Origin of the sequence: Neisseria sicca 4320 (assembly GCF_000193735.1) — a bacterium.
Taxonomy (GTDB): domain Bacteria; phylum Pseudomonadota; class Gammaproteobacteria; order Burkholderiales; family Neisseriaceae; genus Neisseria; species Neisseria sicca_E.
In genome coordinates, this window is sequence record NZ_AEPF01000045.1 from 1 (window position 1) to 57,671 (window position 57,671).

Here is a 57,671-nt window from a genome sequence, read left to right on the forward strand (position 1 = left end):
AAGGAAAATGAATGTCCATTCGACTGTTGTCTGATTTGGATTGTTGGATAGCGGATTTCGCGGACGAAGCCTACTCTACTTGAGTTATCCTAAGCCTGCATTGATTGAATAAACAAGGTCGTCTGAAAACGGGGGTAGAACGAGTTTCTCTAAAACTCAAATCTCAAAGTTTTCAGACGACCTTGTTTTGACCTGCAACCTGCCCCCTCTCCCGGCTGGCGGGAGAGGGCTGGGGAGAGGGTGGCTCTGCGAGCTATACGAATTTGATTTTACCTAAACCCATAAAGCCACTCCCATCCTAACCTTCCCCGCCGGACGGGGGAAAGGGACAAGTTGCCGTTGCAGCAACGAGTAGCGTGGGCTTTGCCCACGAGATTAATAAAAATTAGATAGTTATCTGATTCGGATTATTGGATGATGGATTTCGTGGGCGAAGCCCACGCTACGGGTTTGGTTTATCTCAAACGTTAATTGAATAAGACCCGCATCATTGATAAAAAGGTCGTCTGAAAACCTAAATCTTAGGGTTTTCAGACGATCTTTTTTAATGAAATCAATCACTAAATTTCAAACAACACTTATCCCAATAACCATCGCACGGTTTTTCTCAATTTGAAATCTGACTTCATAATCCGCAATATTCATGACGTAAATCCGTTCAGGAATATTCTGATAGGCAGGACGCGGGTCTTGGGCAATGCTTTGGCCGATGAGGTTTTTGGTGCTTTCAGATAAATTTTCTGCACCGATGTTTTCCAGCCATACGACTTCAAGTTCTTCAGGTTTGCCGCTGACGAAGCCGGATGATGCGTCGGGTTTGGATTCGACAAAGGGGATGTAGGGCTTGATGTCGACAATCGGTGTGCCGTCCAGCAGGTCTGCGCCACTGCAATAAAGGCGGACGGGTTTGCCGGTTTCGATACGGTCGAGCTTTAACAGCGACAGTCCGAGATGATTGGGGCGGTGGGGGCTGCGTGTGGCGAATACGCCCATTTTTTGTTTGCCGCCGAGCCTCGGTGGGCGCACCATTTGTGCCCAGCTTTCATCCAATACGCCGTGAAAGATAAAACTTATCCACACATAATCGAAGTGTTCCAATCCGCGTACGCTGTCTGCGGTAAATTCGGGATTCAGCTCGATGCAGACTTCTGCGGCAGGGACCAAACCAGGCTGGCGGGCGACGCCGAATTTCTGTTTGTAGGGCGAGCGGGCGGTGGCGATGGGGACGATGGTGTAGGTCATGAGGATTGTGGACAAGTTTTTCGGAAAAACGTTATCTTATCACAGCCGGTTTTACCGCTTTTGGGCAGTAATTTGTTATAATACAGGGCATTTTAATCGTGTTGAAATGATGAGATGATTGTTTCCATTGATGTCGATGCACAAAAAACTTTCACGCCTTTGTGTCCTGACGAGCTGCCTGTGAACGAGGGGCATTTGATTGTAGAAGAGTTGAATGCCCAAGCTGCTTTGGCGGATTTGCGCGTGATGACGAAAGATGCGCATCATTCGGCAGCGAAATGGCTTGTGGATAACCCTGTTGATATGTTGAAACCGACAGGATTGCCCGATGCGGATTTGACTTGGGTGGCCCATGCGATGGTCGGTACGCGCGGCTATGAATTGTTGGACGGGCTGCCTTCTGCCAAGGAATACGATTATTGCGTTTGGAAAGGCATTGATCCTGAATTGCATCCTTACGGCGCGTGTTTTCACGATATTGAGGAAAAACTGAGCACAGGGTTGATTGAATGGCTGCGTTGTCAAAATACGGATACGGTCATTGTCGGCGGCTTGGCTACGGATTATTGTGTTAAAACAACGGTTTTGCAGTTACTCAAAGGCGGCAATTGGCAGGTTATCGTCAATGAAGCGGCTTGTCGGGGCATTGCGCCGGATACGATTGAAACTGCATGGCAGGAAATGCGTTCTGCCGGTGCAATGATCTTAAAAAACGCCGAAGAAATTAAAAAATATATTAATAATCAATAATTTATAATTGTTTCACGTGAAATCCCTTACTGAATATGAAAATTTTGCTTGTCCGCTTGTCCAGTATGGGCGATTTAATTCACACTTTGCCCGCAATTGAAGATTTAGCGCGACAATGCCCTGATGTGGAACTCCATTGGTTGTGTGAAGCCGGATTTGCGGATATTGCGCGCCTGCATCCGTTTGTGAAAAAAATCCATGTGATAAAATGGCGGCAATGGCGCAAACATCTCTTTCAGGCAGAAACTTGGCAGGAAATAGGTCGTCTGAAACAGGCCTTGCGGCAGGAAGCATTTGATTTTGTATTGGACAGTCAAGGTCTGATTAAAAGCGCGTGTTTCGCCAAAATGGCAAAATCCCCTATTTATGGTTTGGATAAACACAGCGCGCGCGAGGGGTTGGCTGCGTTGGCGTATGCGAAAACATACGCTGTACCCAAAGGTAAAAATGCCGTTTGGCGCAACCGTGAGCTGTTCGCCCAAGTCTTTGGCTATGCGATGCCTGAAACGCAGGTATTTGGTATGACCGTTCCCGAAGCAGGTGGTCTGAAAAACTTAGAGCAGCCGTATTATGCGGCTTTGCACGCGACCAGCCGGGACAGTAAATTATGGTCTGTAGAAAATTGGCGAGCGTTGCTGCAAAAATTAAATGAAGAACAACAATGCAACGTTTACCTGCCATGGGGAAATGAAACTGAAAAGACGCGTGCCGAACAGATTGCAGACGGACTGCCGTTTGCCATTGTGTGCGACAAAATGAATTTATTGCAGGCGGCGTATCTGTTGAAACACGCGGTCGGAATTGTCGGCGTGGATACCGGTTTGCTGCATTTGGCAAATGCTTTGGAAAAACCTGTGGTCGGTATTTATACAGATACCGATCCGATTAAAACAGGCGTTCAAGTTTCGGCTGTTGCAAAAAATTTAGGCAATATCGGGCAGATTCCGACTGCAGATTTGGTTTATCAAACGTTGATGGATTGTGTTGCAGCAGACAAAGGCTAAAAGGTCGTCTGAAACTGATATAGCGCCTGATATTTTCCAGTTTGTTGAGTGTAGGAATGTATATCTACCAGCCTGAGTAAATGCTTTAAAAATGGTATAATCGGCAAGCATTATCCGAAAGATTTCTGAATGAATTCGTTTTTAAAAAAAACGGATTTGATTTTATAGGGAAGAAGGTTTGGCTATCGCTTGATAGCGAGAGCAGCGTTCTTTTTAGGAGAATTCAATGAAAGCACTGGTCGCAGTAAAGCGCGTAGTGGACTACAACGTCAAAGTTCGTGTAAAAGCCGATGGGTCGGATGTGGATATCGGCAATGTCAAAATGTCGATGAATCCGTTTGACGAAATCGCAGTGGAAGAAGCCGTCCGTTTGAAAGAAGCCGGAAAAGTAAGCGAAATCGTAGCGGTTTCTTTGGGCGAGAAAAAATGCGAAGAAACGTTGCGTACCGCTTTGGCGATGGGTGCCGACCGTGCGATTCATGTTGAAACCGATGCAAAATTGGAGCCGCTGGCAGTTGCCAAGCTGCTGAAAGCTGTTGCGGGCAAAGAAAATCCGCAAATTTTCTTTTTGGGCAAACAGGCGATTGATGATGATGCCAACCAAGTGGCGCAAATGCTGGCAGCTTTGCTGAATGCGGCGCAAGGTACGTTTGCCTCCAAAGTACAAATTGAAGGCGACGAAGTACAGATTGTGCGCGAAATCGATGGCGGTGAAGAAACCATAGCATTGAAACTGCCTGCTGTCATCAGCGCTGATTTGCGTTTGAACGAACCGCGCTTTGTCAAACTCCCCAATATTATGGCGGCAAAGAAAAAACCTTTGGAGAAAATGGCTCCTGCCGATTTGGCTGCCGACATTTCACCTCGTCTGAAAACGGTGAAATTCGCCGAACCTAAAGCGCGTCAGGCAGGCGTAAAAGTGGCAAGCGTTGCCGAATTGGTTGAAAAATTGAAAAACGAAGCCAAAGTGATTTGAGGAGACTGAAATGAGCGTATTGATTATTGCCGAACACGACAACAAACAGTTAAATCCTGCCACTTTGCATGCTGTTACCGCTGCCGCCAAACTGGGTAAAGTCGATTTATTGGTTGCCGGAAATAGCGCATCAACCGTAGTGGAATTCGCGAAACAAGTAGCGGGTGTTGATAAAGTTTTGGTTGTAGATGCTGCCCATTATGCCGAAGGTTTGGCTGAAGAACTGGCTCCGTTGGTTGTCAAATTGACAGCGGATTACCGCTATGTTGCAGCAACGGCAACCACATTCGGTAAAAACCTTTTACCTCGCGTAGCAGCCTTATTAGACGTACCGCAAATTTCTGATTTGACTGAGATTGTGGATAACAAAACTTTTGTACGCCCCATTTATGCAGGTAATGCATTTGAAACCGTGCAAGCCGATTCAGAAAAATTGGTGCTGACCTTCCGTGCAACGGCTTTTGACGCAGCATCGGCGCAAGGTGGGAATGCTGAGGCGGTTAATGTTGAAGCTACTCCTGCCCAAAACCTGAGCCGTTTTGTGAACCGCCAGCTTTCTCATTCCGATCGTCCTGAGTTGACTCAGGCAAAAGTGATTGTTTCCGGTGGTCGTGCGCTGGGTAGTGCGGAGAAATTTAATGAAGTGCTGACACCGTTGGCGGATGTTTTAGGTGCGGCAATCGGCGCATCCCGTGCGGCGGTTGATGCCGAATATGCGCCGAATGATGTTCAAGTCGGACAAACCGGTAAAGTCGTTGCACCGCAGCTCTATTTTGCAATCGGTATTTCAGGCGCGATTCAACACGTTGCCGGTATGCAAGACAGCAAAGTGATTGTCGCAATCAACAAAGATGCCGATGCGCCGATTTTCAATGTGGCCGATTACGGATTGGTTGGCGATTTATTTGAAATCGTTCCACAATTAACAGAAGCATTGAAAAATTGATGTTTCACGTGAAACGTTCAGACGACCTTGTTATTCATGAGGTCGTCTGAAAACATTTCAGCATGATTACGACTTATAAAACCATTACTTCCCCGACGCAGACTGAGTTTAAAGATAAAGGCAGCCGTTTTATCGCATTTGCCTATCCGATTCGGACATTGGCTGATGTGAAAAAATACCTCGATCCGTTAAAGGAAGAGCATCATAAAGCGCGACACTGGTGCTATGCCTATCGTTTGGGTGTGGATGGCATGCAATTTCGCGCCAACGATGATGGAGAGCCGTCAGGAAGTGCTGGGCGACCGATTTTGGGACAGATTGATTCGGTGGGTGTAACCGATGTTTTGGTCGTTGTCGTGCGCTATTTCGGCGGTACGTTATTGGGTGTTCCCGGTCTGATTCATGCATACAAAGAGGCAACGGCTCAGGCGTTGGCGGTTGCAGAAGTGGTTGAAAAGAATATTGAAAAAACTGTTTGGCTGAAATGTGAATATCCGTTTTTGAATGAAGCGATACGCATCGCTAAACAATATCAGGCGGATATATTGGAGCAGGATTTACAGTTGGATTGCCGATTGACGGTAAGTTTGTCGTTGGCAAATTATGAGGCCTGTGTTTCGGCTTGGAAGAATACGCGGCAGATTGAGGTAAATACAGAAAAACCTTTTGAATAAAAAGGTCGTCTGAAACAGCTTGCAGCATGGTATTTCAGACGACCCTTTGAATTTAAGCTTCTTGTGTATATCTGTCCAAGGCATCGACGCTGGAGCGTAAATATAGCCAGGCTAATTGATGGAATTCGCCCAGCGCGTTCCATAACGCATCTTCACTCATAATGCTGTATTCGCCTTCCGTGCGCAAATCCAGTTCTGCCCCATCTTCAATAGCCTGATGACACGCCTGATATTCGTGGGTATAGAAATTATCCATATCGCGGATCAAAGCGACGGCATGTTTCCAGCGTTTTAGGTCTTCTTCCAATTGCGGTAGCAAATGACACCATTCGCGGTATTTGCTTTGGATTTCATCAATACGTTTTTGCATGGTTGCTTGTCCTTTTTTAATTTGTGAATAAGTTGAATAGGTTGCATAGTGAAATGAAGTGGTCTTTGTTTGATTCCACCAAAATTTCTTCAAATGGGACAAAAGTCCCCTATGTCGAGTTTTCGTTAAAAGTACATATTTGTCAAGGAGATGGGATGAAACTGCTGGTTATCGGTAATGGCGGTCGCGAACACGCGCTGGCTTGGAAATTGGCGCAGTCGCCTAAAGTGGAAACAGTATTTGTTGCACCCGGTAACGCGGGTACGGCGATTGAACCCAAGTTGCAAAACATCGCCTTGACTGCGCATCAGGATTTGATTGAATTCTGCCGTAAAGAAAATATTGCTTTTACCGTCGTCGGTCCTGAAGCGCCTTTGGCGGCGGGTATTGTGGATGATTTCCGTACTGCAGGGCTGAAAATTTTTGGGCCTACACAATATGCGGCCCAGTTGGAAAGCTCTAAAGATTTCGCCAAAGCATTTATGGCGAAATACAATATTCCGACCGCACAATACCAAACCTTTGAAAACGCCGATGCTGCACACGATTACGTTAATCGAAAAGGTGCGCCCATCGTCGTCAAAGCCGATGGTTTGGCGGCAGGTAAAGGCGTGATTGTGGCGATGACTTTGGATGAAGCGCATGCTGCCATTGACGATATGCTGCTGGGCAACAAAATGGGCAATGCCGGCGCGCGGGTTGTGATTGAAGATTTCCTGCAAGGAGAAGAAGCGAGCTTTATCGTCATGGTTGATGACAATCATGTGTTGCCTATGGCGACCAGCCAAGACCACAAGCGTCTTTTAGACGACGATAAAGGCCCGAATACGGGCGGTATGGGCGCGTACAGTCCCGCGCCTGTGGTAACGCCCGCCGTGTACGAGCGCACGATGAACGAGATTATTTTGCCGACCGTAGCGGGTATGAAAGCAGAAGGGCATGAGTTTACCGGCTTCCTGTACGCAGGTTTGATGATTGATCAAAGCGGCGCACCCTATACGATTGAGTTTAACTGCCGTTTCGGCGATCCCGAAACCCAGCCGATTATGAGTCGTCTGAACAGCGACTTGGCGGATTTGGTCGAAGCAGCAATAGACGGCAAACTCGATAGCGTAACCGCAGAATGGAATCCGCAAACTGCCGTAGGAGTGGTGCTGGCGGCGCAAAATTACCCTGAAACGCCCAAAAAAGGCGATGTTATTTCCGGTCTGGATGCTGCCAACCGAATCGGCAAAGTTTTCCATGCAGGCACAACGGCAAACGAGAAAGGCGACGTATTGACCAACGGCGGACGCGTATTGTGTGTCGTAGGATTGGGCGACGATGTGACTCAAGCCAAAGCCAAGGCGTATAGCGCATTGGAAAAAATCAGCTTCGACGGCATGCAATATCGTAAAGACATTGCCGACAAAGCCATCAACCGTTAATCAAAGAAATAGGTCGTCTGAAAACATGATTGTGTTTCAGACGACCTTCCCTATCATGCTATTCCCCAGAATCCTTTCAGCTTCGACGCTTCGCAAGCTGCAATCCCATCTTAAAAAAGGCGGCTTGGTCGCCTATCCTACCGAGTCCTGCTACGGCATAGGCTGTATCCCGACCTTGCCTAAGGCACTCAACCGATTGATTCATCTGAAAAAAAGACCGCAACATAAAGGCATGATTGTCATTGGCAACCAATTGGAGCAATTACAGCCCCTGCTCAAAAGGTCGTCTGAAAACATTCAAACCATGCTCAAAAACGAATGGCCTGCGCCCAAAACCTTTCTGCTTCCAGCGGCTGCTGACGTTTTACCCGCATTGCGCGGAAAAAGACGCAGCAAACTGGCTGTCAGGGTTCCTGCCCATGCAGGTGCGCGCCGCTTGTGTCAGGCTTTGAAAACGCCTTTGGTCTCGACTTCGTGTAACCGCGCAGGCAAACGCGCGTGTAGAACGGAGCGGGAAGTGAGAAGACAGTTTGGAAGGAATGTATGGGTAGTCGGCGGTTTAATCGGCAAACAAAAGTCGCCGAGTCAGATTATTGATGGGGAAACAGGTGTTCGCTTGCGTTAGAAATCGGATGGATGGGATGAGTAGGAATTGTGGTTTGAACTATAGTGGATTAAAATTGCAATGATACGGCGTTGCCCACGCCCTTATGTACTATCTGTACACGACGGGCGTTGCCGCCTTGTCTCATTTTTATTTTAATCCACTATAATAAACCGCGTATTCAATAAAATGTGGATAATCCTGAATATAACTTTCCCGAAAAAACTAAAAAAGGTCGTCTGAATCCCCATATTCATGGTTTTCAGACGACCTTTTGATTTGACTATCTTGTGGATAAGTATGTAGATAAGTTGGGCATCAGAGCTTGCTGCCGCATACGGCTTCGAATTGTTTTTCGGTAATCGTACCGTTCATCACGCTCATCGGGCGGATATTCGTCGCCGTGTAGCTGTGTTTGGAAATTTCTTTGCCGTGTTCGTCGAGGAGCTGCAAAGCGGTCAGGCGGTAGGTTTTGTTGGTGCAATGGATTTCCCAGTCGCCGATGGCGGTTTTGTAGGCGGGCGTGTTGACGAAGCGTTCTTCTTTCATCTTTGACACGGTTTTTCTATCGCGGAAAGTGACCAAAGTGCCGTTTTTCTTGATGCTGTTTTTATCAATCGCCACTTTGATATTGCCTTCGGAAATTGTGCCGATGTTGTCCCAGTTGCCGCTGACGCCGCCGCTTGTGGTCGTAGTCGTTTGACAGGCACTCAAAAGCAGGGCTGCGGATAAAGTCGAAATAAGGGGAAAGTGTTTGATGTTCATAAGTTTCGGTTGCTTAGGATAAATTATTAGACTGCCGTATTATGCGCGAAGACGGCGGGGCAGTAAATCGGCTTTGCAAAGTCTTAAAACCGCCAAAAAATGAAAAGGTCGTCTGAAAACAGGTTTTCTAGTGGATTTACTTGAAACCAGTATGCTGCCGCCTCGTATGAGATTAAAGAGAACGGTTTTCCGTTGTAAAGCAAAGAGTGAACCAGTTTCCTACTATCTGCATTGTCGGCGGTTCCGCCATCTTGTCTCAATCACAAATCAATCCACGATACCCAACCAAGCATAACCCGTTTTCAGACGACCCCATATGGAGAACTCAAATATCCCCCATGCAGGCAGTGTCTAAAACCGCTAAAATAACGCTTTTCCCTCCCTACGGAACCATCATGCCCCAGCCTTCCGCCCAACAGATTCTGCACGAAGTATTCGGCTATCCCGAATTTCGCGGCAAGCAGGAGGCTGTCGTCAATACATTGGCAGGCGGCGGAAGCCTGATGGTATTGATGCCGACGGGTGGGGGCAAGTCGTTGTGTTACCAAATTCCCGCGCTGATGCGCGAAGGCGTCGCCATTGTCGTTTCGCCACTGATTGCCCTGATGAACGACCAAGTGGCGAGCCTGCACGCCGCAGGCATAGAAGCAGCGGCAGTCAACAGCAGCACAACGGTAGAAGAAGCCCGCGAAGTGGCGGACAAACTCGCCCAAGGTCGTCTGAAACTGCTCTACGTCGCACCGGAGCGGCTGGTTACCGACCGATTCCTACGTTTTCTTGATCAGCAAACCATCAGCCTTTTCGCCATAGATGAAGCACATTGCGTCAGCCAATGGGGGCATGATTTCCGCCCCGAATATCAGCAATTAGGGCTGCTTGCCGAACGCTATCCGCAAGTGCCGCGCATTGCCCTGACTGCGACCGCCGATGCGGCGACCCGCGCCGACATTAAACATTTCCTCCATCTGGAAGACGCGCCCGAATTCATCTCCAGCTTTGACCGCCCGAATATTTATTATCAGGTTATCGAAAAAAACAACGGCAAAAAGCAGCTTCTCGACTTCATCCGCAAAGAAATGGAAGGGCAAAGCGGCATCGTCTATTGCTTAAGCCGCAAAAAAGTCGAAGACATCGCCCAATTCCTCTGCGAAAACGGATTGGACGCGATTCCCTACCATGCCGGCTTGAGCATGGAAGTGCGCGAGGCAAACCAACGCCGTTTTACCCGAGAAGACAACATTATCGTCGTCGCCACCGTTGCCTTCGGCATGGGCATAGACAAACCGGACGTGCGCTTCGTTGCCCATCTCGATATGCCCCAAAGCGTCGAACATTTCTACCAAGAATCCGGCCGCGCCGGGCGGGACGGGCTGCCTGCCGTGAGTTGGCTGTGTTACGGGCTGAACGACTGGGTATTGCTGCGCGAACGTATTGCCGAAGGCAACAGCGACGAAGTGCAGAAACAAATCGAAATGCAGAAGCTCGATGCCATGCTTTCCGTCTGCGAAACCGCCGCCTGCCGCCGCGTCCTGCTGCTCAAGCATTTTGGCGAAGAATCTGCTCCCTGCGGACATTGCGACAACTGCCTGCATCCGCCCGTACGCTTCGACGGTACCGTCCTCGTACAAAAGCTTCTCAGTTGTGTGTATCGCGCCGGACAACGCTTTGCCGCCGGCTATATCACCAACCTTCTGCGCGGTAAAAGTGACGACTGGATACGGCGCAACGGTCACGACAAACTCTCCACCTTCGGCATTGGCAGCACGCAAACCGACAAAGAATGGCGCAGCGTCATCCGCCAGTGCATCAGCCTCGGCTACCTCACCGTCAACACCGCCCAATATCAGGCATTGCAACTGACCGAAGCCGCAAAAAAAGTCCTTAAAGGCGAAACCGAAGTCATGTTGCGCCCGCTGCGCCGCGAAAAAGCTGCCACTCAAAAGCCCAAAGACAACTGGCTGCGTACCGAACGCGAAGAACGCCTATGGCAGGCATTGCGGCATTGGCGGCAGCAGCGTGCTCATGCCGAAGAAGTCCCCGCCTACGTCGTCTGCGGCGACAAAACCCTGCGCGACATCGTCGAAAAAATGCCGAAAACGCTGGAAGATTTGCACCAAATCTACGGTTTGGGCGAAGCAAAAATCAACAAATTCGGCATCGACATTCTCAATGTCTGCGAGAACGCAGCCGAAAACCAAAGCGGACAAACGACGACCAGCGAAGAACCCCCATTCATCCCTCAAACCGAGCGCGAACAGCAATTACAGCAAAAGCTGGAAACCTGGCGTGCCGAGCAGGCAGCCTCCAAACAATGCGCCTTGGGCAAAATCCTTTCCAACATCAGCCTGACCGATCTTGTCGTCCTCACGCCCGCCGAAGAAGCCGATTTACTCGGTATCTACGGCATAGGCAGCGAAAGGATTGCCCAATACGGGCAGGCAATACTCGACATCTGCCGCCCCTACGCAGACGGGCTTTCCGAGCCGAAACAGGCAGAACGCCAGCTCGCCCGCCGCCTGTTCCAATGGTGTCTCGACACCGCTCGATATGAAGGCGGAGAGATGCACGCCGTCGCCAGAAAACAGACTTTACGCGCCATCGCCAAAGCCTGGCCGCAAACCCTGACGGCGCTTTCTAAAATAGACGGCGTGAGCGGGGAATGGCTGGACAAATACGGCGAGGAAATCATAGAAATCTGCACGGCGGATTGACAATCAAAAAGGTCGTCTGAAAACCCCGTAAAAGGTTTTCAGACGACCTATTAATACTGCTTCAGTATCTTAGCCAATCCCAATAAAATAATTTATCTTCCGACCCCTATTGGAAAGGCGAAAAAATGGCAACCGAACCGAAATTATACACGATTTAGAAAATAATCTCAAATAAAACAATATATTAAAACTCAAACAACTCTTTCCCGAAGCCTTTTGCGAAGACCAAATCGACTTTAAAAAGCTCAAACTCGTCTTCGGCGCCGAAAACCTTGCCGGCTCGGGCGAACGTTATCGACTCGATTGGGCGGGCAAAACGGACGCCTATCTCAATCTCCAAAGTCCTAATTCCCGCACCTTCGCTCCCTGCAAAGAAGAATCCGCAGATTTCGACGGCACGCAAAACGTGTTTATCGAAGGCGAAAATCTCAAAGCACTGAAAATCCTGCAAAAATTCTATGCCGTCAGCGTAAAGATGATTTACATCGACCCGCCCTACAACACCGGCAGCGATTCCTTTATCTATCCCGACAAATTCTCCGAGAACTGCGAAGAATACGCCCGCCGCGTAGGCGATACCGACGACGCGGTCTAACTGAAGCGCGACGGCGTATTCCAAGGCGCGACGCCGTTTGAGATTTTGCAGATTTATTTTCTCAACCTGTGGTGTAAACGACGCGACGATTGCCTACATCGGATTTCAGACGATGTTTTATATGCCTCTCCTTACACAACCGCAGGAGCGACGGCTTTCACATAATTCAACGCGATAAACTGCTTTTCAGGATCAAGCTCGGTGATTTTGAGCAGGACTTGCGATTTGGGCAGCGCGTCGAACGGGATGCCGGTGGCGCGGGTTACCAGCGGCAGGCCTTCGATGCGGACGAGGTCTTCTTTGAGGATGGTCGCGGTCAGCTCGCTTGTGCCTTGCTGTTGCAGGTACACGAGGCTCCAGTAAGCTTCCATCTGTCGTTGGAAATCGGCATAGGCGGTGTAGGCGGTGTCGAAATCGCGCAGGGCGGCGAAGAGTTCGGCATCGCTTTGCCGGAAAAGTGGCTCGGCGGTGTCGTCTATCAGGCTGAGAAGTTGTTTTTGGTTGATGTAGTCGGCGGCGCGGCGCAGCGGCGAGGTGAACCAGCCGTAATGCTGTACGCCCATGCCGATGTGCGGCTCGGATTTGGTGCTCATGCGTACTTTTCCGGCGGGTTGGACGCGGAATAGGCCGGGCAGGTCGTTGTCATGGAGCATCTGCGCCCAAGTGCTGTTGGCGAGTATCATCATTTCGCTGACCAGCATATCGATGGGCGAGCCGCGTTCGCGGCGGACGACGGAGACTTTGCCTGCTTCATCCAATTCGATGCTGTAATCGTATTGCGGCGCGCGGTCGGGTTCGTATTTGCCGCGTGCTTTTTGCAGGGCGACGGCGAATTGATAGAACCAAATCAGGTCTTGATGATGGGCGAACATCATTTCGCCGGCTTCGTCCAAGCCGGTTTCGGCGTTGAAATGCGGCTCGATGGTTTGGATGCGCAGATTTTCGGCGATGTTGACGGTTTCGATTTTGCAGGTCGGCTCGCCGACGTTGAACTCGCTGTCCACATCAAAATAAATGCTGACGGCAGGACGGTACGCGCCCGCATCAAGGCTGAACGCGGCAATCCAGTTTTCGGGCAGCATGGTGATTTTGCCGCCGGGGAAATAGACCGTGCTCAAGCGTTCCATGATGTTTTTTTCCATTTTGTCGCCTGGTTTAATGGCAAGCGACGGCGCGGCGATGTGGATACCGACGCGTTTCGTGCCGTTGCCCAAGTCGGTCAGGCTTAAAGCGTCGTCCACTTCGGTGGTCGATTCGTCATCAATGGAAAAGGCGCTAACGTCGGCCTTGGGCAGGTCGGGCATTTCCGGAAGCGGAAGGTCGGGAAAGCCTGTTCCTTTGGGGAAGTATTTGATTTCAAAACCGTCTTGCAGGTATTGCGGAATGGACGTAATGCCGCCTGTTTTTTTCGCCAATTCGTAGGCGGAGGTTTTCAGCGCGTCGGCAGCTTTGGTAAAGGCTTTGTAGGTCAGCGACTGCTTGTCGGGCGCGTGCAGGATGGTTTTTAAATCCGCCGCGATTTCAGACGGCATCTCGCCGCGTTTCAAGGCTTCCGCCCAAGCGTCGATTTGCGCGTCTTGCTGTTTTTTGCGTTCGATGGCGGCAAGTGCTTGTTTTAAAGTTTCTTCGGGCGCGGCTTTGAACACGCCTTTGGCTTTTTTGTAGAAATACATCGGCGCGGTGTAAAGCGCAATCAAGGTCGCCGCCAGCTCGGTTTTGGTCGGTGCATGGCCGTAATATTCTTCGGCGATGGCTTCGGCGGAAAATTCTTCTTCGCCGCATACTTCCCACAATAAATCGGTGTCAATGTCCGCCGCCTGCGCCTGCGCGTTCTCCAAAAATGCCGCCATATCGCCGTCGAATTCGGCAAAGACATTATTCGCCTTCACTTTGGTGCGTTTGCCGTGTTGGGTATCGACTTGGTAGGTGGCGTCGTTTTTTTGGACGATGGCGGCGACTTTGAATTGGCCGGACTCTTCGTAAAAGATATTCATGTATTGCTGCTGTCAGGTTGAAGTGGGAAACGGGCAATTTTAGCAGATTCTCGTTAATAAAGACGGACAAAAGGTCGTCTGAAAAACTTGCCCTCCCCTTCTCATTTCATTGAAACTGCCTTTTCAGACGACCTTTGACGACTTTGACCGCGCTCAAACCTGCTGCGCTCCGCCCATGCTGCCTGATTTGAAATAATTTTTTTTAAAAATAGAAGGATAGGTTTGTATTTTGCCCAAGGTCGTCTGAAAACCTGCGCTTTGCAAACCTGTAGTTTAGGATTAGTATAACTATACCAATTTATCCCAAATCCATTTCAAATCATTCACTTCGGAGAAATTCCATGATCTACACGGTCCCTGTAAACGAATTGCGTTTCGGCATCCGCGTGCACGGCAGGTTGGACGAAATCTTACAACTGCCCCATGCGGAAGGTTTGGATGCGGAAACGGTGGATGCGGTGCTGGACGAGGCGGCGCGGTTTGCGTCGGAGCAATGGGCGGACACCAACCGCACCGGCGATTTGCACGGCGCGGGTTTTTCAGACGACCTGATTACGACCCATCCCGATTTGGCGCGTGCCTACTATGGTTTCTGCGAAGCGGGCTGGGCGGGTTTGCGCGCGCCGGCGGAGTTTGGCGGACAGGGGCTGCCGGTGGTCGTGTCGGCGGCGTGTGAAGAGATGTGGTGCGCCGCCAACCTTGCCCTGTCGCTGATGCCGATGCTGACGCTGGGGGCGGTGGACGCGCTGTTCAAACACGGCAGCGAGGAGCAGAAACAGATCTACCTGCCGAAAATGTGCAGCGGCGAATGGGCGGGAACAATGAATTTGAGCGAACCGCAGGCGGGTTCGGATTTGAACCACATCGCCACCCGCGCCGTGCCGAAGGAAAACGGCGCGTATGCCCTCAGCGGTCAGAAAATCTTCATCACTTGGGGCAATCAGGAAATGACGGAAAACATCGTCCATCTGGTGCTCGCGCGCCTGCCCGATGCCGCGCCGGGCGTGCAGGGGGTATCGATGTTTATCGTGCCGAAATATTTGGTGAACGCGGACGGCAGCTTGGGCGGACGCAACGGCGTGCGCGCCATCGGCATCGAACACAAGCTCGGCATACACGCCAGCCCGACCTGTACGATGGAGTTCGACAACGCCGAAGGCTATCTGGTCGGCAGGGCGGGCAAGGGTTTGGCGTATATGTTTACCATGATGAAAACCGCGCGGCTGAACGTCGGCATCGAAGGCCACGCCGTCGCCGAACGCGCCTACCAAAACGCGCTCGCCTATGCGAAAGAGCGCGTGCAGGGACGCGACGAGGCGGACGGTTCAGACGACGTAGCGATTATCCGCCATCCCGACGTGCGCCGTATGTTGTTGATACAAAAGGCAACGCTCGCCGCCCAACGCTCCCTCTATCTGCGCGCCGCCGCCCTGACCGATTTTGCCGCCGCCTGCCCCGACAACGTATTGCGCAAAGAAGCAGAGCGCGAACTGGATTTCCTGATTCCCATCGTCAAAGCCTGGCCGACCGACAACGGCGTCGTCCTGACCAACCTCGCCGTCCAGATTTACGGCGGCGCGGGTTACGTCGAAGAAAGCGGCGTGGCGCAATACCTGCGCGACGTGCGGATTACGCCGATTTACGAAGGCACCAACGGCATACAGGCCGCCGATTTGGCAGGGCGCAAAACCACCGGCAAAAACGGCGCACTGCCCTTGAAGCTGCTCGCCGAAGGCAAAGAGCTGGCGGACAAACTCGCCGCCGCCGAACCTGCCGCCGCGCAGCAACTGGCGCAAGCCATTGAAACGGCGGAACAAAGCATCGCCCGCATGGTCGGATACGCCGACCGTCCCGCCCTCGCCGCCGCCGCGTCCAACGCCTACCTGCAACAAATGGGGCTGACGCTCGGCGCCATCGGACTCGCCCGCGCCTACCTTGCCGCCGAAGCCGCCCGAACGGACAACGCCGACGGCTTCGGCAGCAATTTCTACGCCACACAGCAACACAACGCCCGCGTCTATTGCGCCCACGTCCTACCGCAGGTGTACGCCTGCGCCGCGCAGATTGAAAACGCGCAGGCATTGTTGGATGTGCCGTTAGAGCTTTATTGACGGATGCGGGTTTGAAAAGAGGTCGTCTGAAACTGGAAATCAGGTTTCAGACGACCTTTTTATGGGTTTCAACCTATCCTTTTAAACGGCGGCAGGCTGGCTAGTAATTGTTGGCCGTATCGCTGCGTTTTGACGCGGTTGTCGAGGATGGTCACGCGGCCGTAGTCTTGTTCGGTGCGGATGAGACGGCCGACGGCTTGGATGAGTTTGATGCCGGCTTCGGGGACGGTGATTTCGATAAAGGGGTTGCCGCCGCGCTGTTCTATCCAGCGGTTTTGGGTTTTTTCAATGGGGTTGTCGGGCATGGCGAAGGGGAGTTTGGCGATGATGACTTGCACGCAGGCGGTGCCGGGCAGGTCGAGTCCTTCGGCGAAACTGTCGAGTCCGAAGATGATGCTGGCTTTGCCTTCTTCTATGGCTTGGTGGTGTTTTTGCAGGAGGACGGCTTTGGGCAATTCGCCTTGTACGAGCAGGAGCGGCAGGTAGTCGTCGGGCAGGCGCAGGGCGACATCCTGCATTTGTTTGCGCGAGGAAAACAGGACGAGTGTGCCGATGGCTTCGGTGGGCGAAATCAGCTTGGGCAGCCATTCGACGATGGCGGCGGTGTGCGCGGCAGGGTCTTTGGGACTGGCGTGCACCGGCGGGATGTAGAGTTCGCCTTGCGCGTCGAAATCAAACGGGCTTTCTAGGGCAAGGGTGGTGGTTTCAGGCAGCCATTGCAGTCCGGTTTGGCGCAGGATCAGGTTGAAGCTGCCCAAGGATTGCAGGGTGGCGGAGGTCAACACTGCGCCTGCCGCGCTCCGCCACAGGCTGTTGGCGAGGTGGGACGCGCTGCTGATGGGGCTGGCGTTGAAAATGTAGTCGTTTTTGTCGTCGGCGCGGCGGGTTATCCATTTTGCCAGCGGTTCTTCGCCCTCGAGGGGGACGGTGGAGAGCAAGTCCCATGTGGCGGTGATTTGTTCGACGCGGGCGCGGAATACGCCGAATTCGGTACTCAGGCGGTCGATTTGCGCGCTGTTTTGGTCTTTGTCGCGGCGGGCGGCGGACAAGGCGTCGTTGAGGCTGTTGATGTGTTTGTAGAGGCTGCGGGCGGCGATGGCGGTGTTGGAAACGGTGGTTTCGAGGCCTTCGGGGATTTTGCCGTCTTCCCACAGCCAAGTCGGTTCGCTGTTTGTCCGTCTGTCGTTTTCAGACGACCCCAAGCCCAAAGACGGTTCTTCGGCGAGGTGGAACTGCCATTCATGCAGGCTTTCGAGCAGCGCGGCGGCGGCTTCGTCGGCAAGGTTCGCCAACTCGCCTTTGTCGGTGAGCGTGGCGATTTTGCCGGTAACCTGCGGCAGTTTTTCCAACGCCCACACGGCTTGGTTCCACGAATGCTCGGCGGCAAATTGGCTGAGTGCTTTTTTGGGCAGGTGGTGCGCTTCGTCGATGCAGTAGAAGCTGTTTTCAGGGTCGGGCAAAATCACGCCGCCGCCCATGCTGATGTCGACCATCAGCAAATCGTGGTTGGTGACAACGACATCGACGGTTTCCAGCGTGTCGCGGGCAAGGTAAAACGGGCATTCCGGGCGGTTGGGACAGGCGGCTTTGAGGCAGCCGTAGTTGTCGTTGTTCACCTTCATCCAGATGGTGTCGTCGATTTTTTCCGGCCAAGTGTCGCGGTCGCCGTTGAACCGTCGGGCGGAAAATTCGTCGGCGATGTCGCGCAGCAGCTTCAATTCTTCGGGCTTGGGTTTGCTGTCCCACAACACGGCGGGGGCTTCGAAGCCGAGCAGGTTTTGCTGGGCGTTGCTTTGTGTGAGTTGGTAGAGTTTGTAGGGGCAGAGATAGCGGCCGCGCCCTTTGGCAAGCGCGAAGGTCAGTTCCAAACCGCTTTTTTCCACCAAAAACGGCAGATCGCGGTCAACCAGCTGCTCCTGCAAAGCAACCGTCGCGCTGCTCACAATCAACCGCTTGCCGCGCGTCTGCGCCATAATGCCGCCCGCCAGCAGGTAGGCAAGCGATTTGCCCACGCCGGTCGGCCCTTCGATCACGGCAATGCTCTCGCCCTCGCGCTTGGGCGGCTCGCCGCCTTCTTCGCGCGTCAAGGTCCGCGAAAAAGCGTTGGCAATCGCCGCAATCATTTCCCGCTGCGAAGTGCGCGGACGGAAACCGGGCAGGTTTTTGCCGATATTTTGGTAATGGTCGCGAATGGCGTTTTTTTCTAAATCGGTGAGCATTGAGGTCGTCTGAAAAGGTGGATTTGCTTATGAATTTGTTATTTTAGCATTTTTCGCGGACGGGTTCGGGAGAGATGGGAGGGGTCGTCTGAAAAGCATATTTTTGCGTTTTCAGATGACCTTTGGTAAGGGAAGCTGTATCGGGATAGGAGTTTTGAACCGTTGTCGTTTCTGTCTTCGTGTGAACAAGCTAAATTACTTTATTTTCGATACGCACTTACCGGCTGTCCTCGCGTAGGTGGGGGGCGGGAATGACGGAATTTGATGACATGCCGTATTTAAAATTAAGTATGTTTGCTATGGAGATGGACAGTAGCGGCGTGGGTGGATTCGATTGCGTTGGTGCATCGTTAAAATAAAGATAAGGGCGCATGATTGCGCCCCTTCGGTTTTCAGACGACCCCTTAAATTTGGCGGAGTGCTTAAGCCGTTTTGTTCCGCAACGGCAGTTTGATATGCGGTTTGGCAGGTTTGGGCGCTTCTTTCAAGCCCAGTTCGATTTGCTGCTCTTCGCTCAACAAATTGCTCCAGTCGCCTTTTTTATACCACTCGCGCCCGTCCAATTCGATGGGGTGCTGGATGCGCTCGCAGCCGTTGCCGCACTGCAAATCGTCTTCTTTACAATATTTGTCGCAACCCCAGCAGATGCGCTCCGGCGCTTTGGGGAAGATGGGAAATTTTTTGGCCATGGTGTGAAATCCTTGTTTTATTTTCATGAAATTATAAATGATTAGACCGCGGCAGCTTGGGTTTTGTACGTCTTTTTACGCTGGACGGTTAAGAAATGTATCAGGTCGTCTGAAAGGCGGAGTCTGTGCATCCGTCTGTTTCATCACACGCTTTTCCCATATCGGCGTAAAATCCGTACCTATTCATTCGATAATAATACATTATGCCCTTCCCCGAATTGACTGACGCCGAGCTTGCCGAATCCCGCAAGCTGCTCCTGCGTTTCGCCCGCATCCAATTGCCCGACCGCCCGGATTTGGCGGAAGACCTTGTGCAGGAAACCATGCTTTCCGCCTACCGCGCTGCCGAAGGGTTTAAAGGAGATGCACAAGTCGGCAGCTGGTTGTTTGCCATTCTGAAAAACAAAATCACCGACTGCCTGCGCCAAATCGGACGGCAGCGCGAAGTATTCGCCACGCCTGCGGAAGAAATGTTGGACGAAATCTTTGAAGAACGGTTTGCATCAGACGGACATTGGACGGCGGACGGCCATCCGCAAACTTGGGCCTCGCCCGAAAAAACGTTGGACAATAAAGAGTTTCGTGAAATCCTGCAAACCTGCCTCTACCAAATGCCTGAAAACACCGCCCGCGTATTTACCATGAAAGAAATCCTCGGCTTCTCGTCCGATGAAATCCGCGAGCAATGCGGAATCAGCACGTCCAACTACCACACCATTATGCACCGCGCCCGCGAAACCCTGCGCCAATGCCTGCAAATCAAATGGTTCGGCAATGCAGAACATGCCGGTTAAGCCAGTTAGGAAACCACGATGAACAAATGCCGCAAAGTCGCCTACCTGCTCTCCAAAAAACAGGACGAAACCCGCCTGACCGTTCCCGAACGCATTTTTCTGGGCAGCCACCTGCTGATATGCCCCCATTGCCGCGAATATAAAAAACAACTCGACCTCATCCATAAAGCTATGAAAAAGATTTTTTGAGGCTGCCGGATAAGGTAAAAAGGTCGTCTGAAACCTGATGTAGGTTTCAGACGACCTTTTATCATTAAGAGGAAACACGGATTGATCGCGGTTGAAGATGAATTTTCTATGAAACGGAACACCCATAAAAAAGCCGGGTTTTTAAACTCGGCTTTTGAAATTCGGCAGTATTTAGGCGGATTTTGAAGCATGGCAAACAAGGTTTAAACCGTCCAATAAGTTGGAAGTTTTATAGGAATGGTTGTATAGGTGTCAACATTTTCATCCATTTTTCAGTACAAAATATGATTTATGACAATATTCATTACTACAGTTCATTACATCGGCGGAAACGTTCATATTATATGTGTTAATATTTTATAGCTGTATTATAAACAGTACCTTAACTAGAAAATTTAAAGAAGGATAGGACATGAACAAATTACTAATTGCTGCAATGATGATGGCTGCACTGACAGCCTGTTCTCAAGAAGCCAAGCAGGAATCTAAAGAAGCGGCTACCGCCGTTGCTTCCGATGTTAAGGAAGCTGCGGCCTCTGCTACTGATGCCATTGCTTCTGCCGCGCAGGAAGCGGCAAGCAAAGTAGAAGCTGCTGCCGACAAAGCTGCATCAGAAGTGAAAGAAGCGGCTCCTGCCGAAGCCAAACCAGAAGAAAAACCCGCAGACGCTTCGTCAGCCAAAGTGGACGGTAAAGCCGTTTTCGAAGCCAACTGTAAAATGTGCCACGGCGGTACCATCCCGGGTGCTCCGGTTGTCGGTAAAAATGACGACTGGGCTCCGCGCATCAAACAAGGTAAAGACACCGTGTACAAACACGCAATCGAAGGTTTCAACACCATGCCGGCAAAAGGCGGCAACGCAGGTTTGAGCGACGACGAAGTGAAAGCTGCAGTTGATTACATGGTTAATGAATCCGGCGGCAAATTCTAAATCGTATCGATCAAAACGCACCTTGCAACAAGGTGCGTTTTTTTATGGGAAAACAGCTTTAAAAAAGCGAAAACCGTTTGAAAGCAACCCTTACGGAGACAAGTAGCTTTACAAACGGTTTTCAGGTCGGCCTAGCGACCCACCAGCAGACAATTATACCAACATCATGACTTTTTGACAAACTCTGATTTCAAATTCATCGCGCTGCCGTCGATTTTGCAACCGATATTGTGGTCGCCTTCTTGCAGGCGTATGCCTTTTACCTTGGTTCCTTGCTTGATAACCATGGAGCTGCCTTTGACTTTTAGGTCTTTAATCAGGACAACGGTGTCGCCGTCTTGTAACACGGCGCCGTTGGCATCTTTGACGCTCAGGGTTTCTTCGGCGGCTTCGCCGTCGTTTTCCGTCCATTCAAACGCGCATTCGGGGCAGATGTATTGGCTGCCGTCTTCGTAGGTGTATTCGGATTGGCATTGCGGGCAAGGTGGGAGGGACATGGTGGGGATTCCTTTGGTTGAGAAGCGGGGGATTATAAGGGAAAGGGAGCAAGGATACGACGGCTTTATACGGAGGATTCAATACAAAACGACCTGTCTTGCAACAGGTCGTCTGAAAACACGGATACGGCTTAGAGGGACAGCGAAGCTGCCTGAATCAGACCGCGTGCTTTGGCTTCGGCTTCTGCGGCACGCTCTTGCGAGGTAAAAGGCCCCATTTTGACGACGTATTCGTAGTCGCGTTTCTCCATGGAAACTTTCGGATTCATTTTGCCGTAAGAAAGGTTTACCGCAGCTTGGTTCATATAGGCTTGCGCTTCGCGCTCGGTACCGAAGGATTTCAAATCGACGAAAATGTCTTGGCCGTTGTAGGCTTGGGCGCTTTGACCCGGAACGATTTGTTCGACTTTGACGTGTCCTGTGCCTTGGTTGATGAAACCCAATCGTTGGGCGGCGGCTTTGGACACGTCGATTACGCGGTTGCCGTGGAAAGGACCGCGGTCATTGACGCGGACGATGACGCTTTTACCGTTTTTGGTGTTGGTCACGCGGGCGTAGCTGGGAATGGGGAGGGTTTTGTGGGCGGCAGTCAGGGCGTTCATGTTGTAACGCTCGCCGCTGGAGGTTTTACGGCCGTGGAACTGGCTGCCGTACCATGAGGCGTTGCCGGTTTGGCTGAAGTTGGATACTTTGGTCATCGGCGTGTAACGTTTGCCGGCGACTTTGTAGCTGCGGTTGGCGGAGGAATGCAGCTTCTCGGCGCGAACGATGGAGTCGGCTGAGGCAGAATGAATGGAAAGGATGCTGATTGCAACAGCAGTCAGGGTGGAGAAAAGGGTGGTTTTAGATAAAGTCAAAACGTAGTCCGTTCTTGAGTTGATAACGCGGCGGGATGGCTCCCAGGCGGTTTCAGACGACGTATTGGCGGTTTGACAAAAACCAAGCTGTTAAACAGTATCGCCTTGGTTTTTGTCAAACGGCTCAGGGAGACTCCCTTGCGGATGTTATACACCGCCTGCGTAACCGTTTTGCCGCCATGCTTCAAACAGAATCACGGCGACGGTGTTGGAAAGATTCATGCTCCGGCTGCCGGGCTTCATGGGCAGGCGCAGCTTTTGCCCTTCGGGCAGGGCGTCGAGGATTTCGGCGGGCAGCCCGCGTGTCTCGGGACCGAACAAAAAGACATCGCCCTCAACAAAAGAAACTTCGTCGGGACGGGTTTTGCCTTTGGTGGTCAGCGCGAAAATGCGGCGCCCTTCCAAGGCTTTGAGACAATCTTCGAAATTCTCGTGTACCGTCAGTTTTGCAAACTCGTGATAATCCAAACCTGCGCGTTTCATTTTTGCCGAATCCAGCGGAAAACCGAGCGGCTTGACCAGATGCAAATCGGCTCCGGTGTTGGCGCATAATCGGATGATATTGCCTGTATTGGGCGGGATTTCGGGTTGGTACAAAACTATGGTAAACATATAAATCAATCACTTATAGAGCGGCATAATGCCGAAATGTTCCGTAGGTGTCAAAAACTTTAAGCTATTTTTTCATTGGCGGACGCGCCAAACTCCAGCAAAAAATCTTGCCCGCGCCTGATTTTTTCAGCGTCCGCGCCAATTCGTCCAGCGTCGAGCCGGTGGTGAACACATCGTCGATTAACAAAATATTACAGTTTTTCGAGATATGACCATTGATTTCAAAGGCATTTTTTATGTTGCGCACCCTGTCTGCGCTTTTCAGCGTGCTTTGCGGCTCGCGATGTCGTCTGAAAACCGTCTGCCTCGGCAGCAGCGTCCAGCCGTAATGTTCGGACAAAATATCCGCCAATTCCTCGCTTTGGTTGAAGCCGCGGTGCAGCCGCCTTTCTTTGCTCAACGGCACGGGCAGCACAAAATCGAAACGTTCCGTTTCCAGCCAGTCGGGCGCATGGCGGCGCATCAGTTCCGCCAGCGGACGGCTCATGCCGAGGTCAGCCAAATGCTTCAACGCGCGTATCATACTGCTGACGGGCGGCTCATAATACAGCGAAGCCCACATCCGCTCAAATGCCGGCGGCTTCTTCTGACAGCCGCCGCACACCGCCCCGCCCTGTATAGTGCGGAAACACAAAGGGCAACTGTTTGCCGCGTCCGTAAAAAATTCTTCCAAGTCCGCCACGCAACCGTCGCAAAAACCGCCATACGGCTGAGTTTCGCACGCTGAAACCAAGGCGTGGCATAATACGCAACGGCTTTTGTTCCGCCATCCCGCATTGCGCCACCAAGAAAACACATCCATAGAGAAAACACCCATGCCGCACTCCGCCAAAAAAGTTTATCTGATACACGGCTGGGCAGCGAACCTCCACGTCTTCGACGACCTCATCCCGCGCCTGCCTACCGATTGGGACATCCGCGCCCTCGACCTGCCCGGACACGGCGACGCGCCCTTTGCCGAAAACTTCAACATCGCCGCCATTGCCGAAGCCTTCGCCGAAGAAATCGACGCGCCCGCCCACATTCTCGGCTGGTCGCTCGGCGGCTTGGTCGCGCTCCATCTCGCCGCACGCCGCCCCGACAAAGTCCGTTCGCTCTGCCTGACCGCAAGTTTCGCCCGCCTGACCGCCGACGCGGACTATCCCGAAGGCCTGTCCAATCCCGCTTTGGGCAAAATGGTCGGCGCGTTCCGACAGGATTATGCCAAACATATCAAACAGTTTCTACAATTACAGTTGCTGCATACACCAAACGCCGCCGAAATCATCGGCAACATCCTGCCCGACCTCTCCCGCCACGGCGCACCGCCCGCCCTGCAAGCCGCGTTGGACGCCGTCAACCAAGCCGATGCCCGCCCCCTGCTTTCGAGCATCCAAGCTCCGTCGCTTCTGGTGTTCGGACAAAAAGACGCCATCACCCCGCCGCGCATGGGCGAATACCTCAACCGCCATCTGGCGGACAGCGAATTGGTCTTGATGGAAAAAGCGGCACACGCCCCGTTTTTAAGCCATGCCGACGAATTTGCCGAACGTTACCGCGGCTTTGTCGAAAAGGTCGTCTGAAAAGCTTTCTGCTGTGATTTCCATGCAGACGTAAATCCAATTACTCGCCTTTTCTTGATTTAAACCTAAGCTGCGATACTTACATTTATTGCCGCTCGGCGTTATAGTGGCAGTAGTGTTTGCCTTTTATATATTTATATATTGTCTATTTAGAAAGGAGTGCCGGTATGGAAAAAATCGGTTTCAAACCCATACCCGCTGCGATTGCGGTGGGCTTGGCATTATTGATTTGGTTTGTGATTCCCGTCCCTGACGGCGTGACGCCGCAGGCTTGGCATTTGTTGGCGATGTTTGTCGGCGTGATTGCGGCGATTATCGGCAAGGCGATGCCGATCGGGGCTTTGTCGATTATCGCCGTGATGATGGTGGCTTTAACGCAGGTAACGGTACCCGAGCTGGGCGCGGACGGCAATCCGATTAAAAAGCCCGCGGATGTGGCGATTAAGGACGCATTAAGTTCGTTTGCCGACCCGCTGATTTGGCTGATCGGTATTTCGATTATGATTTCGCGCGGAATTTTGAAAACCGGCTTGGGCGCGCGCATCGGCTATTATTTTATTTCGGTGTTTGGCAAGAAAACGCTGGGCATCGGTTACAGTCTGGCACTGTCGGAGCTGATTCTCGCGCCGGTTACGCCCAGCAACACCGCGCGCGGCGGCGGCATTATCCACCCTGTGATGAAAGCGATTTCGTCCAGCTATGATTCCGACCCTGAAAAAGGAACGCAGGGTCGTATGGGCCGCTATCTGGCTTTGGTGAATTACCACAGCAATCCGATTTCATCGGCAATGTTCATCACCGCCACCGCACCCAATCCGCTGGTGGTCGATTTGATTGCCAAGGCGACGAACAGCGAGATTCATTTGAGCTGGGGCACTTGGGCTTTGGCGATGCTGCTGCCGGGCTTGGTGGCGATGTTCCTGATGCCGCTGGTGCTGTATGTCATTTATCCGCCCGAAATCAAGGAAACACCCAACGCGGCGCAGTTTGCCAAAGACCACCTGAAAGAACAGGGGCCGATGAACCGCGGCGAAAAAACCATGTTGGCGATTTTTGCCGTATTGCTGATTTTGTGGGCTGGCATTCCGGCGATGATTTTCGGCAAAGCTTTCGCCGTCAGCCCCACCACCACCGCCTTTATCGGCTTGTCGCTGCTGCTTTTGTCGGGCGTACTGACTTGGGACGATGTCTTGAAGGAAAAAGGTGCATGGGATACGGTGGTATGGTTCTCCGCGCTGGTGATGATGGCTTCTTTCCTGAACAAGCTCGGCCTGATCGGCTGGTTTTCGGATATGCTGGGCAGCAACATTAAAAATACCGGCATGGGCTGGGTCGGCGCATCGGCTTTGCTGATGCTGATTTATATGTACGCGCACTATATGTTCGCCAGCACCACCGCCCACATTACGGCGATGTTCGGCGCATTTTACGCAGCGGGGCTGTTTTTAGGTGCGCCGCCGATGGGATTCGGTCTGATGCTTGCCGCCGCCTCCAGCCTGATGATGACGCTGACCCACTACGCCACCGGCACTGCGCCCGTGGTTTTTGGTTCGGGCTATACGACGCTGGGCGAATGGTGGAAGGCGGGCTTTGTCATGAGCGTGGTAAACCTGCTGGTATTTATCGTTGTCGGCGGATTGTGGTGGAAGGCTTTGGGTTATTGGTAAGGTCGTCTGAAATCCGCTCAACCCAAGACCGGCAGGCGCATTTCTGCCGGTCTTTAAACTTGTATAATTGGGTTTGAAACCTTCCCCCAAACCTGCGCCAACCTAAATATAGTGGATTAAATTTAAACCAGTACGGCGTTGCCTCGCCTTGTCATACTATTTGTACTGTCTGCGGCTTCGTCGCCTTGTCCTGATTTTTGTTAATCCACTATAACAAAGCACCCCCCCTTCAAAAAAGAAGAAAAAGGTCGTCTGAAACATGAACCCCCAAGACAAACGCTGGCAAATCCACCGCCATCTCGCCCAAGACACCGACGAGCGGCTGCAAATCGTCCGCCACGCGCCCAAGCGCGTCCTGCTGGTCGGCGCGGACGCGGACATCAGCCGCAGCCTGCTTGCCGCGCGTTATCCGAACGCGGCATTCGAAGAATACGACCCGCGCTCTGACTTCCTCCAAACCGCCGCCGCCGCACGCAAAAGCGGTTTTTGGCAAAAGCTCACCGGCAAAACCGTCCCGCAACACTGCCAAGCTCTGACCGCCCCGCTGCCCGAAGCCGCTGCCGATATGTTGTGGGCGAACCTCAGCCTGCCCCGCGCGGACGAAATCCTGCCCGTCCTGAAAAATTGGGCAAACGCCCTGAAAACAGACGGTTTATTATTCTTCACCCATTTCGGCCGCGACAGCCTGACCGAGCTGACAGGTCGTCTGAAAAACGCGGGGATAGCCTGTGAAACGCCGACCTTAATCGATATGCACGACCTCGGCGACATGCTTGCCGACAACGGTTTCTACGACCCTGTTACCGATACCGCCAAGCTCGAATTGAGCTACTGCAAAGCGGCGACGTTCCGGCAGGACATGGAAACCTTGGGCTTGTGGCACGCCTTGAAATTCAGCGACGCCCAAGCGGCTGAAGCGTTTGTGGATAAGATTTTTGAAACCGAAGGCGGTCTGACCGTCACGCTCGAAACCGTGTACGGTCATGCCGTGAAGAAACTGACACTGCCCGAAGGAGAAAATGTGGTGCGGTTTTATCCGAAAGGCTGAACGGTTTGTCAAAACAAATGAAAGGTCGTCTGAAAACGTCTGACGAATGGCGTTAAAACGTTTTCAGACGACCTTTCTTCCTTAGCTGATTCATTCAACTTTCAATACGCCATTTCCCATCGGCTGTCATTTTTCGCAGGCGGGAATCCAGAGGCCTGAAATGACGGAAACCGCGAAACATTTTTGAAAATCGAAGCCTAGATTCTCTCGCCTGAGCGGGAATGGCAGTATGCACGTTTCTTATTTCGATTCACTAAAATTTGCGGGCCGGGCATTCCTACCCGACCCGCCGTTTTCAGACGACCTTTCGTGTTATCGCATCTTTATTTCACTTTGCTTTTCAATGCGCCGTAGCCTGCCGCGTCCATTTGTTCCAGCGGGATGAATTTCAGGCTCGCGCCGTTGATGCAGTAGCGCAGTCCGCCTTTGTCCTGCGGGCCGTCGGCAAAGACGTGTCCCAAGTGCGAATCGGCGGCATGGCTGCGCACTTCGGTGCGGCGCATGTTGTAGCTGAAATCGTCGTGTTCGGTAACGGCGGCGGCGTTAATCGGGCGGGTGAAGCTCGGCCAGCCGCAGCCGGAATCGAATTTGTCGGCGGAGCTGAACAGGGGTTCGCCGCTGACGACGTCCACATAAATGCCGGGTTTGAACAGATGGTCGTATTCGTGGCTGAAGGCGTATTCGGTCGCGCTTTTTTGGGTAACTTGGTATTGCTCTTCGGTCAGGATGCGTTTGAGTTCGGCATCGCCGGGTTTTTTATACGTTGCCGCGTCGAAGCCTTTGCCTTGCGGGGCGGCTTTGCTTTTGCCCGGCAGCGGTTCGTCGGCTTTGCGGATGTCGATGTGGCAGTAGCCGTTGGGGTTTTTAATCAGGTAGTCCTGATGGTATTCCTCGGCGTCGTAGAAGTTTTTCAGCGGCTCGTTTTCGACGACGAGGGGCTGTTGGTATTTTTGCTGCTCGCGTTTGAGGGCGGCGGCGATGACGGCTTTTTCGGCGGGGTCGGTGTAGTACACGCCGCTGCGGTATTGCGTGCCGGTGTCGTTGCCTTGTTTGTTGAGGCTGGTCGGGTCAACGACGCGGAAATAATATTGCAGGATGTCATCGAGGCTGAGTTTGTCGGCATCGTAGGTGACTTTGACGGTCTCGGCATGACCCGTGTCGCGGTAGGATACGTCTTCGTAGCTCGGGTTTTGCGTTTTGCCGTTGGCGTAGCCGGATACGGCGTCAATCACGCCGTCTATGCGTTGAAAATAGGCTTCCAAGCCCCAGAAGCAGCCACCGGCGAGGTAGATGGTGCGCGTGTTCATGATTTTTGAATCCTTTTTCTGTGTGTCGGGTTTGTAGAACGCGTTTTTCAGACGACCTAAATCGGCATTCGGGTCGCGGATTAACGCCAATGCCTGCGCTTCGTTGATGCTGCCTTTGACGATGCGCTGCACGTCGCCGTCTTTACCGATTAACGCCCACGAAGGGTAAACGCTGATATTCAGGCTTTGGGCGATGGTGCCGCCGTTGTCGGTCACGACGGGCAGCTTGGGATAGTTCAAACCGGCATACCATTTCTGGAAGTCGCCGTCTTTTTTCTCGTGCAGAAAACCGGGGGAGGCGACGGTAATCAGGTTGGCGGAGCTGAAGCGCTTGTCCTGCGCCCATTTTTCGGTCTGCTCCAATTCGGACAAACACAAAGGACACCAGCTCGCCCAGAATTTAATCAGTGTCGGTTTGTCTTTTTTCAAGTAAACGCTGGCGGGGCGGTTGTCCGCGGTTTTCAAAGTGGACAAAGTGTGCGGCACGGTCGCGGCTTCTGCATCGGCGATTTTGGGCGAACAGGCGCCCAGCGCAAACAGACAGCCGAACTTGGCGCAAAGGGAAAATAAGGTACGGGGTTTCATCTCTATGTTTCCTGTGTGGATGGTTTGTATTATTAGACGTTGAAGATGCCAAAACCTTACAGCCTGGATTTTCAGACGACCTTGCCGCGTAAAATACGCTACAATACGCCCTATTTCAAGTTTCTAAAATTAAAAGGAAAATTCAATGTTCAGCTTCTTCCGCCGCAAGAAAAAACAGGAAACGCCCGCTCAAGAAGAAACCCGCATTCAGGAAACCGCCGCCGAAGCCGTAGAACGCGCCGAAACCACCGTTTCGCAAACGCTTGAAACGGTTCAGGAAAACATCGGCGAAAAAGCGGAAGAACTGACGGCGGCAGTCGAAACGGCGGTAGAAAACGCAAAAGAGCGCGCCGAAGAAATCCGCGAGACCGTAGTTGAACATGTTTCCGAAACGGTCGAACACATCCGCGAGGCAGTCAGCGAAACGTCGTCTGAAACGGTCGAACAGGTGGAAGAGTGCGTTGAAGCCGCTCGCGAAACCGTTACCGAGAATGTTTCCGCCGCGGTCGAACACGTCCATGAAGCAGTCAGCGAAGGGTCGTCTGAAACCGTAGAAGCTGTCGAAACCGTAGAAATCCAAGCTGAAGCCGCGCCTGCAATATCCGAAGGACATTCCGTACAAACCCTTGAAAATACAGCCGTCGCTACGTCGTCTGAAACCTCTGAGCCACCCGAAACCGAACCCAAACTCGGCTGGGCGGCGCGTTTGAAACAAGGTTTGACCAAATCGCGCGATAAAATGGCGAAATCGCTGGCGGGCGTGTTCGGCGGCGGGCAAATCGACGAAGATTTATACGAAGAGCTGGAAACCGTGTTGATTACCAGCGACATGGGCATGGAAGCGACGGAATACCTGATGAAAGACGTGCGCAACCGCGTCAGCCTCAAAGGGCTGAAAGATGGCAACGAGTTGCGCGGCGCATTGAAAGAAGCCTTGTACGACCTGATTAAGCCGTTGGAAAAACCATTGGTCTTGCCCGAAACGAAAGAGCCGTTCGTCATCATGCTGGCGGGCATCAATGGTGCGGGCAAAACCACCTCCATCGGCAAACTCGCCAAATATTTCCAAGCGCAGGGCAAATCCGTGCTGCTTGCCGCCGGCGACACCTTCCGCGCCGCCGCCCGCGAGCAACTTCAGGCATGGGGCGAACGCAACAACGTAACCGTCATCTCGCAAACCACGGGCGATTCCGCCGCCGTCTGCTTTGACGCCGTCCAAGCCGCCAAAGCGCGCGGCATCGACATCGTGCTTGCCGACACCGCCGGCCGCCTGCCCACGCAGCTTCATTTGATGGAAGAAATCAAAAAAGTGAAGCGCGTGCTGCAAAAAGCCATGCCCGACGCGCCGCATGAAATCATCGTCGTCCTCGATGCCAACATCGGGCAAAACGCCGTCAACCAAGTCAAAGCCTTCGATGAGGCGCTGGGTCTGACCGGCTTAATCGTTACCAAACTCGACGGTACGGCAAAAGGCGGCATCCTCGCAGCGCTTGCCTCCGAACGCCCCGTCCCCGTCCGCTACATCGGCGTGGGCGAAGGCATAGACGACCTGCGCCCGTTTAACGCGCGCGCGTTTGTGGACGCGTTGCTCGATTGATACTGCCACACGGTAAAACAGTAAACAAGAAGGTCGTCTGAAAAGTTTTCAGACGACCTTTTTCTTTTTGAGGCCGCCCTAGCAAATACGGCAGCCCCACTAATACATTGTTCTCGAAATGCGAATCTTGATTGCCATCAGCTTATGCAACAACCAAAATACCTTGTTCCAGCCAGTCCGACCATTTTTGCCTTAATGCATCCTGCCAGCCGTTTTCAGACGACATGAATTCTGACAGCATGGCTTGCAGTCCGTTCAGGGAGGCGGGCGTGTCTGCCAGCGTTTCCAGCAATAATGCGTCGAAATCGTCGAGGATTTGGTACATCACGTCGTCTTCGCTGTCTCGCCACACCAAAACAGCGGTTTCCGCCGCCTGCAATTCGTCGGTAACATCGTAGTAGTAACGGCGGACGAAGGCGGCGGGAGAAAGGGTGTACGCCAAATCGTCTGAATCGGCGGGCGGGGTTTGGCTGTCGGTTTGGGCGACTTCGGCGAGCAGTTGGGTGTGTTCGAAGTCCATCAGTGCCAAGAGGTCGTCTGAAAGCGGCAGGCTTTGGCAGTATTGGAGGAACTCGCCGGCAATTTCTTGAAAATAAGGGGTTTGCGCGCGCGCGTCTCGGATGAAGCCTTCTTTCAGACGACCCCATTCTTCACTGTCGAGATATTGCGGCGTTTCGGTATAACAGCGGTCGATGAAGCTGTGGATATTGTTGTGTATCAGGCGGATATAGACGTTCAGGCGGTCTTGCGGCAGTCCGTCGGCGGCTTCGCCCTCGCGTATGGCTTGGGCAAAGCGTTGTTGGTATTGGGCGGAGGTCTCAGGCTGCACGGCGGTATTCCTTTCCGGCACGCGTTTGATATTCGGCGATTTTGGCGACTTCGGCTTCGAGTTCGGCAAAAGGTGGGAAATTGAAATCGCGTTCCAACAGGGTGGGCGGGATGGTCGGCAGCTTGGTGTAGGCGAGTTCGAGCAAGTCCCAAACGGTCGGTAAAACTGCCGCGCCGTGGGTATCAATCAATAATTCGGGCGTTTCGACGTCGTGTCCGGCGATGTGGATGTAACACACGCGCTCTGCGTCGACGTTTTCCAAAAAGGCTTCGGGCGACAACAGTCCGTGGTTGACGGCGTTGACGTAGATATTGTTCACATCGAGATGAATGCCGCAGTCGGCTTCGCGGGCAACGGCGTTGAGAAACTCGACTTCGTTCATTTCCGCAAGCGGGGAATGCAGGTAGTAGGAGGTGTTTTCTACGGCGATGCGGCAGCCCAATCGGTCTTGCACTTCGCGGATACGCCGCGCGGTATGCCGCACCATCTCTTCGGTGAAGGGCAGCGGCAACAGGTCGTAGAGATGACCGCCGTCGTGGCAGTAGCTCAAATGGTCGGAGAAAAACGTGCAATCGTAACGGCGCATCATTTCTTTGATGCCGTCTATCAAGGCGGTATCCAGCGGGGCTTGTCCGCCCAGCGACATGGATAATCCGTGCAACGCCAGCGGCAGCCGTTCCGCCACGCGGTCAAACTGTTTGCGCGCCCTGCCGCCCATTTTCAGCCAGTTTTCGGGGGCGGCTTCGATAAAGCGTATCGGGCTGTCGTCTGAAAGCGAGAGGAAGTCTTCCGCCAAGTCGCGGCGGTAGCCTAAGCCTGCGTGTTGAATCATGATGTTGCTCCGTTTTGGATGGTGTTCCGACGGTTTTGGTAGGAAATTGCTGTCAAAATCAAATAAAAAGCCGCATTTATCAATAAAATGCGGCTTTTGGTTCTAAATTATTTAGAACCACATTTGCCTTCGCCGCATTTGCCTTCAACTGCTTTCGCTTTGGCTTTTGCAGCTTTAGCGTTTTTAGCGGGGGCTTTTTTTACGGTTGAAGCGCATTTGCCTTCGCCTGCTTTAGAAGCAGCGGCACCGCATGAACCTTCGGCAGCTTTAGCCGCACCGCAAGAGCCTTGGGCAGATTTTTGAACGCCTGCTTTGCTGCTTACCGGTTTGTCGGCAGCAACAACGCCGGCGGCCAAAGACAAAGACAAAGCACCTGCAAGGGCAGCGGCTACATTTTTTTTCATATTGATTTCCTTTTTAAAGTATCAAGTTAAACAGATTAAGAATTTAAGTTGGCGCGTTTAAAGTCCGCTCCCCGACCTTTTTCATTGATTTCCGACGCGGCATTTCGGGCAGAAGCGTTTTTTCAACAGGGCATCCAGCGATAAACGGCCCGCGCCTTGAAGCAGAATCGGGATTAAAACCACGATGTAAATCAAAGCCATTTTATAGCCGTTGTCGCAGACATTATAACCCGCACCCGCATGGACTGCCGCCCATGCCACCCCCGTTACAATGATTAATCCCAAGGCGGACAGGCGGGTTGCCAAGCCTAAAAGCAGCAAAACCGGGAAAACCAGCTCCACCCACATCGCCAAGTTCCAATTCATGCTGTCGGGCAGTAAATTGAACGGAAAGGGGAATTGGTCGTTGATTTCGGCAAACCAGTTTTCGCCGTTCCATTTCTGCATGCCCGATTCCCAAAATTCGTAAGCGGCAAACAGGCGCAAAACCAATAAACCTAAAGCCGATTGCCACGGGGCTGTGATATTCGTTTTCATGATAACCGTTTCATAAAATCATTTCATGCCCGATTAGACGCGGCAGCTTGAAAATGCTTACAAGCCAATTGAAAAAATTTTGTTTGTTATTGTTTTATAACGATATTAATATTCAGAAGGTCGTCTGAGAACAGGTTTCAAGGTTTCAGACGACCTGTTTTAGTTACCGAGACCAAACCGCTTATCCCTATCTCAACAATTCATCCGTTATCCGTTGCAAAAACTCGATGCGTTCGGGCTTGGCTTCGCCTGCTTCGGCGGCGGCTTTGACGGCGCAGCCGGGTTCGGCGCGGTGGGTGCAGTTGTGGAAACGGCATTGCCCGACGAGATGGTTCAGGTCGGGGAAGTATTGCAGCAGATCGGCGGCTTGGAGGTGGTGCAGCCCAAATTCTTGCAAACCGGGGGAGTCGATCAATTGGGTTTCCTCGTTTAAATCGTAAAGCTGGGCGTGGGTGGTGGTGTGTTTGCCGGAATCGAGCGCGGTGGAGATGTCGCCGGTGCGGGCGGTTTGGTTGCCCAAGAGGGCGTTGGTCAGGGTGGATTTGCCCATGCCGCTTTGTCCGAGCAGGATGTTGGTATGCCCTTGCAGGACGGGGCGCAGGATGTCGGCGTTTTCCAGCGCGCGGGTTTCGATGACGGGATAACCGAGCGTTTCGTAGAATTTGAGTTTTTCACGCCAGAGGGCGGTTTCGGGCAGGTCGGCTTTGTTCAGGATGATGACGGCTTGGATGCTCGCGGCTTCGGCGGCAAGGAGCGCGCGTTGCAGCAGGGCTTCGCTGGGCGAGGGAACGGCGGCGGTAACGATAAGGAGCTGGGTAACATTTGCGGCGATAAGCTTGGTTTTCCAAGCGTCTTGGCGGTAGAGCAGGCTTTCGCGCGGCAGGTAGTCTTCGATGACGGCTTGTTCGGCGTTGATGTTTTGGATATGCACGCGGTCGCCGCAGGCGAAATCCACCCGCTTTTTGCGCGTGCTGGCTTCGTAGGTTTTGCCGTCGGGCGTGCGCACGATGTAGCGGCGGCCGTAGCTGGTAATGATTTGGGCGGTATCGGTCATAAATGGTTGGGTCGGGTGGAGTGGATAAAGGGAATGTTCGCGGCGGCGTGGCTGCCTTGCGGCGAAAGGTATTGTACCGAAATAGGCAGGGGTCGTCTGAGTCGTCTGAAACGATTCTATATCGGGTTAACTGGAAACCGATACGGCGTTGCCGCCTATCTTGATTTCAACTCATCCCGCGAGATTCGAAAGGTTTTCAGACGACCTCCCAGCCCATCACAAGCCGAGCGACCACGCGTTGACGCCTTCGGAAAAATCTTCCAAACGGTTTTCGTAGTGCGCGAAGATTTCTTCGATGATTTCGTCTTCGCCGTCGATCAGTCGGATTAAATCCATATCGGCTTCCGAAATCAGCCCGCGCCCGAGCAGCTCTTTGCGTATCCAGTCCAACAAGCCCGACCAAAAATCCTTGCCCACCAAGATAATCGGGCGGTCGGGTGTTTTGCCCGTCTGCACCAGCGTCAGGCTTTCAAACAGTTCGTCCAGCGTGCCGAAGCCGCCGGGCATGACGACGTACGCGACCGCGTGTTTCACAAACATCACTTTGCGCGGGAAGAAATGTTGGAACTTGATGGACAAATCCTGATACGGATTGGCTTTTTGTTCGTGCGGCAACACGATATTCAACCCCACCGCAGGGCTTGCGCCCGCAAACGCACCTTTGTTCGCCGCTTCCATAATCCCCGGCCCGCCGCCCGAAATGACGGAAAAACCGGCATCTGAGAGCTTGCGTGCCAGTCGCAGCGTAAATTCGTAGTCGGGATGGTTTTCCGGCGTGCGCGCACTGCCGTAAATGCTGACCGCAGGCTGAATCGCCCGCAGCTCCTCGCCCGCCTCGACAAATTCCGAAATAATCTTCAAAACATGATACGACTCCCGCGCCTGAATTTCGCGGCGCGCCTCATCGGGCAGCATAGGTTTGGGCAGTTTTTTGAGCAGGCTCACAGTTTTTCCTTCATCTTGTTGAATCCCCACATTGTAACCGACAGAACCCAAGGTCGTCTGAAAACGCAGGCAGGAATGGCGGCAAGTGTTCCTTATTTGAACCGAATCATGCGTTTCAGCCCGCCATCCCGCGCAAAAGAGACAAGATTGCCGTCGCAGCCGCGACCGCTTGCGTTACAATCCCCCATTTGTGCCCACATCAGACCATGCTTGACATCCTCTACCGCGACAGTCGCACCATCGCCATCAACAAACCCGCCGGAATGCTCGTCCACCGAAGCTGGCTCGACCGCCACGAAACACAGTTCGTCATGCAGACCCTGCGCGACCAAATCGGACAACACGTCTATCCCGCCCACCGCCTCGACCGCCCCACATCCGGCGTCCTCCTGTTTGCCCTCGACCCCGAAGCCGCCCGCCTGCTGACGCAGCAGTTCGAACAAAAAACCACACGTAAAACCTACTGGGCAATCGTACGCGGCTATTTGACCGACGACGGACTCATCGACTACCCGCTCAAATATCAGCCCGACAAAATCGCCGAATCCCAAACCGAATCCACCCTCCAAGAAGCCCAAACCCAATACCGCTGTCTTGCGCGCACCGAATTGCCCTTCCAATCCGCCGCCCGCTACCCGACCTCGCGCTACTCGTGGGCAGAACTCATCCCGTACACAGGCCGCAAACACCAACTGCGCCGCCACATGAAACACATCTTCCACCCCATCGTCGGCGACACCAACTACGGCGACCTGCGCCAAAACCACGCCACCGCCGCCCACCTCGGTCCCACCCGCCTCATGCTCCACGCCCGCAGCCTATCGTTCCAAAGCATCGAAAACGGCAAAACACTGACCGTCTGCGCCGATACGGACGCAAGCTGGCGGATTTGGCTGGATATGTTTGAAGCGTAAGTGAAAAGTTGCGCCAACAGGCAGACTGGTTATGCTGCGAAGCCGGACACGGTTTTCAGACGACCTTTATGAATCAAAACACGCTTGAGATAACCAAATCCCGTAGCGTAGGCTTTGCCCGCGAGATTTGCTGTCCGTCAGTCTAAATCGGGTGTGTGTACTTGTATTTATTTTGTGGGTATAGCTGAATTACTTTATTTTCGGTATGCAACTTACCGGTCGTCGTCATTCCCGCGCAGGCGGGAATCTATTTTTGAAATTCAGAAACTGTTTTTTAAATCAAGGTTTCTCAGGTTTTACGATGGATTCCCGCCTGCGCGGGAATGACGGAATTTGAAAATATGCCGTATTTAAAGTTAAGTATGCTTGCTATATAACCCGCGCCACGGTTTGTTTTGAGGGTGTCTTATCTATTTCCTGCTCTGATTAAGAAGTGGGATTTAAGATTGAAAAGAGGTCGTCTGAAAACTTAGGTTTCCCAGTTTTCAGACGACCTTGATTAATCAAAATACGCTGTGGATAAGCCGAACCCCGTAGCGTGGGCTTTGCCCACGAGATTTGCCGCCTGTCAGTCTGAGTTGGGTATTTGTGATTGCATCTGTTTCGCGGGTAGAACCCGCGCTACGGGTAGGCTCATCCAGAATCGATGCCTACTTGACGAAAAGGTCGTCTGAAAACCATCAGTTTTGGTTTTCAGACGACCTTTTGTGTCGATTCAATCTCAAATCATTCAGACGGCATCAAATCCGTTTTGCCAATTCTTCCGCTTTGCCGATGTACAGCGCGGGGGTCAGGGCGAGCAGTTGGGATTTGGCTTCGGCGGGGATTTCCAGCGATTCGATGAAGACTTTCAGCACTTCGGGCGTGATGCCGCCTTTGCCGCGCGTCAGGTCTTTCAGTTTTTCGTAAGGATTGGCGACACCGTGGCGGCGCATGACGGTTTGAATCGGCTCGGCGAGCAGCTCCCAAGTGGCATCCAAATCGGCGGCCAGCGCGGCGGGGTTGGGTTCGAGCTTGTTCAGGCCGCGTAGGTGGGCGGCGAAACCCAACACGGCATAGCCCACGCCTACGCCCATATTGCGCAGGACGGTGCTGTCGGTCAGGTCGCGCTGCCAGCGGGAGACGGGCAGTTTTTCGGACAAGAAACCCAATACGGCGTTTGCCATGCCGAGGTTGCCTTCGGAGTTTTCAAAGTCGATGGGGTTGACTTTGTGCGGCATGGTCGATGAGCCGACTTCGCCCGCTTTGACTTTTTGTTTGAAGTAACCCAGTGAAATATAACCCCAAACGTCGCGGTTGAAGTCGATCAAGATGGTGTTGATGCGGCTGAGGGTTTGGAAGAATTCAGCCATGTAGTCGTGCGGTTCGATTTGGATGGTGTAGGGGTTGAAGGTCAGACCGAGGCTGATTTCGACGAAGTTGCGGCAGTGGGTTTCCCAATCGACGTCGGGATAGGCGACCATGTGGGCGTTGTAGTTGCCGACCGCGCCGTTGATTTTGCCGAGGAATTCTTGCGCCTGAAGGTTTTTAAACTGGCGTTGCAGGCGGTACACGATGTTGGCGGTTTCTTTGCCCAAGGTGGTCGGCGTGGCGGGCTGACCGTGGGTGCGGCTCATCATGGGGACGGCGGCAAGGTCGTGCGCCATGCCGGTGAGTTTTTCGATGATTTCGGCAAGTTTGGGCAGGATGACGGTTTCGCGCGCTTCTTGCAGCATCAGGGCGTGGGACAGATTGTTGATGTCTTCGCTGGTGCAGGCGAAGTGGATGAACTCGCTGGCGGCGGCGACTTCGGGTACGCCGGCGAAGCGTTCTTTGAGCCAGTATTCGATGGCTTTGACATCATGATTGGTGGTCGCTTCGATGGCTTTGACGGCGGCTGCGTCTTCCAGTGAAAAGTTTTCGATGACTTTGTCGATTTCGGCAAGTGTGAAATCGCTGAAGGCGGGAATTTCGGTGATTTGCGGTTCGGCGGCGAGGGCTTTGAGCCAGCTCAATTCGACTTTGACGCGCGCCCTCATCAGGCCGTATTCGGAGAAAATCGGACGCAATGCTTCAACAGATTTGGCGTAGCGGCCGTCTAGGGGGGAAAGTGCAGCGATAGGGTTGATCATGTCGGAGTCCTGTCGGTAGGTCGGTCAAACGGTTAAATCAAACAGTCAAATTGTTTGCAATTATACATGATTTGACTGATTAACTTAGGGTCGTCTGAAACTACAACCTGCCCTTCAAAGCGTTTTTGACAAACGCCGCCGACTCGCGCAATACCGTGAAACCATAACCGCCGTAAGGCTCGGAACAAAACGGCGCGGCATACACCTGAATATCGTGTCCCTGCCACTGCTTGTCCGCCATCATCCGCGCCCGCGTCAAATGGAAACCGGCGCTGACAATGACGACGCGTGGGCTGTTTTCGATAAATTTTCGGCTGAACACAATGTTCTCAAACGTATTGCCTGCTTCTGGCTCCTGAATAATGTCCCCCTTCGGTACGCCCATTTTCTCCGCAATCATCTGCATATTGCCCGCAGAGGACTGCAAATCACGGCTGACTCCGCCCGTCATCACCAGCTTCTTCACCTTGCCGGCACGATATAGATCGACGGCCGCTTCAACGCGCGCCACCAAACAAGGATTCAGACGACCCCCTTCATAAGCACGGGTCGAAAGCACAACCGCAGCATCCGCAGGACGCACCGTATCCGCATCCAACCGCGACACCTGAAAATCGCGCCACATGATCCACAGCGGCAAAAGCGCGGCGGTAAGGAACAAAACCAATATAAAAACGAGGGTTTTTTTGAACATCCGAATCCTAAAATGATGAAAGTAGTTGGAACACGGCTGTACAGGCAGGTTCCGCTTGTTCTTAAGATTTTACGAAATTCATACAGCAAAAGGTCGTCTGAAAACAGGATTTTCAGACGACCTTTTATTTAGGTTTAGGTTATCTTTCTGGCGTAGCGGAAAATTTGTGTGGCGGAAGAGGGTAGGGATGCATGTCGGAGACCTATATCTGATTCAAAAGTCCGACCTGCCTAAACTGCACAGTATATCGGTTTAAAATAGAAACCACTCATGCCGTCATTCCAGCGCAGGCGGGAATCCAGGAGTTTCGCATTACGGCAATTTTCAAACATTTTTGAAAACCGAATGATTGGATTCCCGCCTGCGCGGGAATGACGGCATGGGTATTTAAATTTAATTGTATAGAAAAAAGGTCGTCTGAAATTTCAGACAACCTTTTTAACGTTTTACAAAACAACCGGCTCTTTAACCTTTACGGCGGCTGCCTAAGTCGGCGGCGGCGGTAAAGAGTACGTCGGTGGAAGAGTTGAGGGCGGTTTCGGCGGAGTCTTGGATAACGCCGATAATCATGCCGACGCCGACGACGCGCATGGCGAAGTCGTTGTCTATGCCCAAGAGGCTGCAGGCGACGGGGATCAGCAGCAGCGAGCCGCCGGCAACGCCGGATGCGCCGCATGCGCCGACGGTGGCGACGAGGCTCAGGAGCAGGGCGGTTGGGTAGTCGACGACGATGCCTTTGGTGTAGGCGGCCGCCATGGCTAAGACGGTGATGGTAATCGCTGCGCCTGCCATGTTGATGGTTGCGCCCAGCGGGATGGAGACGGAGTAGGTGTCTTCATGCAAGCCGAGTTTTTTCGCCAATGCCATGTTGACGGGGATGTTGGCGGCGGAGGAGCGGGTAAAGAACGCGTAGAGTCCGCTTTCGCGCAGGCAGGTGAAGACCAGTCCGTAAGGGTTTTTGCGGGTTTGCGACCAGACGATGAGCGGATTCACGACGAGGGCGATGAATGCCATGCTGCCGAGCAGGACTGCCAGCAGGCGTCCGTAGCTGAGGAAGGCGGCAAAGCCGGTTTCGGCGACGGTTTGGGAAACCAGTCCGAAAATGCCCAAGGGGGCGAAACGGATAACCCATTGTACGACGGTGGTAACGGCTTCGGAGAGGTCGGAGACGACTTGGCGGGTGGTGTCGGAGCCGTGGTGGCGCAATGCGGAGCCTAAAACAAACGCCCATGCGAGAATGCCGATGTAGTTGGCTTGTGCGATGGCGTTAATCGGGTTGGACACGAGCTTCATCAAAAGTTCTTTGAGGACTTGGGTGATGCCGGACGGTGGTGCGAGGGTAGAGGCGGCTACGTCTTTAAACACCAGCGCGGTTGGGAATGCCATACTGGCGGCAACGGCGACTGCGGCGGCGGCAAATGTGCCGAAGAGATACAGAATAATGATGGGTTTGATTTTGGATTCGCCGCCTTTGCGGTATTGCACCAGCGCGGCGGTCACTAAGACAAACACCAATACGGGGGCGACGGCTTTCAATGCGCCGACGAACAATTCGCCGAGCAGCCCGACGTTCATGCCTGCTTTCGGGGAGATGGTACCGACCAGTACGCCCAACATCAAACCGATGATGATTTGCGGTACGAGTCCGATACGGTTGACTGCGTTCAGCAGTGGATTACCACTTGCCATGATACATCCTCTTACTTTATGTGTTAAGAAACGTTGCATTTTAAAAGAAAATATCAATTATTGTGCAGGTTTACAGATTAAATCGAATGTTGTGGCGAAAAATGCTTGATTTTTTGTAGAATTGGGCAGTTTGTGCCATATTTTTTGGATTGGAAGGGGTTAATGTGTTTGGTCTCTGTCGCGTAGAGGCAGGCGCATCCGCCTTTTCAGACGACCCCTCTGTCTTGAGTCGGGTTTTAAACCAGATTGAAAATAATGGTAGAATTTAAAACTCTTCTGTTGTTGAAACACTTTTTGCCATGATCAGACTGACTTCGCCTATTTTGATTGCTTCACTCGCCCTTGCCTACGGACACGCAGCCGCAGCCGATCTGCCGCGTGCCGAAGACTACGAACCGATTCCCCGTTTCAAGCAGGGCGGGCAATCCGAGCAGGCTGACAAAGTAGGCAAACTGACGCCCAAGTTTCCCGTCAAAATCGAAACCAAAAACAGCGAAGTCAAATCCATGCTCGAAGAATACCTGCCGCTGATTACCCAGCAGCAGGACGAAGAGTTGGACAAAGAGCAGGTCGGCTTCCTCGCCGAAGAAGCACCCGACAACGTCAAAACCATGCTCAAAACCAAAGGCTATTTCAACGGCAGCGTCAACGTCCAAGACAACGGTTCGAGCTACACCGTCGCCGTTAATCCCGGCCCGCGCACCAAAATCGACAACGTCAGCGTCGCCATCCTCGGCGACATCCTTTCAGACGACAACCTTGCCGAGTATTACCAAAAAGCCATGCTCAACTGGCAGCAGCCCGTCGGCGAATACTTCGACCAAGACGGCTGGAGCGGCAGCAAAACCTCCGTCCTCAGCGCAGTAACCCGTAAAAAATACCCGCTTGCCAAACTCAGCAACACCCAAGCCACCGTCAATCCCAACAACAACACCGCCGATCTGAACGTGATCGTCGAAAGCAACCGCCCCATTTATTTCGGCGATTTTGAAATCACCGGTACCCGCCGTTATCCCGACAACGTCGTCGCCGGTCTGGCACGTTTCAAACCCGGCGCGCCTTACGACCTCGACCTCTTGCTCGACTTCCAACAAGCACTCGAACAAAACGGGCATTACTCCGGCGCATCCGTCCAAGCCGACTTCGACCGCCTCCAAGGCGACCGCGTGCCCGTCAAAGTCAACGTCACCGAAGTCAAACGCCACAAACTCGAAACCGGTATCCGCTACGATTCCGAATACGGACTCGGCGGACGTATCGGTTACGACTACTACAACCTCTTCAACAAAGGCTACATCGGCTCCGTCGTTTGGGACATGGACAAATACGAAACCACCCTTGCCGCCGGTATCAGCCAGCCGCGCAACAGCGAAGGCAAATACTGGACGACCAACACGTCCTACAACCGCTCGACTACGCAAAACCTTGAAAAACGCGCCCTGACCAGCGGTATTTGGCGCGTACGCGACCGCAACGGCATCGAATCGCGTCTCGGTATCGAATTTATTACCGAAGAACGCAAAGTCCCCGATACCAATTACGACCTCGGCCGCAGCCACGCCACCATGCTGACCGCCTCGTGGAAACGCCAAAACATCGAAACCGAACTGCGTCCCCAAAACGGCTACTACCTCGACGGCAAAGTCGGCGTAACGCTGGGCAAGCTCCTTTCTTCCACCGCCATGGCGCGCGCCACCGCCCGCGCAGGCTATTTCTACACGCCTGAAAACAAAAAACTCGGTACCTTCATCGTGCGCGGACAGGCAGGCTACGTTTACACCCGCGAAGGCGAAGACGTACCTTCCAGCCTCATGTTCCGCACCGGCGGCGCATCTTCTATCCGCGGTTACGAACTCGACAGCATCGGTCTGGAAGGGCCGAACAATTCCGTCCTTCCGGACAAGGCATTGCTGGTCGGCAGCCTCGAATACCAATTCCCGATTACCAAAAGCGTATCCGGCGCCGTCTTCCACGATGTCGGCGACGTTAGCAGCAATTTCAAAAACATGACTATGCAACACGGTACCGGACTCGGCGTGCGCTGGTTCAGCCCCGTCGCCCCGTTCTCCTTCGACGTTGCCTACGGGCACCAAGACAAGAAAATCCGCTGGCATATCAGCTTGGGCACAAGGTTTTAAGGTCGTCTGAAAATGTGGACAGGCTTGGTGGATAACCAATTAATATCCAAATTTCCAACCCTCCTTTAACCATAAATAAAAATCATGAATTTCGATCTTGAAAACCTCTCTTCATTCTCAGGCTGGGAACGTCTCGTTTAAACCGATATGGCATTCGGTACCAACCTCGTTGCGGCGTTGGCGATTTTCTTTGTCGGCAGATGGATAGCCTCCCGCCTTGTTATTTTGATGAAAGCTGCGTTGACCCGTGCCAAAGTGGACAGAACGCCGTTGAGCTTTCTAGGCAATGTAGACAATATCGGTCTGTTAATCCTGATTATCATTGCCGCACTGGGCAAGCCGGGCATTCCGACCACGTCGGTTACCGCCTTAATCGGCGGCGCGGGCTTGGCGGTGGCTTTGCCGCTGAAAAACCAACTGTCGAACTTTGCCGCCGGCGCGCTGATTATTCTGTTCCGTCCGTTTAAAGTCGGCGACTACATCAAGGTCAACGGTTTCGAAGGCTTTGTTAGTGAAGTGCATATTATCCAGAAGCAGGGGTAAGATTCGAATTGGAGAATCCGGCCTGCTGAAACTGTGGGCATACGTTGTTTGAAACCCAAAACCCATCCGAGGTCGTCTGAAAACTTGAAAATCAGGTTTTCAGACGACCTTTATTCTTCCCGCCGACAGGCATACAATCAAAATTGCAGCACCTTTCATTGATTCAATCAATACAAGGAGACAGTTATGCGCGGCATAAAATCAGTTGCATTGTTGTGTACTTTGGCATTGGGTGCGCCGGCGTTTTCGGCGGGTTTGACCAAAACGCTGCCGGGCGATTTGACGACGGCCCAGGCGCAGGCGGTGGTGCAGGCTTCGATGAAAAAGGCGCGTGAAATCAAGGTGCCGATGAATATCGCGGTCATGGACGCGGGCGGTAATTTGAAGGCGTTTGCGCGTATGGACGACGCGTTTATCGGCAGCATCGATATTGCGCAGAAAAAGGCGAAAACGGCACGCTATTTCAATATGTCCACCCGCGATTTGGGCAAGGCTTCGCAGCCGGGCGGCGAGCTTTACGGCATTGAGGTGACCAATGATGGTTTGGTGATTTTTGCCGGCGGTGTGCTGCTGGTGGATAAAAACGGCGTTATCGTCGGCAGCGTCGGCGTGAGCGGCGGCTCGGTCGATGAAGACGAAAGCGTCGCAAAAGCAGGTGCGGCGGTATTGTCGGGAAGGTAAGCCGCAGCTTAAGGCAACTTGACGCGTTTCTTTTCATTGATTTGCGTTGGGTTGCTGAAATAGGCAGAGGTCGTCTGAAAATGTGGGTTTAACTGCCGCAGTCTTTTCAGACGACCTTTTTATAGTGGATTAACAAAAATCAGGACAAGGCGACGAAGCCGCAGACAGTACGATAGTACGGAACCGATTCACTTGGTGCTTCAGCACCTTAGAGAATCGTTCTCTTTGAGCTAAGGCGAGGCAACGCCGTACTGGTTTAAAGTTAATCCACTATACATTTGTTGGCATTTTACCGCTGTGAACATGGCGTTCGGGTATATGGGCCGTCTGAAACCTGAAATGCTGTCTTTCCCAAGCACAATTCGCCGCAATGGGATATGATTATCCTTTTTTCAAACGGCCTGTACTTATATAATATGAGGTCGTCTGAAAAGTCGATTCCGTCGGATGCGGCGGAGTTTTGAGAAGCCGTTAAGTCATACAAGAAAGCCAAGATGTCCGAAACAGCAGTCCAAGAAACCCAAGAAACGCTAAATAGTGTGCCTACGTCGTCTGAAACACAACCCACCCCGCCCAAGCGCAAGAGACGCCGGTTGCGGGGTTTGTTGCTGACGTTGGTTGTGCTGGTGTGTGCGCTGGCGGGCTTTATTGCTTGGCTGGTGGGGACGGAATCGGGCTTGCGTTTCGGTTTGTACAAGATTCCGTCGTGGTTTGGCGTGAAGATTGCTTCGGAAACGCTGGAAGGTACGCTGGTTAAGGGTTTTCACGGCGATAAGTGGATGATTGAAACGGATGGGGCGGATGTGAAAATCAGTGCGTTCCGTTTTGATTGGGAGCCGTCCGAGCTGTTTCAGCGCAGCCTGCACATTACCGAAATTGTGGCGGGCGACATTGCGGTCGTGCCGAAGCCGACGCCGCCGAAAGAAGAAAAGCCGTCTACGGGACTGCCTGAGAGCATTGATTTGCCTGTGTTGGTTTTCATCGACCGTTTTGCGACGGGCAGGCTCAGCGTAGGCAAAAATTTTGACACGCAGACGGTCTATCTCGACCATCTGAATGCGGCATACCATTACGATCAAAAAGAACACCGCTTGGATTTGAAAACCCTCGATACGCCGTGGAGCCATTCGACGGGTTCGGCGGTGGTCGGGCTGCAAAAGCCGTTTGCGCTCGATACGATGATTCGGACGAAGGGCGAGCTGGAAGGCAGGACAATAGACAGTTTGGCGCAGCTTCGGGGAAGCCTGCAGGATGTTCAGGCGGATGTACTTCTGGACGGCGATGATGTGCATTTGTCGGCGAAATCTACACTGCATCCCTTCGCGGCTTCGTTGGACAAGATGATCGGCGAGGTGCTGATCAAGGGTTTCAACATCAACCCGACCGCTTTCCAGCCGTCGCTGCCTAAGGCAAACCTGACGTTTGACGCGACCGTCGTGCCTTCGTTTACCCACGGCATCGCGCTGGACGGCTCGCTCGACTTGGAAAACAAGGCGGCGGGTTTCGCCGATGACAATGCCATTCCGGTGCGCAATATTTTGGCGGACTTCACCATCAACGACAACGGCGTGGTGACTGTCCAAGAGTCTGAAATCGGGCTGTTGGAGGAAGGTTCGTTCAATGTTGCCGGTACGGTCGATACGGTGAAAAACGCGCTTGCGCTCAAGATTAATGTGAACAACCTCGTTTCAGACGACCTCGTCCGCACCAATGTTGCCGGTCAGTGGAACGGGTTTATCGGTGTCAAAGGCGAAACCGCCTCGCCCGCTGTGGACTGGAATCTTGAAAGCAGCAACGCGCAACTTTCCGGCCTGTTGTCTTTCGCCACCGACAGAAAACTCGGACAGCGCACCCTCAAACTCGACCGCGTCCGCGTCGCTCCGCAAAACGGCGGCGAACTGATGGCGCAAGGTTCGCTCGAGCTTTTCAAAGACCGCCTGCTCAAGCTCGATATTGCCAGCAAGGCGTTCAATCCTTCCCGCCTCGGCCCGAAACTGCCCGCCGGCAGCGTCAACGGCACCATCAATCTCTCAGGCGAGCTGGCGAAAGAAAAATTCGCGGGCAAAATGCAGTTTGCGCCGAGTACGTTAAATAATGTACCCCTCAGCGGCAAAGCCGACGTCGTTTACGAATCCGGACACCTCCCGCGCGCGCTAACCGATTTGCGTTTGGGCAACAATATCGTCAAAACCAACGGCAGCTTCGGTAAAAAAGGCGACCACCTCAATATCGACATCACCGCTCCCGACCTTTCCCGTTTCGGCTTCGGACTGGGCGGGCTGCTCAATACGCGCGGCTATATTTCAGGCGACCTCAAGGGCGGGCTGGAAACCTACGAAGCCGACCTCTCCGGCGAAGCGCGTGCGCTGCGTGTCGGCGATGCCGTCAACATCCGTATGCTTGACTTCAAACTCAAAGGCACGCCCGACATCAACCGTCCGCTTGCCGCCGACATCAAAGGCAGCCATATCGCCCTTTCCGGCGGCTCAACCGTCATCGATGCGGTCAACCTGTCGCTCAACGGCACGGGTGCGCAACACCGCCTACACGGCACCGGCAGCATGGCGTTGGACGGCAAACCCTACAAATTTGAAGTCAACGCGGCAGGCGGTCTGAACAAAGACTTCAATCAGTGGAAGGGCAGCGTGGACACGCTCGACATCGGCGGCGCGTTCAACCTCAAACTGCAAAACCGCATGAACCTTGAAGCAGGTGCGGAGCGTGTTTCCATGAGCGCGGCGCGTTGGAGCGCAATGGGCGGCAGCCTCAATCTGCAAAACTTCGTTTGGGACAAAAAAGCCGGCATCACCAGCAAGGGCAGCGTGCAAAGCCTGCACATCACCGAGTTGCAAAACTTTGTCAAAATCCCCGTCGAACACAACTTGGTACTCGGCGGCGATTGGGATTTGGCGTACAGTCAAAACGCCCGCGGCTACCTCAACATCAACCGTCAAAGCGGCGACATCATCCTGCCGAACAAAGACCCGAAAAAACAGATGCCTCTGGGCTTGAGCGCGCTCTCCCTGCGCACCCGTTTCCAAAACGGCCGCATCGACAGTACGCTTGACGGCAGCACCCGTTTCGGCAGCGTCAACGCCAATCTGGGCGTCAGCCAGCAGTTCGGCAATAAAATCGCCAACGCGCCGGTAAGCGGCAAAATCAACCTCAATATCCCGGATCTGGGCGCAATCAAACCCTTCCTGCCCGCCACCGCACAAAACATTACAGGTCGTCTGAACGCTGCCGCCACCATAGGCGGGCGTATCGGCGCACCTACCGTTGCCGCTATCCTGAAAGGCAACAGCAACTACGGCTCCGCCGACGGCACGGTAAACATCGGACAGGGTTCAAGTCTAGACGCCTCGCCTTTGAGCGGCAGACTCAATCTCAACGTCGCCGACCTCGAAGTCTTCCGCAATTTCCTACCCGTCGGACAAACTGTCAAAGGTCGTCTGAACGCCGCCGTCAGCCTCGGCGGACGCGTAGGTGAGCCGCAACTTTCCGGTACGCTCAACGGCGAAAACCTCTACTACCGCAACCAACCCCAAGGCCTTATTCTCGACAACGGCGTTTTACGTTCCCATTTGCAGGGACAACGCTGGATAATCGACAGTTTGAAGTTCCATAAAGGCGGCACGCTTGAACTCAAAGGGGTAGTCAATATTGCGAATTCCGACCCCGATGTTGATGTTGATGTGGTTTTCAACAAATACGACACCTTGTCCCGCCCAAACCGCCGTTTACGCCTTTCCGGCAGTGCGAAAGTGCAATACAACCAGGCCAGAGGCCTCATTCTCAATGGAACCTTAGACAGTGACTACGGTATGTTCGGTTCGCAAAAATCCTCTATGCCCACATTGGATGACGATGTTGTTGTGTTAGGAGAAGAGAAAACACACAGCTCATCAGTTACGCCCATCAGCCTCAATCTCATGCTCAACCTCAACGACAACATCCGTTTTGTCGGCTACGGCGCAGACGTAACCATAGGCGGCAGGTTGAGCATCACTTCCCGACCGGGTGAAACCGTCCAGGGCGTCGGTACGGTGAAAGTCGTCAAAGGCCGCTACAAAGCTTACGGACAAGATCTCGACATCACCAAAGGGACGGTTTCTTTCGTCGGCCCGCTCAACAACCCCAACCTGAACATCCGCGCCGAACGCCGCCTTTCCCCTGTTGGTGCAGGCGTCGAAGTCCTCGGCAGTCTCGCCAATCCGCGCGTGACCCTTGTTGCCAAAGAAGCGATGAGTGAAAAAGACAAACTCTCTTGGCTCATCCTCAACCGCGCCAGCAGCGGCAGCGACGGCGACAATGCCGCGCTTTCCGCAGCAGCAGGCGCGCTGCTTGCCGGACAAGTCAACGACAGGCTCGGACTGGTCGACGATTTGGGCATTACCAGCCAACGCAGCCGCAACGCCCAAACCGGCGAACTCAATCCCGCCGAACAGATGTTTACTGTCGGCAAACAAATCACCGGCAATCTCTACGCAGGTTACGAATACGGTATTTCCAGCGCCGAACAGTCCGTCAAACTCGTCTACCAGCTCACAAGGGCGATCCAAGCCGTTGCCCGCATCGGCAGCCGCTCTTCCGGCGGTGAGTTGAAATATACTATCCGTTTCGACAGGCTCTTACGCTCGGATTACGAAGACGACCGTAAAATCGAAGAAGCGGAAAAGCAAAAAGCTGCACAAACGCAATAATGCTTACAGAAATAAAAAGGTCGTCTGAAAACCCTAAATTGTGGTTTTCAGACGACCTTTTTATATTTGAGTCTGCCTAATTACTATCTTTTTATATTTGAGTCTGCCTAATTACTATCTTTTTATATTTGAGTCTGCCTAATTACTATTAAGCCAAGTCAAGCTGTTTTTCTAAATTTTCCACCAGCTGGTCATCCAGGTTCAAGGCTTGCGACAGTCGGCTTAAAAATACGATTTCTTTACGGGATAAATCGGCACACACCAATCTTGCCGCCAGATAAGTTTCCGCGGCCAAAGCTTCATCGCCGCCGACGGCTGCGGCAAGCTCTTCTACAGTCGCCGGCCTTTCATATTCGGCAGCAAGCCAGGCTGCTGTTTCAGGATCCGAGCCGCTTTCACGCGCTATAGACTGTTTTTCCGCTTCATCAATCAATCCGTCTGATGCAGCCGCTGCAATCATGGTTCGCAGGATGACGCGGCTGTGGTTTTCGGCAGTTTGTCCCACGGGTTCAAATGCCTGTTGCGGCAATGGCGGTTGGTTGCGGTTTTGCTGCCAGTTTTGATAACCTTTGTAGGCGATATAACCCAATGCAGCAGCCGAGCCTGCTTTAGCCAGTTTTTGGGTATTTTTTCTTTTCATCAGCATGGAAGCGAGTCCTGCTATCAAAGCGCCGCTGCCGAAAGAATTAAACGGTGTATCATGGGATGCGGAGCGGTTGTTTTTCTGTATCGTCCCTAAAATTTGATTGAGTAGGTTATTGAAATTCATCATAGTAATCCTTTTGTTGTAAGTTTATGAATAATATGGCCATTTGCAGTAAAAACAAGATGTCGTGATGTTAAAGCATGCAAATGGTTTGTGCAGGGGGTCGGATTTCTTAGAAAAGGTCGTCTGAAAATCATATGGGGAAGATTTGCCTGGAAAACTGGAAAAAAGGTTTGATGAAGGAGTGAGACAAAAAATTTCTAGGAACGAAATAAATCGTTGCAATAAATATAAATAAGAATCGTTATCATAAACTTATTGAATTTATTAAGCTTTTTTTTGAGAGTTGGCTGACATTTACCTTTTAATGGATTTTGAAATTCGATAAAATAGCAGGATATTAAGATTTGTCTGTCAACCAGTTAGGCATAAAACCATGTTGGCCAGTTACTTTCCCGTCCTCGTATTCATCCTCGTCGGCCTTGCGGCCGGCGTGCTGTTTATCCTGCTCGGCACGATTTTAGGTCCGAAACACCACTACGCCGAAAAAGACGCGGCTTACGAATGCGGTTTCGAACCCTTTGAAAACGCCAGGATGAAGTTTGACGTGCGTTATTATCTCGTCGCCATCCTGTTCATCCTCTTCGATTTGGAGGTTGCGTTTATGCTGCCGTGGGCGGTGGTGTTCAAAGAATTGGGCGCATACGGCTTCTGGTCTATGCTGGTGTTTATCGTCGTTCTGACGGTAGGCTTTGTTTACGAATGGAAAAAAGGTGCGCTGGAATGGGAATAGAAGGCGTTTTGAAAAAAGGTTTCATCACCACCAGCGCGGATACGGTGCTGAACTATATGCGTACCGGTTCGTTGTGGCCGGTTACTTTCGGCTTGGCCTGCTGCGCCGTGGAAATGATGCACGCGGGTATGGCGCGTTACGACCTTGACCGTTTCGGCATTATTTTCCGTCCGTCGCCCCGTCAGGCCGACCTGATGATTGTGGCGGGTACGCTCACCAATAAAATGGCGCCCGCCCTGCGCCGTGTGTACGACCAGCTCGCCGAGCCGCGCTGGGTATTGTCTATGGGTTCGTGTGCCAACGGAGGCGGCTACTATCATTATTCTTATTCCGTCGTGCGCGGTGCCGACCGTGTCGTGCCGGTAGACGTTTATGTACCGGGTTGCCCGCCGACTGCGGAAGCCCTAATTTACGGCCTGATGCAGCTCCAACAAAAAATCAAGCGCACTTCCACCATCGCGCGGGACGAGTAGGGGGGGAACGATATGGCAAGCATTCAAAACTTATACGAAACCGTCAGCCGCGTTTTGGGCAATCAGGCAAGCAAAGTCATTTCCGCTTTGGGCGAGATTACCGTCGAGTGTCTGCCCGAACACTATGTTTCAGTGATGACTACGCTGCGCGACCATGAAGAACTGCATTTCGAGCTTTTGGTCGATTTGTGCGGCGTCGATTACAGCACTTACAAAAACGAAGCATGGCAGGGCAAACGCTTCGCCGTTGTCAGCCAGCTTCTTTCCGTTAAAAACAATCAGCGCATCCGCGTGCGCGTCTGGGTTTCAGACGACGATTTCCCCGTGGTCGAATCCGTAGTTCCCGTTTATAACAGCGCGGATTGGTACGAGCGCGAAGCCTTCGATATGTACGGCATTATGTTCAACAATCACCCGGACCTGCGCCGCATTCTGACCGATTACGGCTTCGTCGGACATCCGTTCCGCAAAGACTTCCCGATTTCCGGCTATGTGGAAATGCGTTACGACGAAGAACAAAAACGCGTGATTTACCAACCCGTTACCATCGAGCCGCGCGAAATCACGCCGCGTATCGTCCGTGAGGAGAACTACGGTGGCCAATAAATTAAGAAACTACACCATCAACTTCGGTCCGCAACACCCTGCGGCGCACGGCGTATTGCGTATGATTTTGGAGTTAGACGGCGAACAAATCGTCCGTGCCGACCCGCATATCGGCCTCTTGCACCGAGGTACAGAGAAACTGGCGGAAACCAAAACCTACCTGCAAGCCCTGCCTTATATGGACAGGCTGGACTACGTTTCCATGATGGTCAACGAGCAGGCATACTGCTTGGCGGTAGAAAAACTCGCCGGAATTGATGTGCCTATCCGCGCCCAATACATCCGCGTCATGTTCGCCGAAGTAACGCGCATCCTCAATCACCTGATGGGCATCGGTTCGCACGCTTTCGACATCGGTGCGATGACCGCCATCCTCTACGCCTTCCGCGACCGCGAAGAGCTGATGGACTTGTACGAAGCCGTTTCCGGCGCGCGTATGCACGCAGCCTACTTCCGTCCCGGCGGCGTTTACCGCGACCTGCCCGACTTTATGCCCAAATACGAAAGCAGCAAATTCCGCAACGCCAAAGTACTGAAGCAGCTCAACGAATCCCGCGAAGGCACCATGCTCGACTTTATCGATGCCTTCTGCGAACGTTTCCCGAAAAACATCGATACACTCGAAACCCTCCTGACCGACAACCGCATCTGGAAACAGCGTACCGTCGGCATCGGCGTTGTCTCCCCCGAGCGCGCCATGCAAAAAGGCTTTACCGGCGTCATGCTGCGCGGTTCGGGCGTGGAATGGGACGTGCGTAAGAAACAACCGTATGAAGTGTACGACCAAATGGATTTCGACATCCCCGTCGGCGTCAACGGCGACTGCTACGACCGCTACCTTTGCCGTATGGAAGAAATGCGCCAATCCGTACGCATCATCAAACAATGTTCCGACTGGCTGCGCGTGAATCCCGGCCCGGTCATCACCACAAACCATAAATTCGCCCCGCCCAAACGCACCGAAATGAAAACAGGTATGGAAGACCTGATTCACCATTTCAAACTCTTTACCGAGGGTATGCACGTTCCCGAGGGCGAGACCTATACCGCTGTCGAACACCCGAAAGGCGAGTTCGGCGTTTACATCATTTCAGACGGCGCGAACAAACCCTACCGCCTGAAAATCCGCGCACCCGGCTTCGCACATTTGCAAGGCATGGACGAAATGGCAAAAGGCCACATGCTCGCCGACGTCGTCGCCATTATCGGTACGCAGGACATCGTATTCGGGGAGGTTGACCGATAATGTTATCCGCAGAATCCTTAAAACAAATCGACATCGAGTTGGCGAAATATCCCGCCGACCAACGCCGTTCCGCCATCATGGGTGCGTTGCGTATCGCCCAAACCGAAAAAGGCTGGCTCGCCCCCGAAACCATCGAATTTGTTGCCGACTACATCGGCATCACGCCGGCGCAGGCATACGAAGTCGCCACTTTCTACAATATGTATGACCTCGAGCCGGTCGGCAAATACAAACTGACCGTCTGCACCAACCTTCCCTGCGCCCTGCGCGGCGGCATGGATACCGGCGAATACCTGAAGAAAAAACTCGGTATCGACTACGGAGAAACCACGCCCGACGGCAAATTCACACTCGTCGAAGGCGAATGCATGGGCGCATGCGGCGACGCCCCCGTTATGCTGGTAAACAACCACAGCATGTGCAGCTTTATGACTGAAGAGGCGATTGAGAGGAAACTGGCGGAGTTGGAGTAGGTCGTCTGAAACGACGATTTAAACGTAGGTCGGATACTTGTATCCGACAGAGTGGGTAAAGAGGCAAAATGTCGGATTCAAGAATCCGACCTACGGAGACACCGAAATGCCGTCATTCCCGCGCAGGCGGGAATCCACCGGTAAGATTCGGTTTCAGAATTTAATAAGACATTGCTTACCATTGAGGATGGATTCCCGCCTGCGCGGGAATGACGGCAGACAAGCAAAGTGGTCGAGATCCAACAAAAGTGATTAAAGGTCGTCTGAAACAGCGGCCGCAACCGATACGAAAACGAACAGGCACACCAAAAATGGCTATTTACCAATCAGGCGTGATTTTTGACCAAGTGGATACCGCCAATCCCGACTGCTGGACATTGGACGAATACGTCAAACGCGGCGGTTACAGCGCGCTGCGTAGAATCCTGTCCGAAAACATCTCGCAAACCGACGTGATTGACGAAGTCAAAACTTCCGGTCTGCGCGGGCGCGGCGGTGCGGGCTTTCCGACCGGCTTGAAATGGAGCTTTATGCCCCGTTCCTTCCCCGGCGAAAAATACGTCGTCTGCAACACCGACGAAGGCGAACCGGGTACGTTTAAAGACCGCGACATCATCATGTTCAACCCCCATGCCCTGATCGAAGGCATGATTATCGCCGGTTACGCGATGGGTGCGAAAGCGGGCTACAACTACATTCACGGCGAAATTTTCGAAGGTTATCAACGATTTGAAGCCGCACTTGCCCAGGCGCGCGCGGCAGGTTTTTTGGGTAAAAATATTTTAGGTTCGGACTTCGAATTCGAACTCTTCGCCCATCATGGCTACGGTGCATACATCTGCGGCGAAGAAACCGCATTGCTCGAATCGCTGGAAGGCAAAAAAGGCCAGCCGCGCTTCAAACCGCCGTTCCCCGCCTCGTTCGGCCTGTACGGCAAACCGACCACCATCAACAATACCGAAACCTTTGCTTCCGTACCGTTTATCGTCCGTGACGGCGGTCAGGCGTTTGCCGACAAAGGCATTCCGAATGCCGGCGGTACCAAACTGTTCTGCATCTCCGGCCACGTCGAACGTCCGGGCAACTATGAAGTGCCGTTAGGCACGCCGTTTGCCGAAATCCTGAGAATGGCGGGCGGTATGCGCGGCGGCAAAAAACTCAAAGCCGTTATCCCCGGCGGTTCGTCCGCGCCCGTATTGCCTGCCGACATCATGATGCAGACCAATATGGACTACGACTCGATTTCCAAAGCCGGCTCCATGCTCGGTTCCGGCGCGATTATCGTGATGGACGAAGATGTGTGCATGGTCAAAGCCCTCGAGCGCTTAAGCTACTTCTACTACGACGAATCCTGCGGTCAATGCACCCCCTGCCGCGAAGGCACCGGCTGGCTCTACCGCATCGTCCACCGCATCGTAGAAGGCAAGGGCCGCATGGAAGATTTGGATTTGCTGGATTCCGTCGGCAACCAAATGGCAGGCCGCACCATCTGCGCCCTCGCCGACGCCGCCGTCTTCCCCGTCCGCAGCTTTACCAAGCATTTCCGTGATGAGTTTGTGCATTACATTGAACACGGCGGGCCGATGAAAGAGCATAAGTGGGGAGGGTGGTAATGGCAGAAAAGAATTGTTTTGGCTACCCTTGTGATGATTGGGAAGCAGCTAAACTAGAAGCAAAGAAATATTTGATTGAGAAAGTTGCGAAACTAGGCAATGACATCACTTATGGAAATTTGGCATTGGCTATTAAAACAATTGATATTCCTGCATACGGTGATGCCATGAGCAATTTCCTTGATGAGATGAGTCGGTCAACATATGATGCACACGGTTTTATGTTAAGCGCTTTGGTGGTCTCACAGGAAACCCGAAAACCTGGTAAAGGATTTTGGACATTGGCAGAAAAATTATACAAAGAACAAAAAGATTGGGATTATTGGTACCGCAATGAGAAAAAGAAAATTTGGGAAAAATATAAACAATCCTAAGGTCGTCTGAAAAACACATCGCCGTCATTCCCGCGTAGGCGGGAATCCATAGTGGAATCTACAGAACCCGATATTTGAAAAGCAGTTGCCGAAATTCAAAAAATGGATTCCCGCCTACGCGGGAATGACGGCGGGAGTGGGCAGATATTTTCAGATGAAAACGGCTGTAAATGATATTGAAAAAAGTTGTTTATATTGCAGGAAACAATAAATGCGAAACCATCCGCTTGCTAGGCAACCTGCCGTATATATTTTGGCAAACGGTAAAAACGGAACACTCTATATCGGCGTTACCATGAATCTGCCGGAAAGGGTTTGGCAGCACAAAAACCATGTCAATGTTGATGGCTTTACTGCCCGATATGATGTGCATGATTTGGTGTGGTATGGGTTTTTTGAGAATATGCCTGAAGCAGTTGCCAAAGAAAAAACAATGAAAAAATGGCGACGTGAATGGAAGATTAAACTGATTGAAGAACAAAATCCCGAATGGTTGGACTTGTCGGGCGTGTTGTTTGTTTAGTTTTATTTCTGGAACTTTAAAAACTGTCGTTATTCCAGCTCCCGCCTACGCGAGGGCAGGCTACGGCGGGAATCAGCGTATAAAGTTAAGAAACCAATGTTTGAAAAACAGTTACCGAAACCCAAGAATGGATTCCCGCCTGCGCGGGAATGACGGCAAAGTAGGATAAACGTAACTGCCAACTACACTTAGATGGTCGTCTGAAAATGGCGGTCATAGAGTGGAACGCAAATTCCAAAGGCCGTCTGAACCCCATTTTTCAGACGACCTCCATAAAAGATTATTTATTAAATACCCGTAACTAGGAACGAACCATGTTACAAATCGAAATCGACGGCAAACAGGTATCTGTGGAGCAGGGCGCGACGGTGATTGAGGCCGCGCACAAGCTCGGTACTTATATTCCGCATTTCTGTTACCACAAAAAGCTCTCCATCGCCGCCAACTGCCGTATGTGTCTGGTGGACGTGGAAAAAGCCCCCAAACCGCTGCCCGCCTGCGCCACGCCGGTAACGGACGGCATGATTGTGCGCACGCATTCGGCAAAAGCCCGCGAGGCGCAGGAAGGCGTGATGGAGTTCCTGCTCATCAACCATCCGCTTGATTGTCCGACCTGCGACCAGGGCGGCGAATGCCAGTTGCAGGATTTGGCGGTGGGCTACGGCAAAACCACCAGCCGCTACACCGAGGAAAAACGTTCCGTCGTCGGCAAAGACATGGGGCCTTTGGTTTCCGCCGAGGAAATGAGCCGCTGCATCCACTGCACCCGCTGCGTACGATTCACCGAAGAAATCGCCGGCTTGCAGGAAATTGCGATGGCGAATCGCGGCGAACACTCCGAAATCATGCCCTTTATCGGCAAAGCGGTGGAAACCGAGCTGTCGGGCAACGTCATCGATTTGTGCCCCGTCGGCGCGCTGACCAGCAAACCGTTCCGCTTCAACGCGCGTACTTGGGAGCTGAACCGCCGCAAATCCGTTTCCGCACATGATGCTTTGGGCAGCAACCTGATTGTGCAAACCAAAGACCATACCGTCCGCCGCGTGCTGCCGCTGGAAAACGAAGCGATTAACGAATGCTGGCTGTCCGACCGCGACCGTTTCGCCTACGAGGGCCTGTATCACGAAAGCCGTCTGAAAAACCCGAAAATCAAACAGGGTGGCGAGTGGATGGACGTGGATTGGAAAACCGCGCTGGAATATGTCCGCAGCGCGATTGATTGTATCGCCAAAGACGGCAACCAAAACCAAGTCGGCATTTGGGCGAACCCGATGAATACGGTCGAAGAGATGTATTTGGCGAAGAAACTCGCCGACGGCCTGGGCGTTAAAAATTTCGCCACCCGCCTGCGCCAACAGGACAAACGTCTTTCAGACGACCTCAATGGTGCGCAATGGCTGGGACAAAGCATCGAATCGCTGGCGGACAACGAAGCCGTACTGGTGGTCGGTGCGAACCTGCGCAAAGAACAGCCGCTTCTGACCGCCCGCCTGCGCCGTGCTGCCAAAGAGCGCATGGCTTTGAGCGTGTTGGCAAGCAGCAAGGAAGAATTGTTGATGCCGCTTCTGGCTCAGGAAGCGGTGCATCCCGACGAGTGGGCAGGTCGTCTGAAAAACCTGTCTGCCGATGCGGAACACGCGATTACCGCCAGCCTGAAAAACGCTGAAAAAGCAGCGGTGATTTTGGGTGCGGAAGTGCAAAACCATCCCGATTACGCCGCGATTTACGCCGCCGCACAAGAGCTGGCGGATGCGACCGGCGCGGTACTGGGTATTTTGCCGCAAGCCGCCAACAGCGTCGGTGCGGACGTTTTGGGCGTGAACTCCGGCGAGAGCGTTGCCGAAATGGCAAACGCGCCGAAACAGGCAGTCTTGCTGCTCAACGTCGAGCCTGAAATCGATACGGCGGACGGTGCAAAAGCCGTAGCCGCGTTGAAACAGGCGAAAAGCGTGATGGCGTTTACGCCGTTTGTCAGCGAAACGCTGCTGGACGTGTGCGACGTATTGCTGCCGATCGCGCCGTTTACCGAAACCTCGGGCAGCTTCATCAATATGGAAGGCCGTCTGC

50 protein-coding genes and 4 pseudogenes (1 of these 54 running past the window's edge) are annotated in these 57,671 nt (G+C 52.8%); 32 read left to right on the top strand and 22 right to left on the bottom strand.

The genetic code is table 11. The features are described 5' to 3' along the window. Positions 1 to 567: 567 nt before the first annotated feature. The gene (tsaA, locus tag NSCA4_RS0103440; protein WP_016686837.1) at positions 568 to 1,242 is read right to left on the bottom strand and encodes a tRNA (N6-threonylcarbamoyladenosine(37)-N6)-methyltransferase TrmO; all 675 of its coding nucleotides are present in this window, start codon (positions 1,240 to 1,242) and stop codon (positions 568 to 570) included. A gap of 114 nt (positions 1,243 to 1,356) precedes the next feature. On the opposite strand from tsaA, the gene NSCA4_RS0103445 reads away from it, so the two are divergent. From NSCA4_RS0103445 to NSCA4_RS0103465, 5 genes are all read left to right on the top strand, one after another. Further along, positions 1,357 to 1,992, top strand: a complete 636-nt coding sequence (locus NSCA4_RS0103445) for a nicotinamidase (protein ID WP_016686838.1) — start codon at positions 1,357 to 1,359, stop codon at positions 1,990 to 1,992. Positions 1,993 to 2,027: 35 nt separating this feature from the next. Then, on the top strand, positions 2,028 to 2,996 hold the full coding sequence (gene waaC / locus NSCA4_RS0103450) for a lipopolysaccharide heptosyltransferase I (protein ID WP_016686839.1): 969 nt from the start codon (positions 2,028 to 2,030) through the stop codon (positions 2,994 to 2,996). A gap of 226 nt (positions 2,997 to 3,222) precedes the next feature. Continuing rightward, positions 3,223 to 3,972, top strand: coding sequence for an electron transfer flavoprotein subunit beta/FixA family protein (locus tag NSCA4_RS0103455; RefSeq protein ID WP_016686840.1), 750 nt, complete (start codon positions 3,223 to 3,225; stop codon positions 3,970 to 3,972). Positions 3,973 to 3,982: 10 nt separating this feature from the next. Beyond that, positions 3,983 to 4,918 (top strand): electron transfer flavoprotein subunit alpha/FixB family protein, encoded by a 936-nt coding sequence (locus NSCA4_RS0103460; RefSeq protein WP_016686841.1) that lies wholly within the window; start codon positions 3,983 to 3,985, stop codon positions 4,916 to 4,918. A gap of 62 nt (positions 4,919 to 4,980) precedes the next feature. Beyond that, positions 4,981 to 5,592: an IMPACT family protein gene (locus NSCA4_RS0103465; RefSeq protein WP_016686842.1), complete on the top strand. Its 612-nt coding sequence runs from the start codon at positions 4,981 to 4,983 to the stop codon at positions 5,590 to 5,592. 52 nt (positions 5,593 to 5,644) lie between these two features. Here NSCA4_RS0103465 and NSCA4_RS0103470 read toward each other — a convergent pair whose 3' ends face one another. Then, complete coding sequence (locus NSCA4_RS0103470) at positions 5,645 to 5,962, bottom strand: DUF4298 domain-containing protein (protein ID WP_016686843.1); 318 nt, start codon at positions 5,960 to 5,962, stop codon at positions 5,645 to 5,647. Between the two features lie 155 nt (positions 5,963 to 6,117). Here NSCA4_RS0103470 and purD point away from each other — a divergent pair, with 155 nt between their 5' ends. Continuing rightward, on the top strand, positions 6,118 to 7,389 hold the full coding sequence (gene purD / locus NSCA4_RS0103475) for a phosphoribosylamine--glycine ligase (RefSeq protein WP_016686844.1): 1,272 nt from the start codon (positions 6,118 to 6,120) through the stop codon (positions 7,387 to 7,389). Between the two features lie 55 nt (positions 7,390 to 7,444). Then, positions 7,445 to 8,014, top strand: coding sequence for an L-threonylcarbamoyladenylate synthase (locus NSCA4_RS0103480; protein ID WP_029609487.1), 570 nt, complete (start codon positions 7,445 to 7,447; stop codon positions 8,012 to 8,014). A 297-nt stretch (positions 8,015 to 8,311) separates the two neighbouring features. Here NSCA4_RS0103480 and NSCA4_RS0103485 read toward each other — a convergent pair whose 3' ends face one another. Next, a complete protein-coding gene (locus NSCA4_RS0103485) occupies positions 8,312 to 8,758 on the bottom strand; it encodes a surface-adhesin E family protein (RefSeq protein ID WP_016686846.1) in 447 nt (148 codons plus the stop codon). A gap of 395 nt (positions 8,759 to 9,153) precedes the next feature. Here NSCA4_RS0103485 and recQ point away from each other — a divergent pair, with 395 nt between their 5' ends. Next, entirely contained in the window at positions 9,154 to 11,469 is a 2,316-nt protein-coding gene (recQ, locus tag NSCA4_RS0103490) for a DNA helicase RecQ (RefSeq protein ID WP_016686847.1), read from the top strand. A 181-nt stretch (positions 11,470 to 11,650) separates the two neighbouring features. Then, positions 11,651 to 12,061, top strand: a pseudogene (locus tag NSCA4_RS15980) (site-specific DNA-methyltransferase); the annotation flags it as partial. A gap of 134 nt (positions 12,062 to 12,195) precedes the next feature. On the opposite strand, the gene NSCA4_RS0103500 reads toward NSCA4_RS15980, so the two are convergent. Then, positions 12,196 to 14,058 carry a ribonuclease catalytic domain-containing protein gene (locus NSCA4_RS0103500; protein WP_016686850.1) on the bottom strand — a complete coding sequence of 621 codons (1,863 nt, stop codon included), beginning with the start codon at positions 14,056 to 14,058 and terminating at the stop codon, positions 12,196 to 12,198. Positions 14,059 to 14,399: 341 nt separating this feature from the next. Here NSCA4_RS0103500 and NSCA4_RS0103505 point away from each other — a divergent pair, with 341 nt between their 5' ends. Beyond that, positions 14,400 to 16,169 carry an acyl-CoA dehydrogenase family protein gene (locus NSCA4_RS0103505; protein ID WP_016686851.1) on the top strand — a complete coding sequence of 590 codons (1,770 nt, stop codon included), beginning with the start codon at positions 14,400 to 14,402 and terminating at the stop codon, positions 16,167 to 16,169. A gap of 68 nt (positions 16,170 to 16,237) precedes the next feature. Here the strand turns inward: NSCA4_RS0103505 and dinG are convergent, their stop codons facing one another. Beyond that, on the bottom strand, positions 16,238 to 18,388 hold the full coding sequence (gene dinG, locus NSCA4_RS0103510) for an ATP-dependent DNA helicase DinG (RefSeq protein WP_016686852.1): 2,151 nt from the start codon (positions 18,386 to 18,388) through the stop codon (positions 16,238 to 16,240). 422 nt (positions 18,389 to 18,810) lie between these two features. Beyond that, a complete protein-coding gene (locus NSCA4_RS0103515) occupies positions 18,811 to 19,077 on the bottom strand; it encodes a DUF3079 domain-containing protein (protein ID WP_003766405.1) in 267 nt (88 codons plus the stop codon). A gap of 203 nt (positions 19,078 to 19,280) precedes the next feature. Between NSCA4_RS0103515 and NSCA4_RS0103520 the strand changes: the two genes are divergently transcribed. The 3 genes from NSCA4_RS0103520 to NSCA4_RS0103530 all read left to right on the top strand — a co-directional run bounded on the left by NSCA4_RS0103520 (position 19,281) and on the right by NSCA4_RS0103530 (position 20,991). Next, complete coding sequence (locus NSCA4_RS0103520) at positions 19,281 to 19,871, top strand: sigma-70 family RNA polymerase sigma factor (protein ID WP_016686853.1); 591 nt, start codon at positions 19,281 to 19,283, stop codon at positions 19,869 to 19,871. An 18-nt stretch (positions 19,872 to 19,889) separates the two neighbouring features. Continuing rightward, complete coding sequence (locus NSCA4_RS14495; protein ID WP_016686854.1) at positions 19,890 to 20,060, top strand: anti-sigma factor family protein; 171 nt, start codon at positions 19,890 to 19,892, stop codon at positions 20,058 to 20,060. Positions 20,061 to 20,472: 412 nt separating this feature from the next. Further along, a complete protein-coding gene (locus NSCA4_RS0103530) occupies positions 20,473 to 20,991 on the top strand; it encodes a c-type cytochrome (protein WP_016686855.1) in 519 nt (172 codons plus the stop codon). A 164-nt stretch (positions 20,992 to 21,155) separates the two neighbouring features. Here the strand turns inward: NSCA4_RS0103530 and NSCA4_RS0103535 are convergent, their stop codons facing one another. The 4 genes from NSCA4_RS0103535 to NSCA4_RS0103550 form a co-directional block, all read right to left on the bottom strand. Beyond that, positions 21,156 to 21,488: a zinc ribbon domain-containing protein YjdM gene (locus tag NSCA4_RS0103535; protein ID WP_016686856.1), complete on the bottom strand. Its 333-nt coding sequence runs from the start codon at positions 21,486 to 21,488 to the stop codon at positions 21,156 to 21,158. A 131-nt stretch (positions 21,489 to 21,619) separates the two neighbouring features. Next, positions 21,620 to 22,345, bottom strand: coding sequence for a septal ring lytic transglycosylase RlpA family protein (locus NSCA4_RS0103540; RefSeq protein WP_016686857.1), 726 nt, complete (start codon positions 22,343 to 22,345; stop codon positions 21,620 to 21,622). 147 nt (positions 22,346 to 22,492) lie between these two features. Then, positions 22,493 to 22,957, bottom strand: a complete 465-nt coding sequence (trmL, locus tag NSCA4_RS0103545; RefSeq protein ID WP_029609489.1) for a tRNA (uridine(34)/cytosine(34)/5-carboxymethylaminomethyluridine(34)-2'-O)-methyltransferase TrmL — start codon at positions 22,955 to 22,957, stop codon at positions 22,493 to 22,495. Between the two features lie 64 nt (positions 22,958 to 23,021). Continuing rightward, the gene (locus NSCA4_RS0103550; protein ID WP_029609490.1) at positions 23,022 to 23,759 is read right to left on the bottom strand and encodes a ComF family protein; all 738 of its coding nucleotides are present in this window, start codon (positions 23,757 to 23,759) and stop codon (positions 23,022 to 23,024) included. A gap of 13 nt (positions 23,760 to 23,772) precedes the next feature. On the opposite strand from NSCA4_RS0103550, the gene bioH reads away from it, so the two are divergent. Further along, positions 23,773 to 24,519 carry a pimeloyl-ACP methyl ester esterase BioH gene (gene bioH / locus NSCA4_RS0103555; protein WP_016686860.1) on the top strand — a complete coding sequence of 249 codons (747 nt, stop codon included), beginning with the start codon at positions 23,773 to 23,775 and terminating at the stop codon, positions 24,517 to 24,519. 167 nt (positions 24,520 to 24,686) lie between these two features. After that, complete coding sequence (locus tag NSCA4_RS0103560; RefSeq protein WP_016686861.1) at positions 24,687 to 26,186, top strand: DASS family sodium-coupled anion symporter; 1,500 nt, start codon at positions 24,687 to 24,689, stop codon at positions 26,184 to 26,186. 85 nt (positions 26,187 to 26,271) lie between these two features. On the opposite strand, the pseudogene NSCA4_RS15445 reads toward NSCA4_RS0103560, so the two are convergent. Then, a pseudogene (locus NSCA4_RS15445) lies at positions 26,272 to 26,391 on the bottom strand (IS5/IS1182 family transposase); the annotation flags it as partial. A gap of 54 nt (positions 26,392 to 26,445) precedes the next feature. On the opposite strand from NSCA4_RS15445, the gene NSCA4_RS0103565 reads away from it, so the two are divergent. Further along, a complete protein-coding gene (locus NSCA4_RS0103565) occupies positions 26,446 to 27,234 on the top strand; it encodes a class I SAM-dependent methyltransferase (protein ID WP_016686862.1) in 789 nt (262 codons plus the stop codon). 323 nt (positions 27,235 to 27,557) lie between these two features. On the opposite strand, the gene msrAB is transcribed toward NSCA4_RS0103565, so the two are convergent. Then, on the bottom strand, positions 27,558 to 29,126 hold the full coding sequence (msrAB, locus tag NSCA4_RS0103570; RefSeq protein WP_016686863.1) for a bifunctional peptide-methionine (S)-S-oxide reductase MsrA/peptide-methionine (R)-S-oxide reductase MsrB: 1,569 nt from the start codon (positions 29,124 to 29,126) through the stop codon (positions 27,558 to 27,560). 145 nt (positions 29,127 to 29,271) lie between these two features. On the opposite strand from msrAB, the gene ftsY reads away from it, so the two are divergent. Then, on the top strand, positions 29,272 to 30,723 hold the full coding sequence (gene ftsY / locus NSCA4_RS12760; protein WP_016686864.1) for a signal recognition particle-docking protein FtsY: 1,452 nt from the start codon (positions 29,272 to 29,274) through the stop codon (positions 30,721 to 30,723). 142 nt (positions 30,724 to 30,865) lie between these two features. Here ftsY and NSCA4_RS0103580 read toward each other — a convergent pair whose 3' ends face one another. The 6 genes from NSCA4_RS0103580 to NSCA4_RS0103605 form a co-directional block, all read right to left on the bottom strand. Continuing rightward, positions 30,866 to 31,552, bottom strand: coding sequence for an HvfC family RiPP maturation protein (locus NSCA4_RS0103580; RefSeq protein WP_016686865.1), 687 nt, complete (start codon positions 31,550 to 31,552; stop codon positions 30,866 to 30,868). After that, entirely contained in the window at positions 31,542 to 32,384 is an 843-nt protein-coding gene (locus tag NSCA4_RS0103585) for an HvfB family MNIO-type RiPP peptide maturase (protein ID WP_009312575.1), read from the bottom strand. Before NSCA4_RS0103585 ends, NSCA4_RS0103580 begins: the two co-directional genes overlap by 11 nt. Positions 32,385 to 32,491: 107 nt before the next feature. Further along, entirely contained in the window at positions 32,492 to 32,788 is a 297-nt protein-coding gene (locus NSCA4_RS0103590) for a hypothetical protein (protein WP_016686866.1), read from the bottom strand. An 81-nt stretch (positions 32,789 to 32,869) separates the two neighbouring features. Next, entirely contained in the window at positions 32,870 to 33,325 is a 456-nt protein-coding gene (locus tag NSCA4_RS0103595) for an HvfX family Cu-binding RiPP maturation protein (protein ID WP_016686867.1), read from the bottom strand. A gap of 187 nt (positions 33,326 to 33,512) precedes the next feature. Then, positions 33,513 to 34,379, bottom strand: coding sequence for a ribosome small subunit-dependent GTPase A (rsgA, locus tag NSCA4_RS0103600; protein ID WP_016686868.1), 867 nt, complete (start codon positions 34,377 to 34,379; stop codon positions 33,513 to 33,515). A 216-nt stretch (positions 34,380 to 34,595) separates the two neighbouring features. Next, positions 34,596 to 35,324, bottom strand: a complete 729-nt coding sequence (locus NSCA4_RS0103605) for an LOG family protein (protein WP_009312705.1) — start codon at positions 35,322 to 35,324, stop codon at positions 34,596 to 34,598. A 206-nt stretch (positions 35,325 to 35,530) separates the two neighbouring features. Here NSCA4_RS0103605 and truC point away from each other — a divergent pair, with 206 nt between their 5' ends. After that, entirely contained in the window at positions 35,531 to 36,238 is a 708-nt protein-coding gene (gene truC / locus NSCA4_RS0103610) for a tRNA pseudouridine(65) synthase TruC (protein ID WP_016686869.1), read from the top strand. Between the two features lie 740 nt (positions 36,239 to 36,978). Here truC and purB read toward each other — a convergent pair. From purB to sstT, 3 genes are all read right to left on the bottom strand, one after another. After that, the gene (gene purB / locus NSCA4_RS0103615; protein ID WP_016686870.1) at positions 36,979 to 38,349 is read right to left on the bottom strand and encodes an adenylosuccinate lyase; all 1,371 of its coding nucleotides are present in this window, start codon (positions 38,347 to 38,349) and stop codon (positions 36,979 to 36,981) included. A 100-nt stretch (positions 38,350 to 38,449) separates the two neighbouring features. Then, the gene (locus NSCA4_RS0103620; RefSeq protein WP_016686871.1) at positions 38,450 to 39,043 is read right to left on the bottom strand and encodes a YdcF family protein; all 594 of its coding nucleotides are present in this window, start codon (positions 39,041 to 39,043) and stop codon (positions 38,450 to 38,452) included. 465 nt (positions 39,044 to 39,508) lie between these two features. Further along, on the bottom strand, positions 39,509 to 40,732 hold the full coding sequence (sstT, locus tag NSCA4_RS0103625; protein ID WP_016686872.1) for a serine/threonine transporter SstT: 1,224 nt from the start codon (positions 40,730 to 40,732) through the stop codon (positions 39,509 to 39,511). A gap of 299 nt (positions 40,733 to 41,031) precedes the next feature. Between sstT and NSCA4_RS0103630 the strand changes: the two genes are divergently transcribed. The 5 genes and pseudogenes from NSCA4_RS0103630 to NSCA4_RS0103645 all read left to right on the top strand — a co-directional run bounded on the left by NSCA4_RS0103630 (position 41,032) and on the right by NSCA4_RS0103645 (position 48,797). Then, entirely contained in the window at positions 41,032 to 42,870 is a 1,839-nt protein-coding gene (locus NSCA4_RS0103630; RefSeq protein WP_016686873.1) for an autotransporter assembly complex protein TamA, read from the top strand. A gap of 75 nt (positions 42,871 to 42,945) precedes the next feature. Continuing rightward, positions 42,946 to 43,401: pseudogene (locus NSCA4_RS12765) on the top strand (mechanosensitive ion channel family protein); the annotation flags it as partial. Between the two features lie 198 nt (positions 43,402 to 43,599). Continuing rightward, entirely contained in the window at positions 43,600 to 44,094 is a 495-nt protein-coding gene (locus tag NSCA4_RS0103640) for a GlcG/HbpS family heme-binding protein (protein WP_029609492.1), read from the top strand. A gap of 128 nt (positions 44,095 to 44,222) precedes the next feature. Next, positions 44,223 to 44,421, top strand: a pseudogene (locus NSCA4_RS16335) (hypothetical protein); the annotation flags it as partial. A gap of 167 nt (positions 44,422 to 44,588) precedes the next feature. After that, positions 44,589 to 48,797, top strand: a complete 4,209-nt coding sequence (locus tag NSCA4_RS0103645) for a translocation/assembly module TamB domain-containing protein (RefSeq protein ID WP_016686877.1) — start codon at positions 44,589 to 44,591, stop codon at positions 48,795 to 48,797. A gap of 148 nt (positions 48,798 to 48,945) precedes the next feature. On the opposite strand, the gene NSCA4_RS0103650 is transcribed toward NSCA4_RS0103645, so the two are convergent. After that, positions 48,946 to 49,566: a tellurite resistance TerB family protein gene (locus tag NSCA4_RS0103650; RefSeq protein ID WP_016686878.1), complete on the bottom strand. Its 621-nt coding sequence runs from the start codon at positions 49,564 to 49,566 to the stop codon at positions 48,946 to 48,948. Positions 49,567 to 49,939: 373 nt separating this feature from the next. Here NSCA4_RS0103650 and NSCA4_RS0103655 point away from each other — a divergent pair, with 373 nt between their 5' ends. The 9 genes from NSCA4_RS0103655 to nuoG form a co-directional block, all read left to right on the top strand. Further along, a complete protein-coding gene (locus NSCA4_RS0103655; protein ID WP_016686879.1) occupies positions 49,940 to 50,296 on the top strand; it encodes an NADH-quinone oxidoreductase subunit A in 357 nt (118 codons plus the stop codon). Beyond that, positions 50,287 to 50,769, top strand: coding sequence for a NuoB/complex I 20 kDa subunit family protein (locus tag NSCA4_RS0103660; RefSeq protein ID WP_003677002.1), 483 nt, complete (start codon positions 50,287 to 50,289; stop codon positions 50,767 to 50,769). Before NSCA4_RS0103655 ends, NSCA4_RS0103660 begins: the two co-directional genes overlap by 10 nt. Positions 50,770 to 50,781: 12 nt before the next feature. Next, entirely contained in the window at positions 50,782 to 51,375 is a 594-nt protein-coding gene (locus NSCA4_RS0103665; RefSeq protein ID WP_016686880.1) for an NADH-quinone oxidoreductase subunit C, read from the top strand. Further along, positions 51,365 to 52,621, top strand: a complete 1,257-nt coding sequence (gene nuoD, locus NSCA4_RS0103670; RefSeq protein ID WP_016686881.1) for an NADH dehydrogenase (quinone) subunit D — start codon at positions 51,365 to 51,367, stop codon at positions 52,619 to 52,621. The genes NSCA4_RS0103665 and nuoD overlap by 11 nt, the downstream gene beginning before the upstream one ends. Continuing rightward, positions 52,621 to 53,094, top strand: coding sequence for an NADH-quinone oxidoreductase subunit NuoE (gene nuoE / locus NSCA4_RS0103675; RefSeq protein ID WP_016686882.1), 474 nt, complete (start codon positions 52,621 to 52,623; stop codon positions 53,092 to 53,094). The genes nuoD and nuoE overlap by 1 nt, the downstream gene beginning before the upstream one ends. 311 nt (positions 53,095 to 53,405) lie before the next feature. Continuing rightward, the gene (nuoF, locus tag NSCA4_RS0103680; protein ID WP_016686883.1) at positions 53,406 to 54,707 is read left to right on the top strand and encodes an NADH-quinone oxidoreductase subunit NuoF; all 1,302 of its coding nucleotides are present in this window, start codon (positions 53,406 to 53,408) and stop codon (positions 54,705 to 54,707) included. Beyond that, on the top strand, positions 54,707 to 55,081 hold the full coding sequence (locus tag NSCA4_RS0103685) for a hypothetical protein (RefSeq protein ID WP_016686884.1): 375 nt from the start codon (positions 54,707 to 54,709) through the stop codon (positions 55,079 to 55,081). The genes nuoF and NSCA4_RS0103685 overlap by 1 nt, the downstream gene beginning before the upstream one ends. A 211-nt stretch (positions 55,082 to 55,292) precedes the next feature. Then, entirely contained in the window at positions 55,293 to 55,604 is a 312-nt protein-coding gene (locus tag NSCA4_RS0103690) for a GIY-YIG nuclease family protein (RefSeq protein WP_016686885.1), read from the top strand. A 314-nt stretch (positions 55,605 to 55,918) separates the two neighbouring features. Next, positions 55,919 to 57,671, top strand: partial view of an NADH-quinone oxidoreductase subunit NuoG gene (nuoG, locus tag NSCA4_RS0103695; RefSeq protein ID WP_016686886.1) — the 5' portion only. Its footprint extends 509 nt past the window's final position; only the first 1,753 of its 2,262 coding nucleotides appear in the window; it begins with the start codon at positions 55,919 to 55,921; its stop codon lies off the right edge, out of view.

Coding starts and splice junctions, on each gene's coding strand:
- NSCA4_RS0103535 (WP_016686856.1), bottom strand. CDS start 21,488: ATGTCCCTCCCACCTTGCCCGCAATGCCAATCCGAATACACCTACGAA.
- NSCA4_RS0103565 (WP_016686862.1), top strand. CDS start 26,446: ATGAACCCCCAAGACAAACGCTGGCAAATCCACCGCCATCTCGCCCAA.
- NSCA4_RS0103505 (WP_016686851.1), top strand. CDS start 14,400: ATGATCTACACGGTCCCTGTAAACGAATTGCGTTTCGGCATCCGCGTG.
- NSCA4_RS0103595 (WP_016686867.1), bottom strand. CDS start 33,325: ATGAAAACGAATATCACAGCCCCGTGGCAATCGGCTTTAGGTTTATTG.
- NSCA4_RS0103485 (WP_016686846.1), bottom strand. CDS start 8,758: ATGAACATCAAACACTTTCCCCTTATTTCGACTTTATCCGCAGCCCTG.
- NSCA4_RS0103455 (WP_016686840.1), top strand. CDS start 3,223: ATGAAAGCACTGGTCGCAGTAAAGCGCGTAGTGGACTACAACGTCAAA.
- NSCA4_RS0103650 (WP_016686878.1), bottom strand. CDS start 49,566: ATGAATTTCAATAACCTACTCAATCAAATTTTAGGGACGATACAGAAA.
- NSCA4_RS0103585 (WP_009312575.1), bottom strand. CDS start 32,384: ATGATTCAACACGCAGGCTTAGGCTACCGCCGCGACTTGGCGGAAGAC.
- waaC (WP_016686839.1), top strand. CDS start 2,028: ATGAAAATTTTGCTTGTCCGCTTGTCCAGTATGGGCGATTTAATTCAC.
- NSCA4_RS0103685 (WP_016686884.1), top strand. CDS start 54,707: ATGGCAGAAAAGAATTGTTTTGGCTACCCTTGTGATGATTGGGAAGCA.
- msrAB (WP_016686863.1), bottom strand. CDS start 29,126: ATGAAACCCCGTACCTTATTTTCCCTTTGCGCCAAGTTCGGCTGTCTG.
- NSCA4_RS0103630 (WP_016686873.1), top strand. CDS start 41,032: ATGATCAGACTGACTTCGCCTATTTTGATTGCTTCACTCGCCCTTGCC.
- NSCA4_RS0103515 (WP_003766405.1), bottom strand. CDS start 19,077: ATGGCCAAAAAATTTCCCATCTTCCCCAAAGCGCCGGAGCGCATCTGC.
- nuoF (WP_016686883.1), top strand. CDS start 53,406: ATGGCTATTTACCAATCAGGCGTGATTTTTGACCAAGTGGATACCGCC.
- NSCA4_RS0103530 (WP_016686855.1), top strand. CDS start 20,473: ATGAACAAATTACTAATTGCTGCAATGATGATGGCTGCACTGACAGCC.
- NSCA4_RS0103590 (WP_016686866.1), bottom strand. CDS start 32,788: ATGAAAAAAAATGTAGCCGCTGCCCTTGCAGGTGCTTTGTCTTTGTCT.
- NSCA4_RS0103480 (WP_029609487.1), top strand. CDS start 7,445: ATGCTATTCCCCAGAATCCTTTCAGCTTCGACGCTTCGCAAGCTGCAA.
- NSCA4_RS0103560 (WP_016686861.1), top strand. CDS start 24,687: ATGGAAAAAATCGGTTTCAAACCCATACCCGCTGCGATTGCGGTGGGC.
- NSCA4_RS0103620 (WP_016686871.1), bottom strand. CDS start 39,043: ATGTTCAAAAAAACCCTCGTTTTTATATTGGTTTTGTTCCTTACCGCC.
- sstT (WP_016686872.1), bottom strand. CDS start 40,732: ATGGCAAGTGGTAATCCACTGCTGAACGCAGTCAACCGTATCGGACTC.
- NSCA4_RS0103645 (WP_016686877.1), top strand. CDS start 44,589: ATGTCCGAAACAGCAGTCCAAGAAACCCAAGAAACGCTAAATAGTGTG.
- truC (WP_016686869.1), top strand. CDS start 35,531: ATGCTTGACATCCTCTACCGCGACAGTCGCACCATCGCCATCAACAAA.
- NSCA4_RS0103520 (WP_016686853.1), top strand. CDS start 19,281: ATGCCCTTCCCCGAATTGACTGACGCCGAGCTTGCCGAATCCCGCAAG.
- trmL (WP_029609489.1), bottom strand. CDS start 22,957: ATGTTTACCATAGTTTTGTACCAACCCGAAATCCCGCCCAATACAGGC.
- NSCA4_RS0103665 (WP_016686880.1), top strand. CDS start 50,782: ATGGCAAGCATTCAAAACTTATACGAAACCGTCAGCCGCGTTTTGGGC.
- tsaA (WP_016686837.1), bottom strand. CDS start 1,242: ATGACCTACACCATCGTCCCCATCGCCACCGCCCGCTCGCCCTACAAA.
- purD (WP_016686844.1), top strand. CDS start 6,118: ATGAAACTGCTGGTTATCGGTAATGGCGGTCGCGAACACGCGCTGGCT.
- recQ (WP_016686847.1), top strand. CDS start 9,154: ATGCCCCAGCCTTCCGCCCAACAGATTCTGCACGAAGTATTCGGCTAT.
- bioH (WP_016686860.1), top strand. CDS start 23,773: ATGCCGCACTCCGCCAAAAAAGTTTATCTGATACACGGCTGGGCAGCG.
- NSCA4_RS0103470 (WP_016686843.1), bottom strand. CDS start 5,962: ATGCAAAAACGTATTGATGAAATCCAAAGCAAATACCGCGAATGGTGT.
- NSCA4_RS14495 (WP_016686854.1), top strand. CDS start 19,890: ATGAACAAATGCCGCAAAGTCGCCTACCTGCTCTCCAAAAAACAGGAC.
- NSCA4_RS0103465 (WP_016686842.1), top strand. CDS start 4,981: ATGATTACGACTTATAAAACCATTACTTCCCCGACGCAGACTGAGTTT.
- NSCA4_RS0103500 (WP_016686850.1), bottom strand. CDS start 14,058: ATGAATATCTTTTACGAAGAGTCCGGCCAATTCAAAGTCGCCGCCATC.
- NSCA4_RS0103460 (WP_016686841.1), top strand. CDS start 3,983: ATGAGCGTATTGATTATTGCCGAACACGACAACAAACAGTTAAATCCT.
- nuoE (WP_016686882.1), top strand. CDS start 52,621: ATGTTATCCGCAGAATCCTTAAAACAAATCGACATCGAGTTGGCGAAA.
- purB (WP_016686870.1), bottom strand. CDS start 38,349: ATGATCAACCCTATCGCTGCACTTTCCCCCCTAGACGGCCGCTACGCC.
- NSCA4_RS0103690 (WP_016686885.1), top strand. CDS start 55,293: ATGCGAAACCATCCGCTTGCTAGGCAACCTGCCGTATATATTTTGGCA.
- NSCA4_RS0103640 (WP_029609492.1), top strand. CDS start 43,600: ATGCGCGGCATAAAATCAGTTGCATTGTTGTGTACTTTGGCATTGGGT.
- NSCA4_RS0103445 (WP_016686838.1), top strand. CDS start 1,357: ATGATTGTTTCCATTGATGTCGATGCACAAAAAACTTTCACGCCTTTG.
- rsgA (WP_016686868.1), bottom strand. CDS start 34,379: ATGACCGATACCGCCCAAATCATTACCAGCTACGGCCGCCGCTACATC.
- NSCA4_RS0103550 (WP_029609490.1), bottom strand. CDS start 23,759: ATGGATGTGTTTTCTTGGTGGCGCAATGCGGGATGGCGGAACAAAAGC.
- NSCA4_RS0103655 (WP_016686879.1), top strand. CDS start 49,940: ATGTTGGCCAGTTACTTTCCCGTCCTCGTATTCATCCTCGTCGGCCTT.
- ftsY (WP_016686864.1), top strand. CDS start 29,272: ATGTTCAGCTTCTTCCGCCGCAAGAAAAAACAGGAAACGCCCGCTCAA.
- dinG (WP_016686852.1), bottom strand. CDS start 18,388: ATGCTCACCGATTTAGAAAAAAACGCCATTCGCGACCATTACCAAAAT.
- NSCA4_RS0103660 (WP_003677002.1), top strand. CDS start 50,287: ATGGGAATAGAAGGCGTTTTGAAAAAAGGTTTCATCACCACCAGCGCG.